At 63.1% G+C, this 57,671-nt stretch carries 52 protein-coding genes and 1 pseudogene (1 of these 53 running past the window's edge); 32 read left to right on the top strand and 21 right to left on the bottom strand.

From position 1 onward, the window contains the following. Together C495_RS07555 and alaS are read right to left on the bottom strand one after the other, a co-directional pair. Positions 1–692, bottom strand: partial view of an alpha/beta fold hydrolase gene (locus C495_RS07555; protein WP_008161583.1) — the 5' portion only. It extends 82 nt beyond the left edge of the window; only the first 692 of its 774 coding nucleotides appear in the window; it begins with the start codon at positions 690–692; the stop codon falls past the left edge of the window. Positions 693–1,244: 552 nt separating this feature from the next. Next, positions 1,245–4,022, bottom strand: a complete 2,778-nt coding sequence (gene alaS / locus C495_RS07545) for an alanine--tRNA ligase (RefSeq protein WP_008161579.1) — start codon at positions 4,020–4,022, stop codon at positions 1,245–1,247. A 215-nt stretch (positions 4,023–4,237) separates the two neighbouring features. Between alaS and C495_RS07540 the strand changes: the two genes are divergently transcribed. After that, positions 4,238–5,686 (top strand): HAMP domain-containing histidine kinase, encoded by a 1,449-nt coding sequence (locus C495_RS07540; protein ID WP_008161576.1) that lies wholly within the window; start codon positions 4,238–4,240, stop codon positions 5,684–5,686. Between the two features lie 17 nt (positions 5,687–5,703). On the opposite strand, the gene C495_RS07535 is transcribed toward C495_RS07540, so the two are convergent. Next, positions 5,704–6,693, bottom strand: coding sequence for a replication factor C small subunit (locus C495_RS07535; protein ID WP_008161575.1), 990 nt, complete (start codon positions 6,691–6,693; stop codon positions 5,704–5,706). A 165-nt stretch (positions 6,694–6,858) separates the two neighbouring features. On the opposite strand from C495_RS07535, the gene C495_RS07530 reads away from it, so the two are divergent. The 4 genes from C495_RS07530 (at position 6,859) to C495_RS07515 (ending at position 9,137) form a co-directional block, all read left to right on the top strand. Beyond that, entirely contained in the window at positions 6,859–7,932 is a 1,074-nt protein-coding gene (locus C495_RS07530) for a bactofilin family protein (RefSeq protein ID WP_008161572.1), read from the top strand. Positions 7,933–8,002: 70 nt separating this feature from the next. After that, positions 8,003–8,236 carry a ubiquitin-like small modifier protein SAMP2 gene (gene samp2, locus C495_RS07525; RefSeq protein ID WP_008161570.1) on the top strand — a complete coding sequence of 78 codons (234 nt, stop codon included), beginning with the start codon at positions 8,003–8,005 and terminating at the stop codon, positions 8,234–8,236. A gap of 61 nt (positions 8,237–8,297) precedes the next feature. Then, positions 8,298–8,711 (top strand): GNAT family N-acetyltransferase, encoded by a 414-nt coding sequence (locus C495_RS07520; RefSeq protein ID WP_008161568.1) that lies wholly within the window; start codon positions 8,298–8,300, stop codon positions 8,709–8,711. A gap of 66 nt (positions 8,712–8,777) precedes the next feature. After that, a complete protein-coding gene (locus C495_RS07515; RefSeq protein ID WP_008161567.1) occupies positions 8,778–9,137 on the top strand; it encodes a hypothetical protein in 360 nt (119 codons plus the stop codon). A gap of 20 nt (positions 9,138–9,157) precedes the next feature. Here the strand turns inward: C495_RS07515 and C495_RS07510 are convergent, their stop codons facing one another. The 3 genes from C495_RS07510 to C495_RS07500 all read right to left on the bottom strand — a co-directional run bounded on the left by C495_RS07510 (position 9,158) and on the right by C495_RS07500 (position 12,638). Beyond that, positions 9,158–10,504: a tryptophanase gene (locus tag C495_RS07510; RefSeq protein ID WP_008161565.1), complete on the bottom strand. Its 1,347-nt coding sequence runs from the start codon at positions 10,502–10,504 to the stop codon at positions 9,158–9,160. A gap of 119 nt (positions 10,505–10,623) precedes the next feature. Further along, positions 10,624–11,217: a hypothetical protein gene (locus tag C495_RS07505; protein ID WP_008161564.1), complete on the bottom strand. Its 594-nt coding sequence runs from the start codon at positions 11,215–11,217 to the stop codon at positions 10,624–10,626. A 242-nt stretch (positions 11,218–11,459) separates the two neighbouring features. After that, entirely contained in the window at positions 11,460–12,638 is a 1,179-nt protein-coding gene (locus tag C495_RS07500; RefSeq protein ID WP_008161562.1) for an aspartate kinase, read from the bottom strand. A 144-nt stretch (positions 12,639–12,782) separates the two neighbouring features. Between C495_RS07500 and C495_RS07495 the strand changes: the two genes are divergently transcribed. The 17 genes from C495_RS07495 to C495_RS07415 all read left to right on the top strand — a co-directional run bounded on the left by C495_RS07495 (position 12,783) and on the right by C495_RS07415 (position 30,699). Next, on the top strand, positions 12,783–13,220 hold the full coding sequence (locus C495_RS07495; RefSeq protein WP_008161560.1) for a hypothetical protein: 438 nt from the start codon (positions 12,783–12,785) through the stop codon (positions 13,218–13,220). A gap of 241 nt (positions 13,221–13,461) precedes the next feature. After that, positions 13,462–13,944 (top strand): hypothetical protein, encoded by a 483-nt coding sequence (locus tag C495_RS07490; protein ID WP_008161557.1) that lies wholly within the window; start codon positions 13,462–13,464, stop codon positions 13,942–13,944. A gap of 3 nt (positions 13,945–13,947) precedes the next feature. Further along, positions 13,948–15,456: a UbiD family decarboxylase gene (locus C495_RS07485; RefSeq protein WP_008161555.1), complete on the top strand. Its 1,509-nt coding sequence runs from the start codon at positions 13,948–13,950 to the stop codon at positions 15,454–15,456. Next, complete coding sequence (locus C495_RS07480) at positions 15,453–16,844, top strand: UbiD family decarboxylase (protein WP_008161552.1); 1,392 nt, start codon at positions 15,453–15,455, stop codon at positions 16,842–16,844. Before C495_RS07485 ends, C495_RS07480 begins: the two co-directional genes overlap by 4 nt. 72 nt (positions 16,845–16,916) lie before the next feature. Beyond that, entirely contained in the window at positions 16,917–18,050 is a 1,134-nt protein-coding gene (locus tag C495_RS07475; RefSeq protein ID WP_008161550.1) for a M56 family metallopeptidase, read from the top strand. A 216-nt stretch (positions 18,051–18,266) separates the two neighbouring features. Then, on the top strand, positions 18,267–19,949 hold the full coding sequence (locus C495_RS07470) for an acyl-CoA synthetase (RefSeq protein WP_008161548.1): 1,683 nt from the start codon (positions 18,267–18,269) through the stop codon (positions 19,947–19,949). A gap of 90 nt (positions 19,950–20,039) precedes the next feature. Then, positions 20,040–21,206, top strand: coding sequence for an acyl-CoA dehydrogenase family protein (locus C495_RS07465; RefSeq protein WP_008161546.1), 1,167 nt, complete (start codon positions 20,040–20,042; stop codon positions 21,204–21,206). Positions 21,207–21,208: 2 nt separating this feature from the next. After that, positions 21,209–22,993, top strand: coding sequence for an acetyl/propionyl/methylcrotonyl-CoA carboxylase subunit alpha (locus C495_RS07460; protein WP_008161545.1), 1,785 nt, complete (start codon positions 21,209–21,211; stop codon positions 22,991–22,993). Positions 22,994–22,995: 2 nt separating this feature from the next. After that, on the top strand, positions 22,996–24,774 hold the full coding sequence (locus tag C495_RS07455; RefSeq protein WP_008161543.1) for an acyl-CoA carboxylase subunit beta: 1,779 nt from the start codon (positions 22,996–22,998) through the stop codon (positions 24,772–24,774). A 38-nt stretch (positions 24,775–24,812) separates the two neighbouring features. Further along, positions 24,813–25,280: a MaoC family dehydratase gene (locus C495_RS07450; RefSeq protein ID WP_008161540.1), complete on the top strand. Its 468-nt coding sequence runs from the start codon at positions 24,813–24,815 to the stop codon at positions 25,278–25,280. A gap of 21 nt (positions 25,281–25,301) precedes the next feature. Then, positions 25,302–25,511, top strand: coding sequence for a hypothetical protein (locus C495_RS07445; RefSeq protein WP_008161538.1), 210 nt, complete (start codon positions 25,302–25,304; stop codon positions 25,509–25,511). A gap of 24 nt (positions 25,512–25,535) precedes the next feature. Further along, positions 25,536–26,861, top strand: a complete 1,326-nt coding sequence (locus tag C495_RS07440) for an ABC transporter substrate-binding protein (RefSeq protein WP_241430594.1) — start codon at positions 25,536–25,538, stop codon at positions 26,859–26,861. A 13-nt stretch (positions 26,862–26,874) separates the two neighbouring features. After that, positions 26,875–27,801 (top strand): branched-chain amino acid ABC transporter permease, encoded by a 927-nt coding sequence (locus tag C495_RS07435; RefSeq protein ID WP_008161534.1) that lies wholly within the window; start codon positions 26,875–26,877, stop codon positions 27,799–27,801. Next, on the top strand, positions 27,798–28,826 hold the full coding sequence (locus tag C495_RS07430; RefSeq protein WP_008161532.1) for a branched-chain amino acid ABC transporter permease: 1,029 nt from the start codon (positions 27,798–27,800) through the stop codon (positions 28,824–28,826). The genes C495_RS07435 and C495_RS07430 overlap by 4 nt, the downstream gene beginning before the upstream one ends. Then, positions 28,823–29,581: an ABC transporter ATP-binding protein gene (locus C495_RS07425; RefSeq protein ID WP_008161529.1), complete on the top strand. Its 759-nt coding sequence runs from the start codon at positions 28,823–28,825 to the stop codon at positions 29,579–29,581. Before C495_RS07430 ends, C495_RS07425 begins: the two co-directional genes overlap by 4 nt. A gap of 1 nt (position 29,582) precedes the next feature. Further along, a complete protein-coding gene (locus tag C495_RS07420; RefSeq protein ID WP_008161527.1) occupies positions 29,583–30,311 on the top strand; it encodes an ABC transporter ATP-binding protein in 729 nt (242 codons plus the stop codon). Between the two features lies 1 nt (position 30,312). After that, positions 30,313–30,699 carry a hotdog family protein gene (locus C495_RS07415; RefSeq protein ID WP_008161525.1) on the top strand — a complete coding sequence of 129 codons (387 nt, stop codon included), beginning with the start codon at positions 30,313–30,315 and terminating at the stop codon, positions 30,697–30,699. 16 nt (positions 30,700–30,715) lie between these two features. Here the strand turns inward: C495_RS07415 and C495_RS07410 are convergent, their stop codons facing one another. Continuing rightward, positions 30,716–31,621, bottom strand: a complete 906-nt coding sequence (locus C495_RS07410) for an amidohydrolase family protein (protein WP_008161523.1) — start codon at positions 31,619–31,621, stop codon at positions 30,716–30,718. A gap of 118 nt (positions 31,622–31,739) precedes the next feature. Continuing rightward, positions 31,740–33,296, bottom strand: coding sequence for a DNA-directed DNA polymerase II small subunit (locus C495_RS07405; RefSeq protein ID WP_008161521.1), 1,557 nt, complete (start codon positions 33,294–33,296; stop codon positions 31,740–31,742). Positions 33,297–33,558: 262 nt separating this feature from the next. Between C495_RS07405 and C495_RS07400 the strand changes: the two genes are divergently transcribed. Next, complete coding sequence (locus C495_RS07400; RefSeq protein ID WP_008161519.1) at positions 33,559–34,515, top strand: S24/S26 family peptidase; 957 nt, start codon at positions 33,559–33,561, stop codon at positions 34,513–34,515. Positions 34,516–34,563: 48 nt separating this feature from the next. On the opposite strand, the gene C495_RS07395 is transcribed toward C495_RS07400, so the two are convergent. Next, positions 34,564–35,013 carry a hypothetical protein gene (locus C495_RS07395; RefSeq protein ID WP_008161518.1) on the bottom strand — a complete coding sequence of 150 codons (450 nt, stop codon included), beginning with the start codon at positions 35,011–35,013 and terminating at the stop codon, positions 34,564–34,566. 70 nt (positions 35,014–35,083) lie between these two features. Further along, positions 35,084–36,682 carry a Cdc6/Cdc18 family protein gene (locus tag C495_RS07390; RefSeq protein ID WP_008161515.1) on the bottom strand — a complete coding sequence of 533 codons (1,599 nt, stop codon included), beginning with the start codon at positions 36,680–36,682 and terminating at the stop codon, positions 35,084–35,086. Positions 36,683–37,903: 1,221 nt separating this feature from the next. Between C495_RS07390 and C495_RS07385 the strand changes: the two genes are divergently transcribed. From C495_RS07385 to C495_RS07370, 4 genes are all read left to right on the top strand, one after another. After that, on the top strand, positions 37,904–38,542 hold the full coding sequence (locus C495_RS07385) for an Era-like GTP-binding protein (protein ID WP_008161514.1): 639 nt from the start codon (positions 37,904–37,906) through the stop codon (positions 38,540–38,542). A gap of 6 nt (positions 38,543–38,548) precedes the next feature. Then, entirely contained in the window at positions 38,549–38,950 is a 402-nt protein-coding gene (locus tag C495_RS07380; RefSeq protein WP_008161511.1) for a DUF2073 domain-containing protein, read from the top strand. Beyond that, the gene (locus C495_RS07375) at positions 38,950–39,891 is read left to right on the top strand and encodes an OapC/ArvC family zinc-ribbon domain-containing protein (RefSeq protein ID WP_008161510.1); all 942 of its coding nucleotides are present in this window, start codon (positions 38,950–38,952) and stop codon (positions 39,889–39,891) included. Before C495_RS07380 ends, C495_RS07375 begins: the two co-directional genes overlap by 1 nt. 346 nt (positions 39,892–40,237) lie before the next feature. Next, a complete protein-coding gene (locus tag C495_RS07370; RefSeq protein WP_008161508.1) occupies positions 40,238–41,020 on the top strand; it encodes a DUF7089 family protein in 783 nt (260 codons plus the stop codon). 212 nt (positions 41,021–41,232) lie between these two features. On the opposite strand, the gene C495_RS07365 is transcribed toward C495_RS07370, so the two are convergent. The 3 genes from C495_RS07365 to C495_RS07355 all read right to left on the bottom strand — a co-directional run bounded on the left by C495_RS07365 (position 41,233) and on the right by C495_RS07355 (position 44,860). Further along, positions 41,233–41,811, bottom strand: a complete 579-nt coding sequence (locus C495_RS07365) for a DUF7090 family protein (RefSeq protein ID WP_008161506.1) — start codon at positions 41,809–41,811, stop codon at positions 41,233–41,235. 131 nt (positions 41,812–41,942) lie between these two features. Next, positions 41,943–43,502: an ABC transporter permease gene (locus tag C495_RS07360; protein ID WP_394295663.1), complete on the bottom strand. Its 1,560-nt coding sequence runs from the start codon at positions 43,500–43,502 to the stop codon at positions 41,943–41,945. A 224-nt stretch (positions 43,503–43,726) separates the two neighbouring features. Further along, complete coding sequence (locus C495_RS07355) at positions 43,727–44,860, bottom strand: extracellular solute-binding protein (RefSeq protein WP_008161501.1); 1,134 nt, start codon at positions 44,858–44,860, stop codon at positions 43,727–43,729. A gap of 280 nt (positions 44,861–45,140) precedes the next feature. Between C495_RS07355 and C495_RS07350 the strand changes: the two genes are divergently transcribed. Then, a complete protein-coding gene (locus C495_RS07350) occupies positions 45,141–45,821 on the top strand; it encodes a class I SAM-dependent methyltransferase (RefSeq protein ID WP_008161499.1) in 681 nt (226 codons plus the stop codon). Between the two features lie 134 nt (positions 45,822–45,955). Here C495_RS07350 and C495_RS07345 read toward each other — a convergent pair whose 3' ends face one another. Both C495_RS07345 and C495_RS07340 read right to left on the bottom strand, forming a co-directional pair. Next, on the bottom strand, positions 45,956–46,549 hold the full coding sequence (locus tag C495_RS07345) for a DUF1684 domain-containing protein (protein WP_008161497.1): 594 nt from the start codon (positions 46,547–46,549) through the stop codon (positions 45,956–45,958). Positions 46,550–46,763: 214 nt separating this feature from the next. Beyond that, complete coding sequence (locus tag C495_RS07340; RefSeq protein WP_008161495.1) at positions 46,764–47,003, bottom strand: DUF7127 family protein; 240 nt, start codon at positions 47,001–47,003, stop codon at positions 46,764–46,766. A gap of 281 nt (positions 47,004–47,284) precedes the next feature. Between C495_RS07340 and C495_RS07335 the strand changes: the two genes are divergently transcribed. Then, on the top strand, positions 47,285–49,552 hold the full coding sequence (locus C495_RS07335) for an ATP-dependent DNA helicase (protein ID WP_008161493.1): 2,268 nt from the start codon (positions 47,285–47,287) through the stop codon (positions 49,550–49,552). Between the two features lie 27 nt (positions 49,553–49,579). On the opposite strand, the gene C495_RS07330 is transcribed toward C495_RS07335, so the two are convergent. After that, positions 49,580–49,891, bottom strand: coding sequence for a DUF7521 family protein (locus tag C495_RS07330; protein ID WP_008161491.1), 312 nt, complete (start codon positions 49,889–49,891; stop codon positions 49,580–49,582). 100 nt (positions 49,892–49,991) lie between these two features. After that, positions 49,992–51,188 carry a thiamine ABC transporter substrate-binding protein gene (locus tag C495_RS07325; protein WP_008161490.1) on the bottom strand — a complete coding sequence of 399 codons (1,197 nt, stop codon included), beginning with the start codon at positions 51,186–51,188 and terminating at the stop codon, positions 49,992–49,994. Between the two features lie 89 nt (positions 51,189–51,277). Between C495_RS07325 and C495_RS07320 the strand changes: the two genes are divergently transcribed. Both C495_RS07320 and C495_RS07310 read left to right on the top strand, forming a co-directional pair. Continuing rightward, positions 51,278–52,378, top strand: coding sequence for an AI-2E family transporter (locus C495_RS07320; RefSeq protein WP_008161487.1), 1,101 nt, complete (start codon positions 51,278–51,280; stop codon positions 52,376–52,378). Between the two features lie 997 nt (positions 52,379–53,375). Then, positions 53,376–53,888: a DUF5518 domain-containing protein gene (locus tag C495_RS07310; protein WP_008161482.1), complete on the top strand. Its 513-nt coding sequence runs from the start codon at positions 53,376–53,378 to the stop codon at positions 53,886–53,888. Here C495_RS07310 and C495_RS07305 read toward each other — a convergent pair. Together C495_RS07305 and C495_RS07300 are read right to left on the bottom strand one after the other, a co-directional pair. Next, positions 53,889–55,267: pseudogene (locus tag C495_RS07305) on the bottom strand (ABC transporter permease). Then, the gene (locus tag C495_RS07300) at positions 55,267–56,031 is read right to left on the bottom strand and encodes an ABC transporter ATP-binding protein (RefSeq protein WP_008161481.1); all 765 of its coding nucleotides are present in this window, start codon (positions 56,029–56,031) and stop codon (positions 55,267–55,269) included. The pseudogene C495_RS07305 and the gene C495_RS07300 overlap by 1 nt, the downstream one beginning before the upstream one ends. A 160-nt stretch (positions 56,032–56,191) precedes the next feature. Between C495_RS07300 and rpiA the strand changes: the two genes are divergently transcribed. Beyond that, positions 56,192–56,899, top strand: a complete 708-nt coding sequence (gene rpiA / locus C495_RS07295; protein WP_008161479.1) for a ribose-5-phosphate isomerase RpiA — start codon at positions 56,192–56,194, stop codon at positions 56,897–56,899. 5 nt (positions 56,900–56,904) lie between these two features. On the opposite strand, the gene C495_RS07290 is transcribed toward rpiA, so the two are convergent. Together C495_RS07290 and C495_RS07285 are read right to left on the bottom strand one after the other, a co-directional pair. After that, positions 56,905–57,333: a hypothetical protein gene (locus tag C495_RS07290; protein WP_008161477.1), complete on the bottom strand. Its 429-nt coding sequence runs from the start codon at positions 57,331–57,333 to the stop codon at positions 56,905–56,907. Then, positions 57,330–57,671: hypothetical protein (locus tag C495_RS07285; protein WP_008161475.1), on the bottom strand; the 342-nt coding region annotated here is incomplete at its 5' end. The genes C495_RS07290 and C495_RS07285, both read right to left, overlap by 4 nt.

Here is a 57,671-nt window from a genome sequence, read left to right as displayed (position 1 = left end):
TCGAGTTCGGTGTACTCCCCGCGGGGCAAGCCACGCGCGAGCGCCCGTCCAGCCGAAGGGGCGACCAGTTCGTCTTCGCTGCCGTGAATGACCCGCGTCGGCTGCGTTACCTCGACCAGCCAGTCGCTGGCGTCGAAGCCCTCGAGTGCGGCGACCTGTGCCTCCCAGCCCGCGCGATCCGCGTCGCCGTCGGCGCGCCAGTCGACGATGCCATCGAGCACGTCGGGCTGGCTCGCGACGAAGTCGTCGGAGAACCCAGCCGCAAGCGACGCTCGCAGCGCCTCGCGGTCGTCCGGCGGCGCGAACAGCGCCTCGAGATCGTAGGTGTCGCCGCTTGCGGCGGTGCCAAAGAGCGTCAGCGTCTCGACGCGACTCGAGTCTCGAGCGGCACGAAGGGCGATCGCCCCGCCGAGGCCACAGCCCACGAGGTGGGCCTTTCGGATCTCGCAGTCGGCGAGGACTGCCTCGAGGTCGGCGACGAGCGTCTCGAGAGTGTAGGGACCGGGCGGAGCGTCCGACCGGCCAGTTCCGCGCAGGTCCCAGACGACGACCTCGTGGTGGCCAGCGAGGGCGGCGTGTTGCCAGCCCCACAGCCAGCCGCCGAGGCCGGCCTCGGGGACGAAGACGACGGGGTCGCCCTCGCCCGCACGGTCGTAGTACAGCGAGGTGTTTCCGTTCGTTGCGGTGGGCATGGGTGACTCGAGTGGCCGGAGCAGGGCGAGCGTTTCGGTTCGTGTACCGGTGGCTCGTGGACACACTGATAACGGGCCCTCCCGAGATTGATGTCAGAAACAACCAATGCAAACGGCTTCCACGATACGCATATCCCCCTGCCATGACTGACGTGACTGTTAGCGGATCCGAACTCACAATCGGGACAAATCACGTCGAGCTACCGAGAACGATCGAATCGGCGGTTGAAATCGACGAAATCGTAGCCGTGCTACTGGAGCCAGCCGCCGATACCACGGTCGCGGAAAACGTGCGAGGATTCGGTGCTGACGGGCGACTGCTGTGGACAATCGAGAGTATCCCATCGCCGTCTCGAGACTCGAACCCCTACGTTCGAATCCGGGCCGAGAACGGAAAATTGTGGGCGTCGGATTGGAAGGGGATGGATTATCTGATCGATCCCGAAACAGGTCGTCACCTCGATCGAACGTTCAGGAAGTAGGCACAGCGGTAATCGTACTCGATTCCAAACGCAACAGTCAACGAAAACGAAGCGAGAATCGGAGTACCGATCAGGCGTCCTGAACCTGCCGAAGGACGTCAGGTGCGTCCTCGAGCGCGTCGTCGAGGTCCTCGACGTTCGGGCCGCCACCCTGAGCGAAGTCCGGCGGACCGCCACCGCCGCCACCGACGCGACCGGCGAGTTCGCCGACGACTTCACCGGCGTTGACACCCGAATCGTCCGGCACGGCGACGACGAACTGGGCACCGCTCTCGCCGCTGCCGAGGACGGCGATCTTGCCGTCTTCGGCGAGGGCGTTGGCGGTCGCGCGCAACTCGTCCATGTCGGCGTCGATCCGGTCGATAACGGCCGTCGTCTCACCGACGTCGACTTCCTCGCCGCCGCCACCGCCGCCGGCGCGGGCTTCGGCGAGCTGTTCTTTCAGGTCCTCGATCTCCTTACCTCGAGCCTTCCACTCCTCGAAGAAGCGTTCGGCCGTGTCCGGCACGTCCTCGGGGGCGACGTCGAGAACGTCCGCAGCGCCGTAGAGGGCATCTTCGGTGCGCTGGGTGGACTCGATCGCGGCGTCGCCGGCGGCGAAGGTGATTCGCTCGACGCCGTCCTGAACGCGTTCGGTGTTCAGCACTTTGATCGCGCCGATGTCGCCGGTGCGGGCGACGTGGGTGCCACCGCAGGCCTGCACGTCCTCGTCGACGTGGATCAGTCGGATCTGTTCGCCCGGTGGGATTCCACCCTGATAGAGATCGAAGCCGTGTTCGGACTCGGCGTCGTGGCGGTCAGGCCACTCTTGGGTGACGGCGGTGTTGTCCATCACGATGTCGTTGGCGAGTGACTCGATCTGTTTGACGTCCTCGCGGCTGATGCGGTCGTAGTGGCGCATGTCGATCCGGGAGGCGTCGACACCTTTCTGGGCACCAGCCTGCCGGATGTGTTCGCCGAGGATCTGCCGAGCCGCGTGGATGACGATGTGTGTCGCCGTGTGATGGCGCATGAGCTGTCGCCGGCGGGTACCGTCGACCTGCCCATTGACGAAGCCGCCTTTACCGGGACTCTCGTCCGTTCGGTGGAGGATGACGCCGTCTTCGATCTGGACATCCTCGACTTCGACGGTCGTGTCGTCGGTCGAGAGCGTTCCCTGATCTGCAGGCTGGCCACCGCCCTCGGGGTAGAACATCGTCTGATCCAGCACGACGTCGTACCCCTCCTCGCGCTCGAAGACGTCGAGAACGACGGCTTCGAACTGCGTTCGCTGTTGGTCGTCGTAGTACAGTTTCTCCGTCTCGGGGAGATCCGCAAAGCGTGCGTCTTCACTCTCGTCGGCCGCTTCGGTGGCCTCGGGAGTCTCGTGGCGCTTGGCGACGAGACTGTAGAAGTCGTCGGGGACGTCGACCTCGGCACCCGCCTCCGCGGCGATCTCTTCGACCATATCGGGCTGGAGGCCATGGGAGTCGTAGAGTTCGATCAGTTCCTCGACCGGGATCGGCTCACCCTTCTCGGCGTACTCCTCGGCCATCGCCTCGACCCGGCGCCCGCCGCGCTCGAGCGTCTCGCGATACTTTTCGACTTCGGTACGGACGATGTCACGGATCGTGTCGCGGTTCTCGTACTCGAGGCGCTCGGCCTGCATGTCGACGAGTTCGTCGAGCGGCGCGTCGACGCCAACGGTGTCACAGAGCCGTTTGGTTCGGCGAAGCACCATCCGGGTGAGATAGCCCGTGCCGACGTTCGAGGGGACGATGCCGTCGCCGAGCATATAGGCGAGAGTTCGGCAGTGGTCTGCGATCGCATAAATGTCCTCGAGGGGTTCCATCAGCGCCTCGAGTTCGCCGGCGTCGACGTCAAGTTCGGCGGCGATCTCGCCGCGGGCGGTCTCCATGTCCTCGGCCTCGTCGATGTCCATGTGGCCCGCCAGCTTGGCGGTGCGATGGATCAGCTGTTCTTCCTCGGCGGTGTGTTCGAGTCCCGCGTTGTCTTTGAGGAACTCGATCATGTCGGGGTAGACCGCCTCGTAAACCGTCGGCGTCCCCTGAGAGACCCACGTCCAGCGCTCTAAGCCGTAGCCCGTGTCGACGATGTAGGTGTCCATCGGGCTGTAGCGGTTCCCGTCTTTCATCTCGTACTCGCCGTCGGGGTCTTGCTCCATCGACATGAAGACGAGCGTGGCGAGTTCGACGCCACGGAAGATGACCTCCATCGCGGGGCCGGCGTTGCCGCCGCCGACCCACGGATCTTCGATGTAGATGATCTCGTCGAGATCGACGCCCAGCGACTCGAAGAAGCCGTCACAGAGTTCGACGGTCTTGTCCTTCCAGTAGACTTCGCCGTAGTAGGCGTACTCGTCTTCGTCGACGTCCTCGCGCGTGTTGAACGCGTGGTGGGCCATCATCTCGAAGGCCATCGTGTGGCGGCCCGTCTTGCCGACGTTGTCGATGTCCTGCATCCGAATGCAAGGCTGGCTGATCGTCAGCGGATTCGCCGGCGGCGGCGTCTCCCCGCTGGTCACCAGCGGCTGGAAGTCGTAAATCGACGCCTGCGTCAGCAAGACGTCGTCACGCCAGCGGTTCGCCGCGACCGGATACGGGTCGATTCGCTCGTGGTCGTGGCCCTCGAAATACGAGAGAAACGCCTCGCGCATCTCCTCGAGGCTGTACTCGTCGTCGAAGCCGGCGTTCTCGATGAAGCCGTACTCTTCACACGGGGGCTCACCGCAGGTTTCTCGCCCGTGATCGCGGGTCCAGAAATGCGCACCACAGCTCGGACACTCCTTGCGCTCGAATCCTTCCTCCTCGAAGTACTCGAGGCGGTATTCGTCCGCCAGTTCGCTCATTACAGGTGTGTTCGCGAGCCAGCGCCTAAAACAGTTCCGCAACGTTTATTTCGAAATGTATAGGCGATCTGTGCCGGACAGCGAGTCGCTGTGCGAGCCGATTTCGTCCGCATCGATCCGACAGGTGACTGTATTGATAGGAGATTGTATCTCGATTCGGTGTATCTTTATCAAGGTGGAGATTCCGTTCCAGAACAGACGATCCACCTGCTGCCATGACTCACACATCGCGGCCACAGACGGTGCTCTACCTTGCGGGGAGCGAAGCGACAGCCCGCGAGGGGGCCGCTGCACTCGAGGCGGTCCCGTCGGGCCGGGAGCGAACGGTCTACCCGCTGTCGACGGCGTCGGCCGGGAGGCCGAGCACGTGGGTGGTCGACGTCGACTGTGTCGTCTTCGCCGAAACCCCGACGACGGCCTCGGGGGCCAGCTTACTCGAGGTGAGCGAGGCCTGCGGGGAGACGCCGCTGGTGCTCTTTACTGACGCCGCCTACGCGCCGAGGGCAGCACACGCGACTGACGGGGTCGACGGCTACGTCCGAAAGGGGACCGACGACGCCGTCTCGCATCTCGCAGACGAGATCGAGTGGATCTGTCAGGACGCGGCCGGTTCGGAACCCAGCGACGCGTTCCGGGCCGCCTTCGACGCCCTTCCCGAACCGGCGCTGCGATACGAACGTGTCGACGACCGCCTCCTCGTGCGTGCAGTCTCCGACAGCTTCGTCGACGTCTTCGCCATCGACCGCGAGACGCTCGTCGACAACCCGATCGACGGCGACGAGGGAGTCGCCCCACCCGGACTCGAGGGACAACGCGCAGTCCTATCCGACATGATCCAGTCGGCCGAGTGTCGACAGTTCGACAGTCGCCACGACACCGCGACTGGCGTCCGAACGTTCCAACTAACCGTCGTCCCCTGCTCGCCAGCGGCGACCGATCGTCGAGCCGACGGGCTCGTCATCTACAGCGACGTCACCGACGAAACACAGCAGGCACAGACGCTGGCTGCCACCCTGTCACGACTCGAGACGGTCGCCGACGTCCTCGAGGACGACGTCCGGACGCTGTTACACGTCGCCGAAAGCTATCTCGCAGCCGCCGACCGGACCGGCACTCGAGCGCAGTTCGAAGCAGTCGAGGAGGCACAGACACAGCTCCGGGAGCGCGTCGACGACCTGGCCTCGATCGCCCGTCGAGACGAGGGTATCGGCAAACTCGAGCCCGTCGCCATACACGACCTCGCTCGACGAGTATGGGCCACTATCGCAGCCGACGACGCCCGACTCGTCACCCCCGAAGAGACCGATCGAATTCTCGAGGCCGACAAAAAACGACTCTGTGACCTGTTCGAACAGCGCTTTCGGACGGTCCTCGAGCACGAACGCGACGGTGGGGCACAAAACGGAGTCACCGTCGTCGTCCGCAGCACCGACGACGGGTTCGCCATCAGCAGTCACAGTACGAACAGTGTGCCCGCAGCCGGCGACGGCGGCCTCGAGACGGTACCGGTTCCCGAGTCACTGGCCACAGCGGACGGAACCGGGACCGACAGCGGCCCAGTCGAGCGCATCGCCGACGCACACGGCTGGACGGTCGCCAGTACCAGCAACGAGACTGGAACGGTGGTCGTGTTCTCCGGCGTCGACGACGCCGAGATTACGTAACATCTGTCAGCTCAAGCCTACTCGTTTTCGAGTGCCAGCGACGCCAGCATCGCCTCGAGTTGCAGGCGCTCGTTTGCGCCTTCGGTGATCCGATAGTCGACCTCGCCGAGGCGCTCGAGCAGGCGAACCGTCGCCTGTTCGGGAATGTCGAACTCCCAGGCCGAACGGTGGAGTTGGTCGATGACGTCGCCGCCGGCGAGACCGCGCTCCATCAGGAGATCTTCCAGAGCGGCTCGAGCGGCGGTGAAGTCGCCGTCGATAGCGTGATCGACCATCGCCTCGACCTCCTCGGGACGGGCCGTCGAGGTGATCGCGAAGACGGTCTCCTCGTCGACGGTCTCGCCCATGACGGCGGCGGCCTGCAGGGCATTGATCGCCTTCCGCATGTCGCCGTCGGCCGCATACACCAGCGCGTCGATCCCGTCGTCTGTCACCGTGATCCCTTCGATCTCGGCGATTTCGCGGATCTGGGCCTCGATCGCGTCCTCGGAGAGTTCGGTAAACCGGAAGACGGCACACCGCGACTGGATCGGGTCGATGATCTGACTCGAGTAGTTACACGAGAGGATAAAGCGCGTGTTGTTCGAGAACTGCTCCATCGTCCGGCGCAGCGCCGACTGGGCGTCGCTGGTCAGCGCGTCGGCCTCGTCGAGAAAGATGATACGGTGGTCGTAGCCGCCGAAACTCGAGCGGGCGAAGTCCTTGATCCGGTCGCGGACGACGTCAATCCCCCGCTGGTCGGAGGCGTTTAACTCGAGGAAGTTCTCGCGCCAGTCGTCGTCGTAGACTTCTCGGGCGATGCTCTGTGCTGCCGTGGTTTTACCCGTACCCGCCGGCCCTGCAAACATGAGGTGCGGCAGGTCGTCCTGCTCGATGTAGCGTTGCAGCCGCGGGACGATGTTCTCGTGGCCCTTGATCTCGTCGAGCCGTTCCGGCCGATACTTCTCGATCCAGACCTCGGTCTTGCCGGGTGTCGGCTCCGCCGCCTCGGCGTCGGCCTCGCTCATACCGCTCGAAAAGAGTGGCCGGAAGATAAAACGACCGAACACCGCCGTCGCTCTCGAGACACGTGCGTGGTGAGCGATCACAGGCAGGCAGAGTGAACACAGAATCGCCTTCATCGCCGAAACCACTGTTGTACGTTTTTATCGTCAGACAGCCAATGTGAGTGTATGGACAGGGTTCAACGCCGACGGACGGTCGTCATCGCCGTGATCGCGCTCGTCCTCGTTGGCATGGTTCCGGCCCCAGTCGTCGCCCAGTCGGACGCCCAGACGGGTGGCACGGTCGTCGTCGACGAAGGCGAAACGGTCGACGAACTCGAGGCGTTCGGCGGGACGGTCGTCGTCGAAGGCACTGTCACTGGTGACGTCAACGCGGTCGCGGGCGAGGTGCGAATCGAGGGTGACGTCGGCGGCAACGTCGAGGCCGCCGCCGGGAGCGTCACGATCGACGGCACGGTTGACGGTGACGTCGAGGCCGCCACGGGCAGTTTCACGCTGACCGAAGACGGCACCATCGGTGGCAACGTCGCCGTCGGTGCCGGAACCGCCGTCATCGATGGGACGATCGAGGGCAGTGCGGAGATCGGTGCCGAGACGATCACACTCGGAGAGAACGCGGCGATCGCGGGCGACCTGCGTTACGGCGGCACCCTCGAGGGGAACACCGACGCCGTCGGCGGCGAGATCGAACAGGACTCCTCGATCGGCGTCGATCTCACGCCGACGATCCAGCCGATCGCCTCGTGGCTGTTCTCGCTGTACGTCCTCGCGTTGAACCTGCTGCTTGGCGCTGCGTTGCTTGCGCTGTTCCCCCGGTTTTCCGACCGCGTCGCGGGACGGGTCGCGAGCGCCCCGGTCAAATCCGGACTGATCGGACTCGGTGTCCTCGTCGCCGTTCCGATACTGCTGATCGCGCTGTTGATTACGGTCGTCGGCATTCCGTTCGCGGTCGCCGGGGCGTTCGGGTTCGCGCTCATGCTCTGGATCGGGGTGATCTACGGCCGGTATGCCGTCGCCGCGTGGCTGCTCTCGGCGGTCGGCGTCGGCAACCGCTGGCTCGCACTCGTCGTCGGACTGGTCGGCGGCGCGGCCCTCGCCCAGCTGCCGTACCTCGGCAGCCTGCTCAATCTGCTCATCTTCCTGCTCGGAGTCGGTGCGCTCACGTACGGGCTGTACAGCCACCGACGGGCGAGCCGAGACGAGCCACACGGAAGCAGGGCTGAGGGGCCAGCGTCCGACTAACCCGTCTTCGATAGCCGTTGGCGGCGGCCTCGAGCGACGCGCTCAAGTCCGTGCCCTCGTAACGGCGCGTATGCACGTCACCGTCGACGTCAAAGGCGAGGCCACCCACGAACTCGATCTCGAGGCGGTCCCCACGACGGATGCCACGACCGGGGAGCCGACCTACGCGGACCTGCTTCGTGAGATCGATCTCAGCCCACACGAGGTCAGCGTGCTCGTCGACGGGCGGCCCGTCCCCGAGGATCAGCCGGTCGAAAGCGACCACCTGACGGTGTTGCGACTGATCAAGGGCGGGGAGCAGTGACGCCATGTGCCGACCCACAACCGAGAAACGGTGGCCCACCGTCGCCCACCGACTCTGACGAATGGAGGGTTACGTCCGCACTGCAACTGCCGACGACGCCCTCGAGGTCCGCCGTATCCTCGATGCGGCCATGCTCGAGCCCGGCGATGTCGAGGCCCGGATCGAGGCTGGTGACGTCCTCGTCGCGGGCGACAGACGCGGCGGGACGACCGGCGATCGTGAGCGAATCCTCGGAACGATCGTTCTCGAGCCCCTCGAGAGCGACCCCGGCGCCCATATCGCGGCCATCGGCGTTCGCCGTCGCCAGCGCGCCCAAGGCATCGGACGCACACTGATCGACCACGCACTCGAGCGACGGGGTCGTCTCACAGCACGCTTCGACGCGGGCGTTCGGCCGTTCTACGACGCGCTCGGCTTTTCGATCGAGCCGATCGACGACCGCCGGTATCGAGGCGTCGTCTCGGCGCTCGAGTGATCCGAACAGCCATGCAGGCGTGTTCCAGCGGAAGTTTATACCGAAGAACGTGGTACGTCGCGTCGCATGCCACTCGGACAGCTACTCAGCGGAGATCCGTCGAAGAACTCGAAACTCTATCTCGCGATCGGCGGCCTTTCGCTCGTGAAAGCGATCGTGATCCGAAAGGACAGAGAGCGGTTCCGCCGGGAACTGCTCGACGCCGGGCTGTTCATCGGCGCCGGACTCGTGTTGCGACGGTACAGCCAGCTCAAAGCGGAGAAACGCGACGAACTCGAGGGACAGGTTCCCGACTGGGCGGTCAACATCGCGACCTCCGAGCCGGCAAAACAGCGGGTTCGAACCATGGCCCAGCAGCGACTGGGCAGCCAGCCCGAACCGGAGCCGACGCTTCGAGAGCGGGCTCGAGCGATGCTCTCGATGTAGGCCGATCTGAAGGATGCCGATCAGGACGACAGCGGCTCGAGTTCGGCCGTGAAATGGCGAATTTCGGGCATTTCGGGCTCGGAGACGAGTTGGAGACCGGGGATCGATTCGGCCTCCTCGAGGACGGTTGCGGCCGTCTCGACGACGTGCTCTAGGTGTTCGGTGTGATACGTGCGGCGCGGAATCGCGAGCCGAACCAGTTCCGGCCGATCGGTGTCGGGGAACGCGAAGCTCCCGAGTTCGACGCCACGGACGCCGCCCTCCCGGTAGAGGGCACAGACCATCGCCTGCCCCGGGAACTGCTCGCGTGGGAGGTGAGAAAGAGCTGTCCCCGCGTCGAGATAGACGGCGTGACCGCCGGCTGGGGTGTAGATCGGCACGCCGGCGTCCTCGAGCATCGTGGCGAGACGGCGGACCTGCTCGATGCGATCCGTGATGTAGGCCTCCTCGACGGCCTCCCTGAGACCGACAGCCATCGCGGCGACGTCACGGCCGGCCATCCCGCCGTAGGTGGGAAACCCCTCGTAGAGAATAGCGCGCTGCTTGCAGCGTTCGAACAGCGTCTCGTCGTCGGTGGCGACGAAGCCGCCGGCGTTGACCAGCCCGTCCTTTTTGCCGCTCATCACGAGCGCGTCGGCGAAGCCGAGTTGCTCGCGGGCGATGTCGTCGATCTCGGTGTCGGCGAACTCAGCCTCGCGGCGGGCGACGAAGGCGGCGTTTTCGGCGAACCGACAGGCGTCGATGACGAACGTCGCGTCGATCTCGTCGGCGAACGCCGCGACCTCGCGTGTGTTCTCGATGCTGACCGGCTGGCCCGCCGCCGAGTTGTTCGTAATCGTCTGGATCACCAGCGGGACGCGCGTAGCGCCGACGTCGTCGACGACCGCCCGGGCGGCCTCGAGCGAAAAGTTCCCCTTGAACGGCTCGTCGGCCGTCGGATCGTGTGCGACGTCGACCGGACAGTCGACCGGCTCGGCACCCTGATTCGCGACGTGGGCGCGGGTCGTATCGAAGTGAGTGTTGTTGAGCACGACGTCACCGTCCGAGAGCAGGCTGCCGTAGAGGACGTTTTCGGCCCCACGGCCCTGATGGGTCGGCACGACGTTCGAAAATCCCATTACCGCCTCGACGGCCGACTCGAGTTCATCAAAACTTCGCGAGCCGGCATACGACTCGTCGCCCCGGACGAGTGCGGCCCACTGCGTGTCGCTCATCGCCCCGGTGCCGCTGTCGGTCAGGAGATCAATGAAGACCTCCTCGGATGCGAGATTGAAGACGTTGTAGCCAGCGTCCTCGAGCGCGCGCTCGCGGCGCTCTCGGGAGGGTAGGTGAATCCGTTCGACCAGCTTCGATTTGTAGGCGACCATACGCACGTCACGCGGCCACGCGTGTTCAGTCTAATTGGCAGGTCATGTCCGCTGATGTCGCGAGGCGTCCGCTCTCGGACGAATCGGCACATCGATGGGCGAAAGCGACAGCGGCGCACTCAGCCAGGCGACTGTCCGTCAGCGCCAGCGCTGTTGAAGCGATCGTTGGCGACCCGCGTCGGCGTCGGTTCGGGCCCGACGAGTGTCAGGTCGGTCGTGGTGTCGGTGACTCGACGCGACGTGCCGGCAGCGTCAGCATCCGGCTGTTCCCCGTCGGGTTCAGTCGACACCCTCGTCGGTCGTCGGGCATCGGAGTCGGTGGCTGGACTCGAGTCGGCCCCCGTAACCGTCCGCAGATCGGCCGCCGTCGCGTCGATCACGTCACCGTCGCGAACCGTGACAGCCGCATCGCCGACGAACTCGAACTCGAGGTTTTCGTCGGCCTGCGCGGTCGGTTCGTCGGCATCATCGCCCGGACTCGGATCGCCGCCGTCGGTGGCCGGGATCGGCTGTGTCGCCGTCTCGACCAGCTGTACGTCAGCGAACAGCTCGGCCGCCGTCGTGTCGTCAGCATCGATCCGGTCGTCGCGGGTCGGCTCGTGAGCACCGCCGGCTGCGGCGAGGTCGTCGGGCGAGTCGATACCGAACGCGGCCAGAACCGCGTCAGGGTCGGGGTCGATTTCGGGGAAGGCGTCCGTTGGCTCCGTGCTCATGACCTCGAGTGCATCGCACCCGCCCTTCGTTACGACCCTGTTACCGAACGTTCACGAATGGATACCAGTTTCTACGCGATGCTTTCGATCCGCACACGGCACACCGACGGACGGGTCGGCACGCTCGAGGAGGTTCGGCCGTCGAAACCGCCGATGGTCGGTGGTTATACTGTCTGACAGCAGTCAATACGACGTCGGTCGCGAATTTGCGACCGATCGTCACGTCGTTCTGTCCGACAGTATTAGAAGAGGTCCTGGGTCAGCTCGAGGGTATCTTCACGGTCGTCCCACTCGACGAACAGCGCGACGCTGGTCGCGCTCGTGATGATGTCCTGGAGGTGAATCCGGGCCTCAGCGAGCGGGTTGACGATCTCACTGATGATCCCCGGCTGGTTCGGGAGTTCGCCGCCGGTAACGCGGACGACGGCGATCGGCGAGTCGACGGTCACACTCGAGAGTTCGTCCCGGGCGATGACCTCGCGGTGGAGGATGTTCTCGGCGCGTTCGGCCTCGTCTTCGTCGATATAGAACGTGACCGTGTCCATCCCGCTGGCGACAGCGTCGATGTTGATGTCGTTTTCCGAAAGCGACTCCGAGAGGTGATGGAAGACGCCGGGCTGGTTGCGGATCGCGCGGCCGGCAACCGTCAGGCAGGCGAGGGGCTTTTCGCGCAGGTCGACGAGGTTCTTGAACTCGCCTTCGATGCTCGTCCCACCGGAGAGCAGGTCACCGTGCTGGTAGTGAACGACGCGGACGTTGAGGCCGCCGTCTTTGTACGACAGCGCGGAAGGGGCGACGACTTCGGCACCGCGGAACGAGAGGTTCCGCAGCTCGTCGACGGAGATCTCGCCGACGTTGCGCGCGCCTTCGACGACGTTCGGGTCGCCGGTCATAACGCCTTCGACGTCGGTGACGATGACGACCTCGTCGGCGTCCATGTATTTGCCCATCATGACGGCCGTGGTGTCGGAGCCACCACGACCCAGCGTCGTGATCGAGCCGTCGACGCCTTCCGCGAGGAAGCCGGTGAGCACTGGCACGGTGTCCTCTAAGTCGTCAGCGACCTCGAGGGCGCGTTTCTGTGTCTCCTCGACGTCGACTTCGCCGAACTCGTCGGTGATGACGGGCCAGCCGTCTTTGCCGGGCTCGAGGAAGGTCGCGTCGATGCCACGAGCCGACAGCGCGGCCTTGAGCATCCGGACGGACGTTCGCTCACCCATGCTGACGATCTGGGCGCGGTCGGCGTCGTCAGTCTCGAAGGTGATGTCGTCTAAGAGGTCGTCCGTGGTCGATCCCATCGCGCTGGCGACGACAGCGATCTCGTGGCCGTCCTCGACGGCGGCTGCGATCGAGTCCGCAGCACGATTAATTCGGTCACCGCTGCCGAGACTCGTGCCGCCGAATTTGGCTACAACGCGCATACTGCCACCTCATCCGCCGCTCGAATGACGATAACTTCGCTCATATGCCACACCGTTACCAGAGCGAGCAGATAACTGTGTCCCATCGCATCGGCACCAACCGGCGGGCGGATTTATGTTCGTGCGTAGCATTACCACACGCAAATGAACGTACGGGACGCTCTCGAGGCAGACGCAGACGCGCTGGCGTCGATCGCCGACTCGCCGACCGACGTGATGCGAAATCTGGTCCACGATCGGACGGTGCGCGTCGCCGAGGACGGCACCCACGATCCGAACGCCGATATCGCCGGCCCACAGTACAACGGCTCCGATCCCGAGGATCTACTGGGATTCATCAGCTTCGACGCCAGAGACGATACCGTGCACGTGACACAGCTCGGTGGAACCGACGAGGCGTGCGAGCGACTGCTCGGCGAGCCGGTCCGATTCGCCGAGCGCGAGTCGATGGCCGTCGAAGTGCTGGTCTCTCCGGAGACGGGGGCGGTTGCGGATGCCGCCGAAGCGCTCGGCTTCGAACGGCGAGGCCGCGGGCCCCAGTTCGATGGCAAACCGACCGTTCGGTTCCGACTCGAGCACTGAGACGGTCCGCGATCCAGCTCGCCCGGTGGGCCCCACGCGTCGCGGGTGTCCCGGCACTGACCGACAGGAGTCGGTCTGTGGAGGGCGCTGACAGCCGGACGGTCGACGACCGAGTCGTCCAGCCCGCAGCGAACACCCCGGCGTGCAAAAACATTATACTCCCTGCATCGAGTGTTGGGATACTAGCACATCCGAGCCGTCGTCGCAGCGCCCACTCCAAACGAGTTCCGTACGCAAGGCAATGTCAAACACATACATCACTGCCGAGAAACACCTGCCGAACGCCCCGGGCACGGAGACGGTGTTGCAGGTTCGCGACGCCGAGACGAAAGAGATCTTTCACTCTCGAGCGCGCGTTGCGAAAGATCCCGGACAGCTCGAGCAGCCGGAACCGCTGTCGGTCGTCAAAGGCCCACACGAAACCACGAAAGAACAGTGGTATATCGAGTTCGTCGACGAAACGGAGGACGTCGAAGACCGACTCGAGCGACTCCTCGAGGACCAACAGGAGCGCTCGAACATCGTCAACACGCGCTCGAGCGATCTGAACGTCCTGTTGGGCTATCTCGCCGACGTCGGGGAGTACGACTCGATGGCAGACGCGGCTCGAGCGCTCCTGTTTGCCGGTCTCGCCGAGGAACACCCGTCGCTGCTCGAGACCTACGCCGACTGTAAAGCCGAGTTCGAGACAGACCCGCTTCAAGAGGTACTCGAAACCGAATAACGGATGGCTGTCACATCATTTCGGGAGTTTCTCGACTGTCTCGCGGACGCGGACGCACTGACGACGATTACCGACGACGTCTCGTGGGATCTCGAGGCGAGCGCCATCACGATGCTGGCAAACGAGACGGACGATCGGATTCCGGTCTTCGAGTCGGTCCAATCGCAGTGTGGAGAGACGGCCGCTCGACTCGTGGGAGATCCCTACCGTGGCCCCCAGCGTCGGCCGTGGGAGTGGTTTGCACGCGCGTTCGACCTGCCAGTCGATCCCGGGCCAGCCTACTACGAAGGGATGATCGAACGGCTACACGACCCCATCGAGCCGGCGGTCATCCCCAACGACGAGGCCCCCTGCAAGGAGGTCGTTCGAACGGGTACAGCGGCGAGCCTGCTCGAGTTTCCGTGGCCGTACATCCATCAGGGCGACGGCGGCCGGTATGCGACGCTTTCGACGCTCGTTGCTCCCGACCCCGACAGCGAGTGGGGCAGCTGGTCGCGCCACCGGGCGATGATCCACGACGACTCACAGGCGAGTCTGCTCTTTTTGGCGGGCGAGCAGGTGCCAAACCGTTACTACTTCGAGTACGAACGCAACGACGAGCCGATGCCCGTCGCCCTGACGATCGGTGCCGGGCCAGCCATTGAGGCCACCGCCGAGGTGTGGATTCCCGTCGGGCGAAGCGAGGTCTCCTTTGCGGGGGGGCTGCGGGAGTCGCCAGTCGAGCTTGTCGAGTGTGAGACGAACGACCTCGCCGTGCCCGCGTCGGCCGAGATCGTCATCGAGGGCCGCGTGATGCCGGACGAACGCCTCGATGAGGGACCCTTCGGCGACTACTTCGGCTACATGAACGGCCCCCGGCGCTCGATGCCCGTACTCGAGGTCGATGCGATTACCCACCGCAAGCAGCCCTACGTCCCGTTCTGTGTCGAAGGAAGCGGCGTCGGCTACGGGGAGAACTCGACGAGCACGTTCGCGGCCGCGGCGGGCGGGCCGGACGCCACGCTGGGATTACGAGCAGCCGGCTTCGACGTCGAGATGGCCGTTCCGTGGCCCTTTACCTCGCGAACAGTGTGGATCATCGCGACCGAGAAGCCCTACCCCGGCGCGTTACACGAACTCGCCAACTTCATTTTCACCACCTGGGGAATGCTCCACATCGACTTTTTCGTCTTCGTCGACAGCGACGTCAACCCGCTGAATCCACGTGCGGTCGTCGAAGCGATCGCTCTCCACGCCGATCCCGACACGGACTTCCACCAGTTCGGCGTCGAGCGCATGCCGAAAGTGCCACTGAACATCTACCAGACGCCCGACGAGAAGGGCAGTGCAGCCGTCGGTACCTCGAAGACGAAGACGGCGAAAGCGTACATCGACGCCTGTGCCGACGGCACACGACCAGCCCAATCGATCGGCGATCGGGACGCCCGCGAGCAGGCCCGGAACCTGCTCAGCCAAGCCGGGGTTCCCGAATCGGCATTCGAACCATCACACACGATCGACTCGAGCCAATGACGGCGTTTCGAACCCACCTCGAGTTCCTGCGGAAAACCGGCGACTGCTGTTCGCTCGAGCGACCCGACTCGCCGTCGCCACAGGTCATCGCCAGCGAGGCGCTTCGGGCCGACGGCCCCGCAGTGCGATTGGGGACGGCTGACGGCCGCATCGACCTCGTCAGCGGCGTCTACGGCGGCGTCGACCAACTGCGCCGTCAGACGCGATACCCGTGGACACGGCTCGGGATCGGCCTCGGCGTCGACCGAGATCCCGCGTACGTCGACGTCCTCGAGAAGATCGCGACACTCGGCAAGCGGGTCGACGAGCGAGACGTCACCTACGTCGAACGGGCGGCGACCACCACGGATCGAACCGTTCGAGACCTCGGCTTTCCGACGCCGCCGGGCGAGACCTGGCCCCACGTGACGCTCGGGGTCCTCTCAGTCGGGACCGACGAGGGCACGTACTGGACGCCGCTTCACGGGACGGTCATCGACAGCAATACGATTCGAGCGCGTATCCCCGAGACGATCACCGACCGATTCGAACGCGGGGCGACGGTGTCAATCGCACTCGGCGTCCCAGCCGAGGCGCTCGCGGCGACGCAGTTTTTGACGATTACCGACCGGCTCTCGACACCGATCGAGGACCGCCGCGTCGGCTCGACGGTGCCAGTGATCCCGACCACTGGCGGCGTCGTCCCGAGTTCGTCCGAGGTCGTCCTCGAGGCCGAAATTGCCGACAAACAGCCCGACACGCGGTCGGAAAAGCGGGCGTTCTGGGAGCACCTCCTCGAGGGAACGACGCTGACACTCGAGGTCTCGAGCGTGTTCACCCGTGATGATGCCGTCGTTCCGTTTACGCCGCTTGGCGTGCCACTGACCGACGATCTGCAACTCGTCAGCCTCGCGCTTGCAGCACGACTCTACGATCGGGTCAACAGCTACTGGGGTGTCTCGCCCGTCGAGTGGCTGTTGTTGCCGGCGGCGGGTCGTCTCGGGATCTGTGTCGTCTCGACAGAGGTCCTGTACGCCGGCTTCGAGTGGCAGCTGTCGAACTTCCTGTTTTCCTTTGCCGACTGTTTCGATACGGTCGTGCTCGTCGACGAACACGCCAGCCCGCGCGACCTCGGGCAGGTCCTCGGCGACATTTGGGTCAAAGCCCATCCCGCTCGAGACTGGCTGTTCAGCGGCTCGGACGCGCCGGTTGCCCGCCTCCCGACGTACAGCCGGGAGGGAACCGGCGCTCGCCTCTACATCGACGCGACGTGGGACCCGCGCTGGGACGAAGCGTACATCGCGCCGCGGGTCTCACTCGCCGAGTCGTACCCGCCCACGCTTCGGGCCGCCATCCGCGGCTCGTGGGCCGAGTTCGGGTTCGACAGCGAGTTGGATGAGCTGTTGTGATCCCTGCTGTGGGCAGTTCACAGAGCTGAACTGTCCAAAACACTGTTGCGAGCGTGGCACCAAAACGACAGTGTGCCACTCACACCGGATCGACGGCTTCAGGCACGAATCGTCGGCGCGCTGGCGCTCGTAGTCGGCGTCAACGGTCTCCTGATTGCCGTCCTCGCGTGGAGCGTCTCCCACGCGCTGGCCGCAAGCGGCCACCCACTACAACCCGAGAGCAGCCTTCCGCTGACGATTGGCACGCTCCTCGTCGGTGCAGTCGGCCTCGTCGCCCTGCAAGCGAGATACGGCACCCGAGCCGTTGTCTCCGGGCTCGAGGTCGACGACACTGCGGGGGACGGCCCGCGAAATATCGACGGGCGAGTCCGCCGGCTGGCAACACAGGCTGACGTGGCGCACCCCTCGGTTGCCGTCGCCGACCGGGCCGAGCCGGGCTGTCTGACCGTCGGCAGCCAACGGTCGCCGACGATCGTCGTGACGACGGGGCTGCTCGAGGCCCTCGATGACGACGAACTCGACGCGGCGCTTGCACACGAGGTCGCCCACATCGCAAACCGCGACCTGCCGGTCGTCACCGCCGTCGCCGCGACCGTCGCGATCGGCGATCGGCTGCTCGAGCGCGAGCGCCGACTCCGACGGGTGCTCTGGGCCACCCTGTGGCTGGCCGTTTTCACCGGTATCGGGATCATCGTCCTCGCAGTTCCGCTTCTGGTGCTCGGATCGCTCTATCTCGTCTGGAGCGCCGTCGCGAGGGGCTTACTCGGCGTGAACGCGATCACGCTCGGCCTGTTCTCGAAGGCTCGCGAACACGCCGCCGACCGCGGGGCAGTCCAACTCACCGGCGAGCCGGCTGCGTTAGCGGCCGCCCTCGAGACGCTCGAGGACGAACGCCCGACACGGGACGTACGGATCGACGCCAGTGCAACGCTCGGGATCGTCGCCCAACCGCTGACACTCGAGACGCGTGCGGACGACGAGGGCGACCACTGGGTCGACCGATGGACCCCAAAGCTGTCACCCGAATTCACGGAGCCGGACGCCGTGGACCGAGCCGTCATCGTCGTCAGCAGCTGGCTCCGGGAACACGTCATTGCCCCGGTAACGACACGCGTTCGTCGCCTGCTCGCGTGGCGACCGCAGACCCATCCGGCGACCGAGACACGACTCGAGCGGTTGCGAACGCTCGAGCGACGACGGGAGTGAGTCGATGCAGTGACACGGAGTCCAGCTGCTGTTTTCCGAGTCGAATGTAGTGCGTGTGCACCCGCTATTCGTCCCAACAGGTGTTTACGAAAGTGTTTACGCAAGCAGGCGTCGGGGTACTGACCGAACCGGAACGAAACGATCGTTTCTATTTCACTCATCAGTTTTGAAAGTATCCGGTGCAGTTATTACGGAGAGTGGGTCCAGCAGTGGTGTATGCCATCGAGCCACAATCTTCCAGAGTACGAGCAGGTTCGCGAGGAATTCAGTTGGGACGACCTCTACGACGCAGCCGACTGGGACGCACCGGGTGAACTGAACATCGCACACGAAGTCTGTGATCGACACGCCGAGAACAAGGAGAAAGTCGCCCTCTATCAGGTCAGCGAGGACGGGGAGCTGACGACGCTGACGTTCTGGGAGCTGGCGAACCAGACGAGCCAGTTCGCGAACGTCCTCGAGGACCTCGGCATCGAACAGGGCGATCGGGTCTTCTCCTACATGCCCCGAATCCCCGAACACTACGTCGCGCTGGTGGGGACGCTCAAACGCGGGGCCGTCTTCGGCGGCATCAACGAGCGCTTTGGCCCCGACGGCATCTCCTACCGGCTTGCCGACTGTGACGCGAAAGCGATCGTCACCACCGCCGACAACCGCGACACCGTCGAACAAGCCCTCGAGGATGCCCCCTCGGTCGAACACGTCATCGTCGTCAGCGACGACGGGACGGGCATTCGACGCGGCGACGCAAGCTACCATAGCGAGATGGAAGATGCGAGCCGTGAGTACGAGCCAGCCCAGACGGGCGGCGAGGACGACGCCTTGCTCTACTACACCAGCGGGACGACCGGGCTGGCGAAAGGCGTTCGCCACAAACACCGGTGGGTCACCGGCGTCGCCGCCACTCAAAAGTATGCTGTCGACCTGCAGGAGGGCGACTGCTACTGGTCGACCGGCGACCTGGGCTGGCTGACCGGCCCGATCAACACGCTCGGGGCCTGGTTCTGGGGCACCGCCCTGTTCACCTACGAAGGTGAGTTCGACCCCGGAACGTGGGCCGACCTCCTCGATGAGTTCCCCATCACGGTGTTGTTCTCGGTGCCGACGGCCTACCGAATGTTGCGCGAACACGAGGAAGTCCTCGAGGACGTCTCGCTCGACCTGCGTCACGCCTTATCGATCGGCGAACCGCTCTCGGCGGGCGTCGTCGAGTGGGGCGAGGAAACCCTCGGTGTGACGATCCACGACACCTACGGGCAGACCGAGACGGGCAACATGATCATCAACAACTACCCGACGATGGACGTGCGGCCGGGTTCGATGGGCAAGCCGCTGCCCGGTGTCGAGGCTGACATCGTCGATCCGGAGACGGGTGAAGTGCTCGAGCCCGGTCAGACGGGCGAGATCGCCCAGCGCGGGGACTACCCCTGCTTCTTCGCGGAGTACTGGCAGAAACCCGAAAAGACCGCCGAGTGCTTCGTCGACGGTCCCGACGGCGAGTGGTATCTCTCGGGCGACCTCGCCCACAAAGACGAGGACGGCTACCTCTGGTTCGAAGGCCGGGCCGACGACGTCATCCTCTCGTCGGGCTACCGGATCGGCCCCTTCGAGGTCGAAAGCTCGCTGGGCGAGCACGAGGCCGTCGCCGAGGCCGCCGTCGTGCCCAAACCCCACCGCGAGCGGGGCAACATCGTGAAAGCCTACATCGTGCCCAGCGAGGGGACGACGACCTCCGCCGACCTCAAAGAGGAGGTCAAAGCCCACGTGCGAGACGAACTCTCGGCCCACGAGTACCCCCGCGAGATCGAGTTCCGTGACGAACTGCCCAAGACGGTCACCGGGAAGATCCGCCGGACGGAGCTCCAAGACGAGGTCGAAGAGGAAGCCGAGGCGGCCTGATCGACCTCGGCGCAGCCTCGAGTAGAGCGATCGAACGACGCGACAGCAGCATCCGGGATGTCCCGGACGCGAGACGATACGAACCTACCGATGAACTTCGAAGACACACACGAACGGTCGATGATCCGCCAGACAGCGGCGGAGATCGCCGAGCAGTACGGACCGGAACACTGGCGCGAGAAGGAAGAAAACGGCGAGTTCTCCACGGGATTCTGGAACGAACTCGGCGAGGCCGGCTTCCACGGCCTGCTCGTCCCCGAGGAGTACGACGGCGCGGGCATGGGAATGCAGGAGATGGGACTGGCGATGGAAACCCTCTGTGCCGAGGGGTGTGGCATGGCCGGCACGTGGTATCTGGTGTTGACCGCCGGGATGGCCGCCGTGGGCATCCGCGAGAACGGCACCGAGGAACAGAAAGAACGCTACCTGCCCGACATCGCAACCGGCGCGCGCAACTTCTCGATCGGGATCACCGAGCCCGAGGCGGGGACGAACACGCTCAACGTCGCCACTCGAGCCGAAAAAGATGGCGACGAGTACGTGCTCAACGGCAAGAAGGCGTGGATCACGTTCGCGGATCGGGCCGACAACATGATCCTCGTCACGCGGACGACCCCTCGAGAGGACGTCGACCGCGGCACCGACGGGATCAGCCTCTTTGTCGTCGATATGGACGATCCGAACATCGACGTCTCGCCGATCTCGAAACACGCGATGAACTACTCGAAGTCGTGTGAGGTCTTCTTCGAGAACGTCCGCGTGCCCGAGGAAAACCTGCTTGGCGAGGAAGGCGACGGCTGGTGGGTCCTGGTCGACATGCTCAACCCCGAGCGAATCGGCTTCGCGGCCGCCGGCACCGGAATCGGCAAACTCGCCTCGAACGCGGCGATCCAGTACGCCAACGACCGCGAGATCTTCGGCGCACCGATCGGCACCCATCAGGCCGTCTCGTTCCCGATCACGGAAGCCTACGCGAAAATGGAGACAGCGGCGCTCATGCGCGAGAAGGCCGCCTGGCTCTACGATCAGGGCGAAGACTGTGGCTACGAGACCAACGTCGCGAAGGCGACGGCCGTCGACGCCGGCATCGAGGCGGTCAAACACTCGATGCAGGCCTTCGGCGGCTGGGGGTACGCCACGGAGTACGACGTCGAACGATGGTGGCGCGAGATCAATCTCACGCGACTCGCGCCCGTCTCCCAGCAGATGGCATACAACCACATCGGCCAACAGCTCGGCTTCCCCAAATCCTACTGATCATGTTCGAGAAACTACTGGTCGCCAACCGCGGCGAAATCGCCGTCCGCGTCATGAGCGCCTGTGAAGAACTCGGTATCGCAACGGTCGCCGTCTACAGCGACGCCGACCGAGACGCCGGCCACGTCGCCTACGCTGACGAAGCGTACAACATCGGCCCCGCGCCGGCGAGCGAGTCCTATCTCGACGGCGAGACGATCATCGAGGTCGCCAACCGCGCCGGAGCCGACGCGATCCACCCCGGCTACGGCTTCCTCGCGGAAAACGCCGAGTTCGCCAGCCAGGTCGAATCAGCCGAGGGGATCACCTGGGTCGGTCCCTCGAGCGACGCCATGACGGCCTTAGGCGAGAAGACCAACGCCCGGCAGATCATGCAAAACGCGGACGTCCCGGTCGTGCCGGGGACGACCGACCCCGTCGAGTCAGCCGCCGAGGTGCGCGAGTTGGGCGACGAGTTCGGCTACCCGATCGCCATCAAGGCCGAAGGCGGCGGTGGCGGCCGTGGCATGAAGATCGTCCGCAGCGCCGACGAGGTCGAAGACGCCTTCGAGAGCGCCAAACGCGAAGGCGAGGCCTACTTCGACAACGACTCAGTCTACGTCGAGAAGTTCCTCGAGGCCCCAAAACACGTCGAAGTGCAGATCCTCGCTGACGAACACGACACGGCGTTGCATCTCGGTGAGCGAGACTGCTCGCTCCAGCGTCGCCACCAGAAGGTGATCGAGGAAGCGCCGAGCCCGGCCCTCGATTCGGGGCTTCGTGAGGCGATCGGCAACGCGGCCCGTCGGGGCGTCCGCGAGGCCGACTACACGAACGCGGGCACGGTTGAGTTTCTCGTGGAAGACGGGGAGTTCTATTTCATGGAAGTCAACACGCGGATTCAGGTCGAGCACACCGTCAGCGAAGAGGTAACGGGCATCGACATCGTCCGCGAACAGCTCCGCATCGCGGCCGGTGAAGAACTCCCGTACACGCAAGACGACATCGAGATCGACGGCCACGCGATGGAGTTTCGGATCAACGCCGAGAACCCCGCGAACGGGTTCGCGCCGACGCCGGGCACGCTTTCGACCTACAACCCACCGGGCGGCCTCGGCGTCCGGATCGACGACGCCATCGAGAAAGGCGACGTGATCGCCGGCGACTACGACTCGATGATCGCGAAACTGATCGTCCGCGCACCGACGCGAGCACGCTGTCTCGAGCGCTCCCGACGAGCACTGTCCCACTTCGACGTCGGCGTCGAGACGACAGTGCCGTTTCACCGGCTGATGCTCGACGACGAGACGTTCCGCGCGGGCGCACACACGACGAATTATCTTGACGAGACGGTCAGCAACGATGACCTCGCAGCCGCCGTTGAACGCTGGAGTACGGCCGTCGACGACGACGATGTGGCCGGCAGCGACTCGACGAACGACCTCGTCGTCGAGGTCGAGGGACAGCGATTCGACGTCGCCGTCACTGGGGACGTCTCGCGGGCAGCCAGTAACGGTGGTGCCGACGCGGGCGGCTCCACGACTGGATCGACGGCCTCGAGCACCGGCAGCGCCGGTGGCGGGCAAGTCACGGCGAGCGACGCGATCACGGCCGAGATGCAGGGCACTGTGCTCTCCGTGAACGTCTCCCCCGGCGAACAAGTCGCACAGGGCGAGGTCGTCTGTGTCCTCGAGGCGATGAAGATGGAAAACGACGTGGTGGCACCGGCCGCCGGCACCGTCGCGGACGTTCCTGTGACGGACGGTGACACAGTTGATATGGGCGACCCACTGGTCGTCTTAGAGTAACGATGGAACTGCAAATCAACACGACGGCAACCGAGCAGGAAGCACAGGCGATCGCGAAGGCACTCGCCTCGCACTTCGGCGAGGACGTCGAGCTGTACGCCGAACGGGGCGAGGACCTCCTCGCGAGTGCCTCGCCCGAGGTGAGCGCTGGCGCGACGACACCCGACGCGGCTGCCGGCGACGGCGGCAACGCAGAGCCACTCGAGCCGACCGCTCGAGAGGAGACACTGCAAGCCGAGATCGACGACATCCTCGAGGGCGGCCCCGAGAAGTACCGCGAGCGCCTCTCCGATCAGGGGAAGCTGTTCGTTCGCGACCGACTCGACCTCTGGTTTGGCGAGGACGGCCTGTCGTTCGAAGACGGCAAGTTCGCCAACTTCGACGCGTGGCATCCGAGCGGTCAGAACAGCGATCCGGAGTCGGACGACCGACTGCCCGCCGACGGGCTCATCACCGGCGCAGCCGAGTTCGAAGGCCGAGACCTGCATTTCATGGCCAACGACTTCACCGTCAAGGCGGGGTCGATGGCTGACAAAGGCGTCGAGAAGTTCCTCCGGATGCAACAGCGCGCGCTGAAGACCGGTCGCCCAGTCCTCTATCTGATGGACTCCTCCGGCGGCCGAATCGACCAACAGTCGGGCTTTTTCGCGAACCGCGAGGGTATCGGGAAGTACTACTACAACCACTCGATGCTGTCGGGCCGCGTGCCACAGATCTGCGTGCTCTACGGCCCCTGTATCGCCGGGGCCGCCTATACGCCGGTGTTCGCCGACTTCACGGTCATGGTTCGGGACGTTTCGGCGATGGCGATCGCCTCCCCGCGGATGGTCGAGATGGTCACCGGCGAAGAAATCGATCTGCAGGATCTCGGTGGTCCGGACGTCCACGCCCGGCATTCGGGTAGCGCGGACCTGATCGCAGAAGACGAGGAACACGCCCGCGAACTCGTCGCGAAGCTCATCGGCTACCTGCCGGACAACGCCGACGAGGAGCCACCGCAGACGGAGGGGACGGCTCCCGCACGGCCACCCGAAGGGATCGATTCCGTCGTCCCACAGGAACCGAACCGTGGCTACGACATGAACGACGTCATCGAGCGCATCGTCGACGCCGGCTCGACACTCGAGCTCCGCCCGGAGTACGGCCCGGAGATCATCACGTCGTTCGCCCGCATCGACGGCCGACCGATCGGAATCGTCGCGAACCAGCCGAACCACCGCGCTGGTGCGATCTTCCCCGACGCCGCCGAGAAGGCCGCGGAGTTCATCTGGACCTGCGACGCCTACGACATCCCACTGTTATACCTGTGTGACACCCCCGGCTTCATGGCCGGCTCACAGGTCGAGAAAGACGGCATTCTCGAGCAGGGCAAGAAGATGATCTATGCGACGTCCTCGGCGACGGTGCCCAAACAGTCCGTCGTCGTCCGCAAGGCCTACGGCGCGGGGATCTACGCCATGTCGGGGCCGGCCTACGATCCGGAAAGCGTGATCGGCCTCCCGAGCGGCGAGATCGCCATTATGGGCCCCGAGGCGGCGATCAACGCCGTCTACGCGAACAAGCTGGCCGCGATCGACGATCCGGACGAACGCGCCGAAAAAGAACAGCAACTGCGCGAGGAGTACCGCGAGGATATCAACGTCCACCGGATGGCCAGTGAGGTCGTCATCGACGAGATCGTCCCGCCGAGTTCGCTTCGAGAGGAACTCGAGGCCCGCTTTGCGTTCTACGAGACCGTCGAGAAAGACCTGCCGGACAAGAAACACGGGACGATCCTCTGAACCCGAACTGCACGAACAACCAGATAACAGACATATTTATGACCGGACTGTACTACGAGGAGTTCGAAACCGGCGAGACGATCGCCCACGAGAAGCGACGGACGATCAGCGAGAGCGACAACCAGCGGTTCTGCGATATGACGATGAACCAGCAGCCGCTGCATCTCGACGCGGCGTTTGCGTCCGAGACGGCGTTCGGCGACCGGCTGGTCAACGGCCTCTACACGATGTCGCTCGCGGTCGGTCTCACGATTCCCGAGACGACTGACGGCACCATCGTTGCCAATCTCTCGTATGACGACGTCGAGCATCCGGAGCCGGTCTTTCACGGCGACACGATCCGTGTCCAGTCGACCGTGACGGAGAAACGAGAGACCAGCGACGGCGAGCGGGGCATCGTCACCATGCACGTCGAGGTGTTCAAAGTCAACGACCCGGACGAACCGCTGGTCTGTGAATTCGACCGCACGGTCCTCTCGCGAAAACGAACCCATGATGACAGCTAAGGCACCGTTCCGACCGCTTCGATGGCGGCCTACAGCCAGCGCCAGCCGTTCGACGCCCGCGTGCCGACGGCCGTCGCTGCGGTGTCCGACGACCACTCCACCGCGGACTCGAGGGTGGAAACCACCGCCACCCGCGCGGACAGCGGCGATCGGCGGTCGGTAGGGGACTCGCTGCGGCGGATACCACACGCGGACAGCTACACAGGGCAGTACAATGAACGACGTAACTAACACGCAACTGCGGGGAAACGGAGTATGAGAAAGTCACGACTATCACGCCGAACGTATCTGAAAGGGGCAGCAGCACTGTCGGGCGTCAGCATGACAGCCGGCTGTGCACTCTTAGACGAGGATCTGGGCCAAGAGACGATCGAGGGCATTCCGGACGAACCGTTCCGGATCGCACAGATCCTGTTCGAATCCGGACCGGCCGCGTTCTACGGCGAGCAGGCGATGAACGCGACCGATATGCTCGTCGACCAGATCAACGCTGAGGGTGGCCTGCTCGGCGAACGCGAGATTGAGATCGTTGACCGACTCGACGAGGGTGCCGGTCTGGACTCGCTCATCAGCGACGTTCAGGCGATCGCTCAGGAGGGCGAGGTCGACATGCTCTTTAGCATTATCTCGAGTGCGCACGTACTCGGGGTCGCACCGGCCGCAAACGACCAGCAGATGCCGTTTCTGGTGACGATGCCCGGAACGTACCAGCTGTTCGAGGAGAACCCGGAGATGGACCACGTCGTCCGTACGGCCGGCTCGAACGCTTCGGGCGCGATCGGGGCCGTCCGGATGGTCGAACAGATGGACGACATCGAGACAGTCGTGACGATCGATCCCGACTACGCCTGGGGCCACGACCACCAGGAGATGTTCGAGACGGCGCTCGAGAACGTCAGGCCGGATATCGACATCGTCGAGTCTCGCTACCCCGACCTTGGGGAGACCGACTACAGCGCCCACGTGAGCGCGATCGCCAGCCAAGAGCCTGATCTCCTGTTCTCGAGTCTGTGGGGTGGAGATACGGCGACGTTCGTCTCGCAGGGCGTCGATGGTGGGCTGTTCGATCAGGTCGGTGAAGCGCTACTCATCGGGGACACCGGAGCGCCGTTGCTTCGCTCTCTCGGCGGCGATATGCCAGAGAATGTCTGGCTTGGTGGGCGGGCCGGCTACCAGCCCACCTACCGCTACGACGAGGATGAAGACCACCAGCAGTTCGTCGACGACTACTACGACCGGTACGGAGAGTATCCGGGCTGGGGTGCGTATCACGACTGGGCCGGCCTGAAGACACTGCAGGAGGGCGTCGAACGCGCCGTTTCGATCATCGGCGACTGGCCGACTGGCGACCAGCTCATGGCGGCGATGAACGACATCTCGGTCGAGATGCCACACGGTCAACACACGATGCGTGGCCCGCAGGCGGCCGCGCCTGCCGTCTTCGGACGGCCGACGGAGGATCACGACTTCCCCGTCGACCACCCGCTGACGACCGATTTCGAGTTCATCGCCGCGACGGAAGTGAACCCGCCCACTGGCGTCCCGACGATGGAGTGGGTCGAGGAAATCGAGCCGCTCTAATGGAGGACTACCAATGATACCAGAAACACTCCTGGGACAGCCGTTCGTGCTGGGACATACGTTCAACGGGCTCTACTTCGCAGCTCTGTTGTTTTTTGCCTCGGTCGGGTTGACGCTCGTGTTCGGCATTCTCAACCTGCTGAACATGGCCCACGCCGCGTTCTACGGGTTGGGGGCGTACATCGCCGTCTGGACGCTGAACAACATCGGCGACATTACGACGACGATGGTCGCGCTACTGCTCGTGCTCGTCATCGTGATTCCGCTGGCAGTGTTCGTACTGGCAGCGGCGCTCGATAAGACGGTGTTCGCGCCGCTGTACGAGATCGAGCCGGTGTATCAGCTGCTAGCAACGTTCGGTGTCATCCTCATGCTCGATGACATCATCAAATACCTCTGGGGAGCCACACCGATCAGCGTCGACGCCGCAACCAACCCGTCCAGACAGTTGGGAACGATCGACCTCCTCGGGTCATCGGTCTCGGTCTATCGGTCGTTCGTCATCCTGATCGCCGTCTGCTGTGCCGTCGGCCTCTACCTGATGTTCGTCAAGACGAAGATCGGGAAGATCTCGCAGGCGATGTCCGAGGACTACGAGATGGTCCAGATGCTCGGAATTAACGTCACTCGCGTGCGCGTGTTGATCTTCAGCCTCTCGATCGCGATCGCCGCCCTCGGTGGGGCCCTGTTCGTGCCGTTTGCCGTGGCCACGCCGGCCGTGACACTCGAGTACGTGTTGCTCTCGTTCGCCGTGATCGTCATCGGCGGACTCGGAAGCCTCAAGGGAGTCGTCGTCGCCTCGCTCATCATCGGGATGGTGCGCAGTTTCGGGATCGCGTACGTTCCGGCGATCGAGTTAGCGATCGTCTTCGCGCTCATGGTAGTCGTCATCATCGCGAAACCCGAAGGCCTGTTCGGCGATGAGGGGGTGGTCGAATGAGCACCCGCTTGCCGACGTTCGGGAACGTCGGGCTGGCGGAGACGCTACAGAACAGGCGGCTGCTCGCGGGCATCGTCGTGTTCGTCGTCCTCGCCCTGTACCCGGCGATGACGCTCAACGCCTACCACACGCGACTGCTGACGTGGATCATGTGTTTCGCCATCGCCGCGATGGGGTTCAACATCGTCCTTGGCTACACGGGGCTGTTGTCGTTCGGCCACGCGGCGTTTTTCGGCACCGGCATGTACACCGTCGTGCTCGTGATGGGGCGTGTCGGCATCACCGACCTCGTAGCGGTGATGGTGATTGCGATGGTCGTGTCGGGACTCGTCGGTGCGATCATCGGCGTGTTGACCGTCAAGACCCACGAAATCTACTTCGCGCTGTTGACGCTGGCGCTGGCACAGCTGCTATACATCCTCGCCGTCCGGGACATCGGTGGTCTCACGCGCGGCACCGACGGCATCGGCGTCACGCGACCCGATTTCTTCGGGATTCCAATCAGTGAGCTGCCGGCACAGATCTACCTGCTCGGCTTTTATTATCACGTCGTGTTGGTGGCTCTGGCCGCGACCATCGTCCTGCTCTGGTTCGTGCTCCGGTCACCGTTCGGGCTCACGCTGAAGATGATCCGCGAGAACGAAACGCGAGCGGAGATGACCGGCGTGCCGGTCCTTCGATACCGCGTCTACTCGATGATCCTGTCGGCGATGGTCGTCGGCCTCGGCGGCGCGCTGTATGCCGTCCTTATCGGCCACATCACGCCGGAGTATCTCGACTGGACGATGTCGGGCGAGATCGTCTTCATGGCGCTACTCGGCGGCATTGGGACCTTCTTCGGCCCGGTCGTCGGTGCCGGCGGGTTCATCCTGCTGCAGGAGTTGGCACTGTCGTACACCGAGTACTGGCACTTTACGATGGGGCTCGTGCTGTTCATCGTCGTCCTGACGCTGCGCGAAAACGGCATCTGGGGCGGTGCCAAGACGCTTGTAGAGCGACTCAACGACCGGCGAGGTGAACAATGAGTTCAGAACCAATCCTCAAAACCGAAAACGTTCGCAAAGACTTCGGAAGCATCGTCGCCGTCGATGGTGTGAGCGTCGAGTTCTACGACGACGAAATCGTCGGCATCATCGGCCCCAACGGGGCCGGCAAAACCACGTTCACGAACCTCATCTCGGGTGCGCTACCACTCACCGACGGCACCATCATCTTCGACGGCGAGGACATCTCCGGCCTGCAGAAGTACAAGCGGGTCCGTCGAGGACTCGTCCGCTCGTTTCAAATCCCACAGATCTACGACGAGATGACGGTGTTCGAGAACATGCAAGCGAGTGTCCTCTCGCGAAAACAGGAGAACAACCGCCTGTTTACGCCGACACATAGAGACAGCGCCTCCGTCAGCGAGACGGAACGGCTCCTCGAGTTGTTCAACCTCGAGGCCCACGCAGACGACCACACCGAACACCTCCCTCATGGCGTCCGAAAGGTCCTCGACGTGGCGATGTCGTTCGCACTCGAGCCGGAGATCATGATCCTCGACGAGCCGACCAGCGGCGTCGGCTCACGCGAGAAAAACGCCGTCATGGAGACGATCACCGAGGCAGCGGTCGAACAGCAAATCGGCCTCATATTCATCGAACACGACATGGAACTCATCCGAGACTACTCCGACCGGATCGTCGCCCTCCACGAAGGGCGCGTGCTCGCCGACGACGATGTGGCAGCCGTGATGAACTCAGAAGAAGTCAACCAGTTCATCCTCGAGGGAGGTGTCTGAGATGAGCCAAGCGCCACTGCTCGAGATCGAAGACATCACGGTGACACTCGATAAGGCGACCGTCCTCGAGGACGTCTCGATCCGGATCGAGCCGGGCGAGACGGTCGCGCTGATCGGCCGTAACGGAGCCGGCAAGACGACGACGTTCCGGACGGTGATGGGGCAGACGTCGATTCAGAACGGGTCGATCCGTGTGCGGGGCACCGATCTGACGGACCAGCCCTCGCGTTCGCGGATTCAACACGGGATCGGGTTCGCGCCGGAGGATCGACGGCTGTTCACGACGCTTACCGTCGAGGACAACATCCAGATGTCGACCTGGGGCAGTGATTCGATCAGCGACGAGGAGTTCCAGACGCGTCGCGAGCAAATTCTCGACATCTTCCCGGAGATGGAGGAGTTCTTAGATCGGCCCGCGGGCCAGTTAAGCGGCGGCGAACAGAAGATGGTCACGGTTGGTCGGGCGCTCGCGTCGGACCCGGACATCGTGTTACTCGATGAGCCGTTCGAGGGGCTTGCGCCATCGGTACGAGAACGCTTCCGTGAGGGTGTCGAACGCATCAAAGACCTCGGGATCTCGATCGTCGTCGCGGAGTCGAACGTCCGCCATGCGGGCGAGATCGCCGACCGCGGATACGTGATCGAACGCGGTGAGATCGTCACCAGTATCGACGAGGGCGAACCGATCGTCGACAACACGGAGATCAAACGCATCTTCGAAGGCAGCTAGCATGGAAGAGCCAACCGTAGACGAGACACACACGTTCGAACGAACGTTCACGACCGACGACGTCGAACGGTTCGCCGCGCTGTCGGGCGACAGGCAGGACCAGCACACGGAACCCGATTCGGATGGTCGACTGCTGGTCCACGGTCTGCTGACCGCGACGCTGCCGACGAAGATCGGCGGCGACCTCGAGGTCCTCGCAACGGAGATGACGTTCCAGTTCCGCCGTCCGGTCTACACCGGCGAGCAGATTACCTGTCTGTGGACGTTCGACACCGTCGACGAACAGGGCGACCGCTACGCCGTCACCGTTGATGTCGAGTGTACGAACAGCGATGCGGAGTCCGTTCTCACCGGCGATATCGAGGGGCTCATCTGGAAGGCGTCCTGAGACTGTCAGCCAACAGTCAGACTGGGAGCTCGAAGCCGTCCTCGATGTCGAGACCGAGGTAGTCCGCGGCCGTCCGCGCAAAGAGGTCTCGAGTCGTCTCTCGAGGGAGATCACGAGCCAGCAACCCGGCCCGTTCGTTTCGGTAGGGGTAGGGAATGTTCGGGAAGTCCGAGCCGTACATAATGGAATCCGAGAGCTCGGTAAGGGTGTCGTCCGTAATCGTCGAGGGATCGAACCCCATCGTCTCCTCGGCCGAGGTCGACATCGCGAACGTCGTATCGAGGTAAACGTTCTCGTACTCGCGGGCGAACGCGAGGAACCGATCGACCTCGTAGGTACCCATGTGCGCACAACAGACCCGAACGTCGGGATAGGAGTCGATCACCTCGGCAAAGGCGTCCGCACCGACGAACTCGGTGCCCTCGAACATCGGTGCCGTCCCGCCGTGATAGGTGATCGGCCGATCGTACGCCGCCGCGACCTCGAGCGCTGGCTCGAGGCGCGAGTCTGCGGGACGACACTCCTGGACGGGACAGTGAATTTTCAGGCCTCGAGCGCCCGCGTCGAACGCATCGCTGGCGATTTCACCGACCGCCTCGTCGTCGGGATGGACCGTCGCGAACGGATACATCATGTCGGAGTCGGCGGCGTGTGCGAGCAGCCAGTCGTTTAACTCGCGGGCGATTCCGGCCTTGTGCGCGTACGGAAGGGCGACATAGGCTTCGACGCCCGCCGCACGGAGGACAGTCTCGATACCCGGTCGCGTCGTCGGACTCGAGAACTCCCAGCCGGCCTCATCACTGAGCGACCGACGGATCGCGGCGGCGAGTCGCTCCGGAAACAGGTGCGTGTGGGCATCGATCGCCGGGGCGAAGGCGGTCGACGGCTCCTCGGCTGGTGTCTGTGGCTCGGGGGGTGACATGGGAAACAACAGCGGTCGTGTGTACCATGCTCACTGGACTGTTAGATAGGTGTACTGCAACCGGCGAGACCTGAAACATCGGACGCTCGAGTCCGGGTCGGTGTGGGACTCGAACGGCTCAGCTGAACTTCTGGACGGTCACATCGAGCGTATCGAGGTCGACGATCGGGGCGTAGCCAGCGTCAGGGTCGATGTTGACGCTTTTCTGGAAGTCGGTCTGTGACTGCCAGCACCCGGAGTTGATGGCGAGGACGTTGTGGTACTTGCCGAAGCCGAGTTTGTGGACGTGGCCGGTGTGGAAGATGTCGGGGACGTCTTCCATGATGAGATAGTCCTGCTCTTCGGGTGCCAGTCGCGTGTGGCCGCCAAACTGGGGGGCGACGTGACGTTTTTTGAGCAGGTGGTACATCGCTTTGTGTGGCTCCTCGTAGCTTGCTTTCTCCTCGGGGAGTTCGGCGATGACCTCGTCTAGACTGACGCCGTGGTACATCAAGATGGAGACGCCCTCGAGGGTTACCGTCGAGGGGTTGCTCACGATCTGCGGGTCGTGGGCCGACATGATCGCTCGCAGGTCCTCGTTGAACCCGGGCTGGGGCTCTGCGAGGCGGACGGCGTCGTGGTTGCCCGGGATCATGACGATATCCATGTCGCCGGGGACCTGTTTGAGGTACTCGTTGAACACCTCGTACTGGTCGTAGATGTCGACGATATCGAGTTCCTCGTCCTGATCAGGGTAGATCCCGACGCCCTCGACCATGTCACCCGCGATCAGCAGGTACTCGACGTGCTGGGCCTGTTTCGTGTGCAGCCAGTCGGTAAACCGGTTCCAGGCGTCGTGCATGAACTCCTGACTGCCGACGTGAACGTCACTGATCAGCGCCGCCTGCACGTGGCGGTCGGCCGTCGACGGATCGTGCGTTCGCGGGATGTCCGGGAAGTACATCGAGTCGACGAAAGCGATCCCCGAATCGTCCGCGAGGGTCCCTTCCATCGCCAACACCTCATCACAGAGCAACTCGCCGACTAAGTCGGCGTACTCCCGGTCTTTCATCACCAGCCACGGGAACGTCCCGGTTGCGTCCTCGAGTTCGACCAGCCAGTGGCCGCTGGCAGTCGAACGGATGTCGTTGACCAGTCCGACCATCCCGACCTCACCGCCGCCAGGCATGTTCTGGATTGCCGTCGCCGGCCGGTGGTTGACTCGCCCGCGTAGCTTCGAGCCGAGTCGCTCGAGTCGATCCCGGAAGACGGAGACGAAGTCGCTGTACTCGCCGGTCCCCGTACTGTCGCCGGTCATATCACCGGCGATCTCGAGCGATCGACGCTCGAGATCGACCGATCGCTCGACCCCCGGAGACCCCTTCGTTTCGACTGGAGCGGCCGTATCCGTGGCTGGCGGGTTTTGGGCGCGGTTTCCAGTCGAAACAGGGGGGTCTGTGGCCTCGGAAGCGGCGTTCTGTCCCGACGAGTGGGTGGCCGAACCGGCCGCCGCAAGCGCCGCCTGCACGTGGTCGGTTCGAACGACCAGTGCATCCTCGGGCAGCGTGTCGATAACGCGTTCGAGGGCCGCCTGCGGATCATCTGCCGACGTAAGCTGTGTTACAGCCTCTCGTTCGGCGTTGTAGCCACGACTGGTGAGTTCGCTGACGATCCGAGCCGACGCCTCGAGTGGCACACGTCTCGTATTCGTGGGCGAAAAGAAAAGGATACCGTAACGCGGTAGCCAGCAACCGCCACCCGGAGCCACCAGAATCGGATTTTGAGACGGTTTGCGGTCCCGACTTCCCGGTGGGGCCACAGGACGAATCGCGGTCCCACCGGAACTGACGTACAGCAGACAGTATGAGAAGAGAGCGACGACCGTCGAGAGACGAATCGAGTTCGCAGCGGTGAGTCGAGCAGAAAGTTGATTGCCAGCCCCAGCAAAACGGGTGACGATGAGCGGTCCGAGCCCTGGTGGCCCACCCGACGAGTCCGACGACTCCGTAGATGATCACGGTGATCGATCCGACTACGACCGTGACCAACCGGACCGATCCGACCACGACTGGCGGTCGGCCGGCGACGAGGTCGGAGCGGCTTCGGAACCGACCGCCGGTGAACAACTCACTATCGAAGACGACGGTATCGTCCGCTGGTTTCTGAAATCCGACGACGAGACCGTCGTGCTGGCACGGGATATCGTCAGCAGCGTCGCCATCGTCGCGGTCATCGGCTTGCTGCTCTTTGGCCTCAGCGGGGTCTGGCCGCCGCTGGTCGCCGTCGAAAGCGGCAGCATGGAGCCGAACATGCACCGGGGCGACCTCATTTTCGTCGTCGACGACGACCGATACGCCGGTGATGACCCCGCCGACGACACCGGCATCGTCACGCTCGAGGCCGGCGAGTCGAACGGCCACGAGAAGTTCGGCCAAGCCGGCGACGTGATCGTCTTCTGGCCGAACGGCGACCCGGGTGCGACACCGGTGATCCACCGCGCCCATTTCTGGGTCGAAGAAGGCGAAAACTGGGTCGACACCAAAGCCAACGAGGAGTTCGTCGGTGGGGCAACCTGTGCAGATATCCAGACCTGTCCCGCGAACCACGACGGGTTCATCACGAAAGGCGACGCGAACAGCGGCTACGATCAGTATCGCGGTGGTGCCCAAACCGATGTCGTCAGAACCGAATGGGTCACCGGGAAGGCCATGCTCCGTGTCCCGTGGCTCGGCCACGTCCGACTGACGTTCGACGAGATTTTCGGCGGGATGCTCGTTCCGTCACCGGCACTCGAGGGTGTTCCGGAGGCTGTGACCCCCGAGACGACCGCCCTGCAGGCTGGGCTGGCCGGTTCGACCGGACTCGCGGCGACCAGCGCTGGCGTCGCCGTCGCTCTCGGTCGGTCTCGATCCTGAGCAGTTGTGAACCGACTCGAGCCCCCCAGTTCGACTCGAACGGCCGGTTCACTCGCCGGTGGTGATCTCGAGGCGGAGTTCGTCTTCGTCTTGGACGACGTACTCGGTCGGATCGACTGGCTCGTCGTTGACGAGGAACGTGAGGTCGGTGCCCGGTTCGCTGCCGTCGTAGTCGGTGCCGTCGATGGTAACGATGTGCTCGGCTTCGTGCTGTGTGTACGCAAAATGCGGGAGCAGATCGAGTCCCTCGGCGAACGTCACCGGCTCCGGCCCCTCCATATACCAGTAGTCGTCCTGTTCGTGCAGATGGAAGTCGATCGAATCGTTCTCGGGGTCTGCGTGCTCGGACTGAAACCGATCTGCAGCGAGGTTGACGGGCTCGCCGTCGACGACGACATCGATCTCACCACGCTCGAACTCGACTTCGCCATCGGTGAAGATACAGCCGGCAAGCGACACGAGACTTGCCGTTGCAACGATCGCGCTGCGCCGTTTCATACGTGAACGTAGTGCGGAGACGGTATTACAGGTGTGTCGATTCCCACCGCATTGGGATCGGCAATCGAAGTCAGTTTTCGAACCGCGCCTGAACGAACGGCTGAACGTCGTCGATACTGCTCAGCCGGGAATCGGAAAGCAAGACGGCCTCCGTCTCCTCGAGTGGTACCGAGAGGCTGATCTCTTTGGTTCGGCCGTACCGGCCTTTCGAGACGACGACGGCGTTGACGATGCCGAGCATGTCGAGTTCGCTGATGAGGTCCGTCACCCGTCGCTGGGTCAGGACGTCGGCGTCGATCTCCTCACAGAGGCGTTTGTAGATGTTGAACACCTCGCCCGTGTTGATGCTGTGAACACCGTTTTTCTCGAGCAGGATGATCGCAAAGAGGACGAGTTTGCTCTGGGTCGGCAGCGTACGCACGACCTCGACGACGCGGTCGAGTTCGATCTTGTCTTGGGCCTGCCGGACGTGTTCTTCGACGATCGTCTCGGTCTGAGAGCGTTCGGCGAGCTCGCCCGCCGTCCGAAGCAGATCCAACGCACGACGCGCGTCCCCATGTTCCTGTGCCGCAAAGGCCGCACACAGCGGGATCACGTCGGCCGACAGCGCGCCATCTTTGAACGCGACCTCCGACCGATGCTCGAGGATATCACGCAACTGATTGGCGTCGTACGGCGGGAAGACGATCTCCTCCTCGCCGAGGCTCGATTTGACACGGGGATCGAGGAAATCGGTGAACTTCAGGTCGTTCGAGATGCCGATGATCGACACGCGCGAGTTCTCGAGTTCGGAGTTCATCCGCGAGAGGTTGTAAAGCGTGTCGTCGCCGCTTTTCTCGACGAGTTTGTCGATCTCGTCTAACATAATGACGACGACGCGTTCGTCGTAATCGACGGCATCGAAGAAGACGCTGTAAACGCGATCGGTCGGCCACCCAGTCATCGGCACCTCCTCGAAGTCCGCTTTGTCTTCCTCGAGGTGTTCGATGCGCGCGTCGATCTCGCTTCGGGCGCTAAATGGCGTCGACTCGAGGGGATGTGCCGATGGGGTGCCGTCAGATGTGTCGGCTGTGGAATCGTTGTCAGCGGCCTCGGACTCGGCTCGAGTGACATCGGCGGTGGACTCAGCGCCGGCGTCGGACGGCGTCGAAGACTCGTGTTCGTCGACGGCAGCGAGTAAGGCCTCGAGGTCGTCGATCCGATCGTCGATCCGGGCTTTGTTCTTGTCGATGAACTTGTTCGCCAGCTGTGCGAGCACGCGATACTGGGTGTCGGTCACTTCACAGTTGATGTACTCGACGTCACACGGAACGCTGTATTTCTGTGAGGTGCTCTCGAGTTCCTTGCTGACGAACTTCGCGCTCGCGGTCTTTCCTGTCCCGGTCTTGCCGTAGATGAGGATGTTCGACGGTGTTTCACCACGGAGTGCAGCGACGAGGATCGTCGCCATCTTGTTGATCTGGTCGCTTCGATGCGGGAGTTCGTGTGGCGTATAGGAGGGGCGAAGGACTTCCTTGTTCTCGAAGATCGGTTCACCGCTGAGCAGATCGTCGAACAACCCCTGACTCGACTCCTCGTCGCCGAGATCGGTTCCCTCGAGGTTCGAGAATCCGTGTGTCTCGTCGATACCGACCGTCTCTGACTCCGTTGGTTCTGAATCGTCTGACATCCGTCGTATACATACCCCCTCGTTTCGAGTGGAATCGCGGGCCCGCACGCAGGAATATCGTGGCGAAGGTGGCCCAGATAGGGCGACCGACGCTGTTGTATTCCTGACTCGAGTCCAGTTGATGCAAACGAAACAGAGGAAAACCACGGTATTAAATTCTTCCCTTCGACCAGTGACTACCAGCGAAACGGGAATCATTCGGCCATCTACGGGCTGGAGCGGGATCGATAGCGACGACCGAGAGAGTGTTCAAACATCCCCTTCGAGGGACGTTCGTTTCGAGTCCACCGCCGAGGTGCTGATCGCTGTCGAGTCGGTGATCGCGAGTGGAGTGGTCACGATAGATAGAGCGTGATACTCGAGAGCGAAACGGCGTTTGGGAACTGTGGATGACCGTGAGCTGAATTGGGAATGGCAGTGGAGAGAACACGGGAGCCACAGTGTGGGAGAACACGGGAGCCACAGCGGGAGAGGAGCCGGAGACGAGGCGATCGGACACCCTCGAGTGAACGTTCAGGGGTGTGTTGGACGTTTGAGTTTCGGGGGTGTGTTGTGCGTCTGGAGTTGTGGCTGTGGTAGTTCGGACTAGAACGTGACCTAGTATCAACTGATAGTGGCTTGCTACCATTGTGCGTGTTATGTTGAAATCCGCCGCAACCCCCCACCCCTTTGTTTCAGGTGGAACTCTCCGAGAGAGGGGGTGGGGGTGTGGAGGTCTCTATAACAGGAAGTTTTATAATGATAGGACAGAAACACGGTCCGTAGCACTAGCAAAACAGAAATTTTACTAGGAACAGTTGTTTTGATTGTTAGTTACTACTAGAATGATGTCGTTCAGCAGCTTGAGTTACTAGAGCGTTCTAAACACAGAAATTCGCCCGCTCATACCTCTCTATCCGCTCTTTTCGCTCGTTTTGTCGTTACTCCGCCATCATTTCGGGTGGACGCTCCCGATTGACCCCACCACCCGTTTCTCGATCTCCAGTCGAAACAAAGGGGTGGGGGTGTCTCGAGATGGCAGAAACTGTAGGAAAAATGATATATGAATGACTGTCTACACCACTCATGGGTGGTCTTCTCACCCATGGAACCTATTATCAATAATATATTCTGTTTCGACAACTCATAGATATTGAACAGTCTACACGTCTGACGTAGGCTTAAGTGAGTTCAGTTTGTAGTACGCGCAGATGCACCCCGCGGTGCTGGAGGGCCCCACAGATGGGACTGTTCACAGAACTTAAAGATAGTATCTCTCGGGTTACGGACCGCCTGTTTGCGGAAGAGGAACCCAAACGAATCGGTATCTACGGTCCACCTAACGCCGGAAAAACGACGCTTGCCAATCGTATCGCTCGAGACTGGACTGGTGACGCGATCGGTGCGGAAAGTCACATTCCACACGAAACGCGCCGTGCGCGCCGGAAGGAAGACGTCGAAATCGAACGCAACGGAAAGTCGGTGACGATTGACATCGTCGACACACCCGGTGTGACGACGAAAGTCGACTACGAGGAGTTCACCGACGAGATGGACGAAGACGACGCGATCCGCCGCTCTCGCGAGGCGACCGAAGGTGTCGCGGAAGCGATGCACTGGCTCCGTGAGGACGTCGACGGCGTCATCTACGTCCTCGACAGCGCGGAGGACCCGATCACGCAGGTCAACACGATGCTGATCGGTATCATCGAATCTCGAGACCTCCCCGTGCTCATCTTCGCGAACAAGATCGACCTCGACGACTCGAGTGTCAAGCGCATCGAGGACGCTTTCCCACAGCACAAGACGGTGCCGCTGTCGGCCAAGGAAGGCGAAAACATGGACGAGGTCTACGCGAACATCGCGGAGTACTTCGGGTGAGAGTGAATGCCAAAAGCAACCAACACGGATGACCCGGACGCTCCTGACGGTGTCCAGATTGACCTGATCAGCGGCGAACGCATGGACGGCATGGCGACCATGGAGAAGATCCGGATGATTCTCGATGGCGTCCACGACGGAAACATCGTCATTCTAGAGGAAGGGTTGACCCCGGACGAGGAGAGTCGCCTCATCGAGGTGACGATGGCCGAGATCAGCCCCGACGAGTTCAACGGGATCGAAATCGAGACGTATCCGAAATCGGATACCCGGAACGCCTCGTTACTTGGCCGCATCATGGGTGGTGACGAGCCGACCGCGAAACTGACGGTTATCGGGCCGGCAAACCAGATCGAAACGCTTCACAAAGACGAAACGCTGATCAGCGCGCTCGTGTCCCGAGACTAATGCCACACGAATGTACGAACTGCGGCCGAACGTTTCCCGACGGCTCCAAGGAGATGCTGTCGGGCTGTCCAAACTGTGGCGGAAACAAGTTCCAGTTTGCCCCACAGACCGCCACTGGGGCGACCGATGCGACGACAGCAGCCGCTGAACCCAGTGATAAATCTCCGCCCACAGCGGACTCATCGGGGACCGTCAAACGCGCCGCAGAGACCGTTCGCGGGTGGGTGTCATCGGAGTCGACGCACACACCCGATACGGAGACGAACGGTTCGAGTGCGCCACGCGAGACCCAGCCGGACGCTGTCGACGCGAGCCACGACCAGCCACAGCGTTCGTGGCCCGACCGTGACACGCCGTCCGAGCCCGACCGAGACGCCGACACGGAGACGTTCACCGAATGGCCGGACACGGCGCGCCGGCCCGAAGACCGATCGACGGCCTCGAGCACGCCAGCAGATGACACCACCCATGCTCGGTCTCCATCCGACTCCGTGACGCCGTCGGCGGTCGACACTGACTCGGAGCCGACGATGACGGCCGATCCGTTGGCGGTGGACGCCGACGGCGTCACACTCGAGGACACCGAAGATACGGCCCAAGCCGACGCCCGGAGCGAGGTCGTTTCGACGGATGATCTGCCGTCTACTGCGCCCCAGTCCCCGGAGTCGCCACAGACGGATGGTTCAACCGACGAGATGAGCACACAACCACCGGATCACGGCCGTGTCGTCAGCGAGCCGTCGGGCGAGCAGCCGTCGATCGAGGAGCTTCGGGCAGAGCTAAACGAGCAGTTCGAAAGCATCAAAATCGTCAGTCCGGGACAGTACGAACTCAATCTGATGGAGCTGTACAACCGCGAGGAGTATATTATCTCGCTGCAGGAGGATGGCCGCTACGTCATCGACGTTCCCGAGACCTGGCATGCAGACGACGACACGTAACGGGGGGTCGACGCCCGACTCATTGACACCCCTCTATTTCGACTGCAACTACTGTGTTCGGCCCGACCTCAAGCCAACCAGTGGCAAAATCTAGTTCCATGCGAAACCGTGGCTGTGTCGTTCAATCACACCCCGAACAGCACACGACCCAGCCAGTTGCATGAGACTCGACAGCTTACCGACTGGGCTCGCGACCGGCGATTTCTCGAGCGGGCGAGAAAGATGGATTTAAGCGACGTGGCTGAGTGTGCCCACGTATGAGCAAACCAACCAAGATCGTCCTCACGACGATCGTTGCATCGGCACTGCTGTCGCTGCTGGTCGTCTCTCAGATGGTCCTCGTCTGATGTTCGAGAGCCGCGAGCTCTCGGCTTCGGTCGAGGCGGCTCGGGACGTCTACGCGCCCGACGTGCAGGTACTCGACTGTGACCGTGATTTCGAGACGCTCCCACCCGCACAGGCGGAGGATCTCGGCTTGCTGGTCAACTCGCTCGAGCCGGCGAGCTATCCGTCAGCGTGGCTGCCCGACGATGCGCCGACGCTGCTGGCTCGCTACGTGAGTTCGGATCTGACGATCGGGATGCCGGGCGATGGCAGCGTCGTCTGGACGCGCCAGACCGAGCCACCGCTCGTCATCGTCAAACCCCGCGTCGAGGGATCACCGGACGCCTTCGTCGATTTCCTGCTCGCCGAGGCGTTCGTCCAACTCGACCTCGAGGTTCCTGAACAGTTCCTCGGCTTCTTCGAGGACGAGTATCGCGCGCTCGATCAGGCAGTTTCGCTCGGTCCGAACAGCACCTATCAGGTAGCAGCGGCGCTGTTCGACGGCTGGGTCGGCCTCCAGACACGCGAGGTCTTCGCGGGCTGGCACGACGACCACCCCGAACTCGCTGCCGCGTGGCAGGATGCGGGGACCCGCCTCGAGGATCGGGTTTCGGGGCTTCCGCGGGCGGTCGCCCGCGGTGAGACGGAGTTCGCGGACGCGACGGAACTCGCATGTGCGGCGATCAAACACGCGATCGAGTTGCCAGCGCCGTTTGCAGCACTCGACACCGACGCCTACCGGGACCACGGCCCCGAGTACGCGATCAAGTGGGCCGAAAAGACGTTCGACTCGCTCGCCGAGTAACGCTTGCGAACGGAGCTGTTTTCATACCGTCGAACAGCACGATTCGAAGATCGGTCGCGACTTCGCGACCGGCTGCTCACTGACTGCTGTCCGACAGTATCTGCGTCGCTGACTGCCGCTCGAGTCCGTGAGACGGATCGTGTTCTCACTGATCGGGTCGTTCGTTGCGTGTGAAAAAACGGTCTACTGGTGGATCGCCAACGGAGATTCGATCAGAACTCGGCGTCGATACTGCCGTCTGCGTCCAGATCGATGATCCCATCGAACAGGCTGCGGAACTCGTCGACGAGTGCTTCGTCGTGGGGCTCTTCGGAGACGTGGAAGAGGCCAACGGCGTCGTGTTTCTCGAGCAACTCGAGGATGCGTTCGACGGCGTCGACGGCTTCGTCGTCGCCGGCATAGTAGGCGAGTTCGGTGACGGAGTCGAAGCTGAGCCGAAGTTTGCCGTCGTGGGCCTCGAGGAAGCCGTCGATATGCTCGACGATGCCGTCGACGTCGTCGGGGGCGGCGACGTAGTGGACGGTGTCGCTCGTTCGTCGCGAGTAGCCGCGTTCGATGCTTAGCGTATCGAGGATTTCGGCGCAGTCTTCGTCGACGTCGTAGTGCTCGAGTTTCTGTCTGACTTCGCGGGCAGTCGTTCGCGTGGAGACGACGAGGAAGTTGTCGGTGTCGGCTTTGAGAAAGTCGGTGTCGATACGGTCGGTTTCGCCGGTGCTTGGATGCAACAACAGAACCCCTGTCCCACCAGGTACTGTGTCCGGTGTGCCGTCGATTTCGAGCGCGTACTCCATGCTGGCGTGAACAACTTCCGGCACTGACTTAATAGTGCGGATGTCACGAAGGTTTCACCGCCGTTGGGCGATGAGGGCGGTTCCGTACTGAACGGCACGTGGTGGTCCGCGCAGTTGGCTCGAGCGTCTGGTTACATCTCGTAGTCTTCTTGGCGAAGCAAGACGAGCATTGACAGTCCGGAGATAAGCACCAAAATGAGTGCGGGCAGCGCGGCGTACCGGTAGTAGGCTGTTCCATGTGCGCTCCAGATGAGCGTCACGAGCGTATCCATCCCGATCGGCTGGAGCATGAGCGTTGCTGGCAACTCCTTCATCGTCGTCAGGAAGACGAGGACGCTGCCGGCGACGACGCCGGGTGCAATCAGTGGAAGTGTGACGCGTCGGAACGTCTCGAGCCGTCCAGCGTTCAACGTTCGTGCTGCCTCCGGAAGTCGGTCGTCGACCTGGAGGACGGAGGTCCGTGTGGTGCTGACGGCCTGTGGAAGGAACCGAACGACGTATGCGAACACCAAAAGCGGGACGGTGCGGTAGATCCAGCCCGCATAGTTCGCTCCGAAAAACACCAGCGCGAGTCCGATGACGACGCCCGGAACCGCAAATCCAACGTACGTCACGCGCTCGAACAGCCGTGCAGACAGTGACTCCGATCGGGCTGCCAGATAGCCCACGGGGAGTGCAAATGCACCGGCGACGATCGCTGTCAGTGCAGCGAGATACACCGAATTAAACGCATACCCCCATTCGAAGGCGTACGACGGCGCCTCACCGCCAGCGCCACGGATGAGCCACACGCTGAAGATACCGATTGGGACGACGAGCGTCACGAGCCCGAGCCCGGCAATACCGCCCATCGCTGGCCACTTCCAGCGGCCGAGGCGGATCTGTGCGCCACTTGCGCTGCCGCCACTTGCATCTTCGTCTCTGCCGACTTTCGCTTCGATCAGGAGAATAATCCCCGTCACGGCGAGCAACTGCAGCGACAGGAGGGCGGCATACTCTACGTTGATTGCCCCGAACTCCCAGTAGATCGCGCTCGTGAACACCTCGACGTGTAAAAACGCTGGCGTCCCGAAATCCGAAATCGCGTACAGTCCCGACAGGAGTGCACCGGCAGCAATCGCTGGCCTGATCTGTGGGAGTGTTACACGACGAAACGCCTCGAGTCGATCCGCGTTCAGCGTCCGAGCGGCGTCAACGAGCGAGGCATCCATCGACAGTAATGCTGCTCGAGCAGTCAAGAACACGTAGGGATACGTATAGAGCGTAATGATCAGGATTGCACCGGCAAGTCCCTGAATGCGCGGCATCGTGATGCCAAAGAAGTCACTGAGTTCGCCGTGTCGACCGAACGCGGAGACGAACGCGAACGCGCCGATGTAGCTCGGAATCACAAGCGGAAGGGCGGCAATAACGGTCCAGAACCGCCGGTAGGGAAGGTCCGTTCGCGTCGTCAGGACTGCAAGCGGAACGCCAAAGAGGATCGAGAGAGCGGTCACGCCGATCGTGAGACCGAGACTGGTCAACAGAATCTCAGCGGTTCGTGTCGAGACCAACAACTCGCGTGCGCGGCCCGGATCAACTTGTGTCGCGCGCAGGACGATCCACAGCAGTGGCGAGGCGACTATGAGCGCGATCACGCCACTCAACACTGTCAGCCCAAGCGTTGACGTATCGTTGGTGAGCCTCGACAACTGTTTGGATCGCTTTGATACCACGGTAGTAGTTCGAGTACTGCTTCGGTTCGGCGGGGATTTAGGGCTTCCTAAAACACTGTCGCAGACGGGTGTCTCGATCGAGTGGGTCGAGACGTGAGCGACCAGCTTGTCGTGTGTCCGGTTTATATTGTCGGACAGCACGATTCGAAGATCGGCCGCGACTTCGCGACCGATGTCTCATGGACTGCTGTCCGACAGTACTAGACGGTCATTCCCTCTTCTCGGAGAAGGTCCTGTGCGTGCTCGACATTGCTGAGTTTGTTCAGGTCGAACTCGAGTGGGTTGATCTCGTCGAGTGCCGGCAGACTGCCAACGTAGTCGACGCCGTCGACGACGGGGTATTCGCCGTTGGTGTCGACGAAAAACTCCTGTCCCTGTCTGGCGAGGACGTGGCGAGTGAACTCCGCGGCGAGGTTTGGTTTGTCTGCACCCTCAAGGATGGCGATACCCGAGACGTTGAACAGACAGCCGGGGTCGTTGTTGGTAAACGCCACGTCGAGTGGTGCATCTGGATCGTTGCCGACGATTCGGCCAGCGTAATACTGGTTCCCCAGTGCGATCTCCTGTTCGCCGTTTGCGACCGCCTCGGCTTGTGCTGAGCCGCTGCTGTACAGTGTCGCGTTCTGCTCGTTGACCATATTACTGACCCACTCTCGGGTCGTGTCTTCGCCTTCTTCGTCGATCATCGCGACGATGAACGACCGGAACGTCCCCGAGTTCGGACGCGTCGAGATCACGTCTTGGAAGCGATCGTCTGTTGCGTATTCGAAGATGTCGTCTGGGAGTTCCTCGGCACTGAACTCGTCTGTGTTGTACTGTATGGCCCGAACACGACCGGACGTGCCAGTCCAGTGCCCGTCGCTGTCGCTGTAGTTGTCGTCGACGGCGTCGATCACGTCTTCGGGGAGCTCTCGTGCGAGTGCTTCGTCTTTGAGCCGTGCGAGTTCACCTGATGACTGTGTATAGAAGAGATCGGCGGGACTGTTCTCTCCTTCCTCGAGCAGGCTTGCCAACTGGTCGCCCTCGTCGTCGTAGTCCGGTCGGATTTCGAAGTCGTCGTACTCGGCTTCGATCTCCTCGAACAGTGGGTTGATCTGATCGGCGGTTCGAGCCGAGTAGATCGTCAACTCCCCCTCAAGATCGCCGAGATCGTCCCAGGAGACGGCTGAGGATTCGACGGGGGCGGCTTGCGGGCCGTAGTCGTCGAACGGGTCTTCACCCGAGCCGAAGCCGCCGAGACAGCCAGCGATGGCAAGCGTTCCGACTGAAGCCGCCGTCGTTCCAAGAAATTGTCGTCGACCGACTCCCGTCTGATCGCGGTGTCGTTGTTGCATATCTAGTTTTAGGTCGGCCTAAAACACATATAGCTACCGATTCGTTCCGTGTTACTTCGCCAGAAAACGGGATTGCAGGAGCTGTTCGTTCGGCCTCTGTCCGATGCCCACGGATTTCGGCCAGCCTAAACCTCTCCGAAGCACTCTTTTTAGGCTGTCCTAAAAAGACTGTCGGTCACTCGAGTGACAGGTGTTGTGGACGACTCGAGTCGGCGACCGTCGGACCACACTCGAATCTCGAGTCGAACTCGTTTTGCCGTCCGAGGATGAGGACTCGTGTATGAGCGTCCGCGAGGAGTTCGACGACTGGGCCGCAAGCGGCCGGGACAGAGGGATGGAGGAGCGCCACTGGCACACCGCCAAACACGTACTAGCACGGATGCCGGTCGAGTCTGGGGAGACGATCCTCGATCTCGGCTGTGGCAGCGGCTACGCCGGGCGTGCGCTTCGGGATACGAAAGACGCCGGACGCGTCTACGGACTCGACGGGTCGCCCGAGATGGCACGCAACGCCGCGGGGTACACCGACGACCCAGCGGTCGGGTTCGTCGTCGGTGACTTCGACGCGCTGCCGTTTGCCAACAACTCCATCGATCACGTCTTCTCGATGGAGGCGTTTTACTACGCCGCCGATCCCCACCACACGCTCGAGGAGATCGCCCGAATCCTCCGGCCCGGTGGTACGTTCTACTGTGCGGTCAACTACTACGAGGAGAACGTCTACTCGCATGCGTGGCAGGACAACATCTCCATCGAGATGACGCGCTGGGATCGCGACCAGTACCGCGATGCGTTCCGCGAGGCCGGTCTCTACGTCGCCGAACAGGACAACGTTCCGGATCACGAGATCACGATCCCGAGCGCGGAGGCGTTCCCGACCGACGACTGGGACTCTCGTGAGGCGATGGTCGAACGCTACCGCGAGTTCGGAACCCTGCTCACCGTCGGCGTTGCCCCCTGATTTCGACTCGACACCTCGCCGGTTGACAACCCCTTTCTTTCCACTCGAGTCACCGTTCCGTCGGTGGGTTTTTGGACACACACTCGAGTGGAAGCCACCCCCTGACTCGCCCTCGACTCGACGCGTTACTCTGTCTACTCGAAGCGCTCGCCCGCCTGAATCGTCACCTCGAGCCAGTTTTCCTCCGGTGGGAGCGGACAGTCGAACGTCTCGCTGTAGGCACAGAACGGCGAGTACGCGAGGTTGAAATCGACGACGAGTTCGTCGCCGTCCGCGAGGTCACGATCCGGCGCGAGTTCCATGTAGCGCCCGCCCTGATACGTCTGCTGGCCAGTCGTCTTGTCGCGGAACGGAACGAACAGCGGCTCCTCGTTCGGACTCTCGAGTTGGTACGCTGCGAGTTCGTAGGTACCATCCTCGAGGGCGTCGTCCTCGCGCTCTAAGTCGAACTCGAGGGTCGCCACGCGGAGATAGCGCATCTCCCGGCCCGCAGTCGTCTCCATCAACACGACTTCGGGGTCGTCGTGGGCCGCGACGGTCGCGGTCACGCGGTAGGTCGGGTCCGGCGCGAAGTACTCGAGACCACCGAACTCGTCGCGTTCTTCGGGTGGGATCGGTGACTGCGGGTGCTCGGCGAAGAAGTCGTCTTTCTCGTCGCGTTTCGACTCGAGTTCGTCGCGCCAGCGCTCGACATCGACGTCGCTGTCAGCTTCAGTGGAATCGCTCATACCGGACCTAACAGCGCAGCAGGGGAATGGGTTGTGTTTCGCTCGAGTGGGCTCGCACTCGAGGGCGCGCGCCGGTGTGTGCGTGGCTCACTCTATAGTCACAACTGAAACGATGTACACCTGATCGCACGACGGTCGTCGTCGCGCTCTCGTCGTGCGATCAGGTTTGCAGTGACGGTCAGTGGCGACTATAGTACCGACCGCAACACTGGCGTCACTCCTCGATCGTCAACACGCCGTTGTGGACCGAGACATCGCTGGCTTCCGGCGGCAGTTCGAACTCGAACTGCTCGTCGTTGGTGACGATGATCGCCGTCGATCCGACGACGTCGACGTCGATGTCGGCGGCCGAGGTGCCGAAGTCGACGGCGATGACGCTGCCGTCCTCGTACTCGAGGGTGCGGACGACTGCGCCGCCGCGGTCGACGTTCCGGAGGGATTTGGGGACTTTCATATCTTCCCTAGGGGCTCACCGAATTAAAGTGACACCCCTACACACGCTCCTGTCGATCCCGGCGATCGACTGGCCGGATTCGGCCGAGTCGCAAGTACGAGCCGACACCGACGAAGGTTTATAACCGATGACGCGGCCAACACACTCCGTCAACGCTATGCAGGACCGACGATGAGTACGGGAGACATGACGGACTGGCGTTCGATCTTCGGCCACGCCGAACCCTACGACCTGTCTCTTATACACATCTCTGAGCNGCGCTCACAGCGGGCATCGAGCTCGTGCGCGATCCGGACACCGACTACGAGCGCGTGTTCGTGCTCACGAGCGTCAAACAGCAACTGCGCCAGTTCGAAGCCGACCTCGAGACGATCAACGAGAACCTGCCCGACGACTGGGACCCCATTTCGGGACTCACGCTCGTCGGGAAAGCCGACGTCTGTCCGTACAACCGCGAGGGAGCAGGTGGGATCGACGACGGCAACGTCTACGACCGCTGTGAGACGCTGCGCGACCGAACCCGTGATCTCACCGGCGAAGGCGGAGAGACGACCGCCGCGAGCCTCGCCGCGAACGCACGCCAGCAACAGACCGGCCTCGCTGACAGCGGCCGCTCGGGCCCGACCGGGCGATTTCTCGAGACCGCAGGCGAGACGGCTGCCTACCCCCCGGAGATGCCGACCTACTCGGACGGCGGTCCCGTCGGTGCCGAAACCGAGTACTGTCCATTCTATGCCCAGTACCTCGAGGACCTCCCCGAGGACGGTAGCGACGGCGACGCGAGCGAGGCAGTTCCCTACGATTTCACCGAAGCCGGGATGATCACACCCGACGATCTCGTCGCGCGCTCGGTTGCCCACGGCAGCTGTCCCCACTCAATCATGGGGGCCGTCCTCGGGCACGTCGAGGTCGTGCTCGGAAACTACTACCACGCGTTCGATCCGCGGACGACCGGCTCGTTTACCGGCGCGTTGCTCGATGACTCGACGTTTGTCGTCTGTGACGAGGCCCATATGTTAGAGCCACGCGTGCGCGACCTCGTCAGCGACGGTGTCGCCGACACGACGCTTCGCGACGCCGAAACCGAACTCTCGAGGGTCATCCAGCCGATCAAATTCGAACGCGAGGGGCGACACGCCGAGGGCGGCTCGAAGACGGCCGACGCCGACCTCGTGCGCGCGGAACTCGAGGACAGCGACGTCTCTTTCGAGGAACTGAATCGCACCCTCGAGTTCATCCGAGACCTCCGGGAAGAACTCGATCGTCGGGTGACGGCGTATCTCGACCGAAATCACGGGGGATGGCGGTCGGATCTCCACGAGCTTTCCGATGCAGAGATTCCGCTTCGAGACCCGGCCGAGCCGGCAGAAGACGAACTCACCGCGTGGGCGCGTGAGGCGGGCCACAGCGATGCCGAGTGGGTTCGTGCCGAATCCGTCGGGGCCGTCGTCGAACGGATTTTGAACGAGGCCGAAGCGGAGGATAGCGAGGCGCAACGCGCCTCGGGACAGGCGAGCGGGCGAAGCCCGCGAGACCGGACTCGCGCGGCCCCCGCCGTTGGGCGCATCCTCGGAGAATGGTATCGACGGGACCACACCGACTACTTCCGCGAGATCGAACTCGAGCGAACGTGGGACGAAACCGAGCCGGCCGACTCGTGGCGGCGAGCCTACAGCGCCCGACTCGCTCTGCACAACTGCGTGCCAAGCGACGCGATCGGTGACCGACTCGGAGCCTTTGGCGGCGGGATTCTCATGAGTGCAACGTTGGAGCCGATGGACGCGTTCACGGAGGTGACGGGCCTCGACTACCTCGCCCGTGAGGAAGACAGACCCGTCACCGAGCGACGCTACGGGCTGCACTTCCCCGCGGAAAACCGCGAGAGCTTCGCGGTGTCTGTCCCGAAATTCACCTACGACAACCGTGGCAGACCGGGCGAGGAAAACCCAACCAGAGCGGCGTACACCGATGCGATCTCGAGAATCGGCCGCCTGCCGGGCAACGTCCTCGTCGGGATGCCGAGTTATGCCGAAGCCGAGTGGATCGCCGGCCAACTCGAGTCCCGACTCGAGAAACCGGTGTTGCTCGACGCCGCAAGCGACGACGAGACGACCCAGTCGCTCAAACACGAGTTCTTCGCGGGCGCGGGGAAGGTTCTCGTTACGAGTCTTCGGGGCACCCTGACTGAGGGCGTCGATTACAGCGGCGATCGACTCTCGGCGGCCGTTATCTGTGGGGTGCCGATCGTCAACACCTCGAGTCCGCGGACGACAGCGGTCCGACGAGCCTACGACGACGCCTTCGGAGATGGCTTTACGTACGCACTGACGATTCCCGCCGTCAGGAAGGCCAGACAGGCGATCGGTCGCGTTATCCGCTCGCCCGAGGACGTCGGCGTCCGTGTCCTGCTGGACGAACGGTACGCTCGCGAGAGCTGGGATTCCGTGCAGTCGTATCTGCCCGACGACGGCGAGTTCCAGACGGTGAGTCCGGATATGCTCGAGTTCGGCCTCGAGCGGTTCCGATCCCGACTCGAGTCCGATCCCTGATCGGCGCTCGAGACACGACTCGACGGCTCAGTCAGAGCGGCGCAGCGTCACCGTCGTTGTCGTCGTCGTTTCGGCGTACAGCGAGTATAACAGGATCGTGAACCCTCCGGCGGTGAACGCACTCTGGATCGTCACGCCCAGCCCGACGTTTCCCCCGAGGAGATGGGCGAGTGCGCCGCCAAGGGAGCCGACGACGATCAAGCCGAAGCCGATGGCGACCGCACGCAGCGCCCCCGAGCCGGTCCGCCGGAAGGCCCGGTAAGAAAGCAGGGCAACGGCCCCACCGGTCAGCAGTGTTGCGGTGTTCGAGATCGCGATGAGGAGTGTGTACTCGTTCATGACTCGTCCGAATCGAGACGCCGTCGTACTCCGTTGGGACGGCTGCTGGGCGACATCCGAGGCCCAGTGTGGCTATCAGGTACTGCGCGAGTCTCGTACTTCAGTAACGCTGTCGGTTCTCAGTTCGAGGGAACACACCAGTCGCTGTCGGCTCCCGTTCACCGTCGAGTGTCGACCCGAACTGCTCGTCCCATGTGGTGAGCCACGCCTCGAGCTGTCCGCGGAGTTCGGTATAGCTCGTCGTGACCGGCTCCGGTGGGTGTCGCGCCTCTTCTTCGAACAGTGGTCGCGGGCCCGTGGCGTCGCCGATGGCCGGAAACTGGACGTTCCGTCGCGCGAGTTCGACCTGTACCTCACTCGAGAGCACGAACTCGAGGAACGCGTAGGCGAGATCGAGTTCGGTCGATGCCTCGAAGATCCCCATTCCTTCGGGCAGGGCGTAGCCCTCCTCGTTCGGAAACGCGACTCGGTGTCGGTCCGGGTCGCGTCCGTCGGTCGCTGCGAAGACCGGATCGCTCGAGTAGGAGACGATCAGCGGCCGGGACTCCTCCAGATACCCGTCGTAGTAGCTCTCACTCCACGAGTTGCGGACCTCGACGCCGGCGTCTACGAGGGCCGTCCAGTAATCGAACGCGTCCGATTCACCCATCGTCTCGATCGTCCACAGCAAGAACGCCTGCCCCGGCATAGAGTGGGTGGGATACTGGGCTAGTAACGTCTCCGTGTCCGCTGACTCGAGTACGTCGTCGAACGTTTCGGGCGCGTCGACGACGGTCTCGTCGTAGACGAGGCTGACGTAGCCGGTGTCGTAGACCAGCCCGCGTCCGTGTGGATCGCCCAACTCGAGTCCATCACGGATGCGCTCGCTGCCCTCGACCCGGTCGAGATTGAGTTCGCGAAGCAACCCACCCTCGCCGATCCGGTCGTCGATCCGTGCGAGATCGCCCACCGTGAACCCGAAGAGAACGTCGACATCGATCGCGCCGTCGTACGTGCCGCGTCGAATGTAGTGGTCGACGCCGCCGGTCGGGACGACCCACTCGAGTTCGGCGTCAGGATACACTTCCAGAAAGGCCTCCTCGAGCCATGGCCCGGCCGGGTTCGGCCCCGTGACCATCGACCGATACGTCGCGATCCGGAGCGTGCCATCGAAGTCGGGTTCGTCCGGTTCGGGATCGCCCTCGTCCGATCCGTTCGGCGGCTCGTCGTCGCCGTCTCGAGTGAGACAGCCTGCGAAGCCGGCGGCTGCACCTGCGCTTGCGGTTCCGATCGTCCGAACGACCGTCCGACGCTTCATTCACCGGGTGTATGCAGTCGAGACGTAAGGCTCGTTCCCAACGTTCTACTGGACAGAAAGGTTTTATCGTCGCGGTGTGACCCACGGGTGTGACAGCGACCCCGAACGCGACCGCAGACCGAACCCGACGCTACGTTCTCGGCGGTGTCGTCATCCTTCTCGGACTCGTCACCGGAGCGATCCTGCTCGAGGTGCTCGGAACGATCTTGTTCGCGCTGACGGTCGCGTACGTCCTGTTGCCGGTACAGGGCTGGCTGGCCAGACGCGGCCTCTCGGAGTGGTCGGCGGCGGCTGCCGCGACGCTGATCGGCTTTGCCAGCGCCGTCGCCGTCTTCTCGCCGATTCTCGTCACGCTGTACTTCCGGGTCGATCAGGTGATGGCCATCATCGAGGCCCTCCCTCGAGAGGTTCCGATCACGGCGTTCGAGATGACGTACACGGTCGATGTCGCTGAAGTTCAGGCACCCGCACTCGACGCGCTGAGCAGTATTGCCGTCTCGTTCGCCTCGGCGCTGCCGGTGTTGGCGATCAAGTTCGCGCTCTTCGTGATCTTGCTGTTTGCACTCCTGCTCAAGGGGGATGCGGCTGGCCGGGCCGCGATCGCACCGATCCCACACGAGTACCGCGACGTCGTCCACGCGCTCGCCAAACGCGCCCGCGAAACGTTGTATGCGATCTACGTCCTCCAGCTTGCGACATCGGTTGCGACACTGCTCATCGGCTACCCGCTGTTCTGGCTGCTCGGCTACGAGGCAGCCTTCACGCTCGCGATCGTTGCGGCGATCTTGCAGTTCGTGCCGATCATCGGTCCGAGCCTGCTGATTCTCCCGATCGCGGTCTATCACGTCGCTGTCGGGGAACTCGCCGCAGCCGTCCTCGTCGGCGTCCTCGGCATCGGCCTCGTCGCCTGGTTTCCCGATGTCGGCGTCCGACCGCGGCTTGCCCGCCGCTCTGCCGGCCTACCCGGAAGCCTCTACTTCGTCGGCTTTACCGGCGGCCTCTTTACCCTCGGTGCGATCGGCATCGTCGTCGGCCCGCTAATCGTCGCCGTCTTCGTCGAGGCCGTCTCCTTGCTCGCCGACGAAGTAAACGGCGCGGAACTCGAGGCCTTCGAGGAGCCTGTTGGGGGGACCGACTCCGAACCAGATCGCTCAGCCGTCGCCGAGGCGCCCGAACCGGGAACCGACTGACTGCCGGGCTTTTCCTCGCCGACGCTGTTCATGCACGCAGAAAAATATCGATACCTCGAGGCAGTGGCTCTCGAGTCGACTTGCTCGACGGATCCGCTCTTCGAGATCCGTCTCTTTCCGTGTCGGCTCGATGAGGAATATCTCGGTACCGTTAAGATCGCCGCCGACCTTGTGCGACAGGCGATCCTTCTGAATGGACTGGTCATTGCCGACCGTCCACTTCATCTCGCCCTCGAAGCCAAAACCTGGGTCAGCAAAAATATATGACCGGCCGTATACTACATATTTATTTACTAACTATTTTATATGTAATAATTAGAAGGTATTATTTACCAACCAGAAGTATCTCGGAGTGTAGATGTCAAGCAAAAGAAACCAACAAGATTTCAGTGAAGAATTGTCGGAGAGAACACCAGATGGCGGGGGCTGTGCAGAAACATGGGAATCACTTTCACAAATTCGTAATGAAGATTCTGGTCGCCGTACTTTCCTGTCCCACGTCGCAGTTACACTCGGAATTGCTGTCGGAGGTGCAGGGGCGACAGCCTCCAGTGCGTTAGCCGCAGATGAAGACCCTCTCACATTGATACGGAAGAGATCCGGGGACGTGAACGAGGACAAATACTGCGTCGGGCTAATCGCTCAGAGGATGTTCAGTTTGTCGCCGACCAATTGGGAGAAAAACCTCATGCTGGCCTACTTGCACCAACATAGCATAAGGCAAATAAGGCCATGTCACTTGGCAACACACGAGAAGAGGTCGGATTCATTTTCGTCCTTGCAACAATGTTGGCCGCCACAGCCTGGTACAGCACTGAACTGACCGGGATGCAACGAGTTTCGACCACAGTTGGGTCGTGGCTATTCGCCGTACTCCTCCTGACATCTGTAGTTTATTTATATAATACCTGGTTCTAACTAGCGACCAATCTCGACCCGCTGTCCCTATCGGTTGCCCGACCAGCCGTTTATGTGCTTTTGTCCGGTAGTATTACCTATGGGTACTCGACAGACGGTCATCAACGCGCTCATCGGTGCAGTCGTCGGCGTCGTCCTCTCGTTTCTGCCGTTCTCGACGTTACTCGGGGGGATCGCCTCGGGCTTTCTCGAGGGGCCAGAGGAAACCGACGGCGCACTCGCGGGCGGGCTCGCCGGGCTGATCATGTTCGTTCCGATCGGGCTGATCGCCTTCGCGGTCTTTGCCTTCCTTGGCTTCGGTGTCGGCGTCGGTGGGCTACCCGTCGGGGGGTTCTTCTTTTTCCTCGTGTTCCTCGGCTTCGCCGTCGCCACCATGCTCGTCTACACCGTCGGCCTCGGTGCACTCGGGGGCTATCTGGGTGCCTACCTCGCCCGGGAGTACCCCGAGAAACACTCGAGTACCACGGAGACGATCGGCACACGGTCGCCAGACTCCAGACGGGAGCGGCGTCGGGAACCGACCGAAACCGACGGTGTAGAACCGACACGCTGGCACGAAGGGCGCGAGGACGACCGCGAGGGACTCGAGTAATCACTCATAGCGAAGGGCGTCGATGGGGTCCGTCCGTGCTGCCTTCCAGGCCGGATACAACCCGGAGCCGATCCCGACGAGAATCCCAACAGCAACTGCCAGCGCGACGTACTCGTAGGGATAGACCAGCGGCAGGTCGATGTACCACGCACCAAGATAGCCGGCGGCAAGCCCCAACACCGTGCCGAGGATCGCACCGATCACACCGAGAATCACTGCTTCGGCCAGAAACAGACCNCGATGTACCACGCACCAAGATAGCCGGCGGCAAGCCCCAACACCGTGCCGAGGATCGCACCGATCACACCGAGAATCACTGCTTCGGCCAGAAACAGACCCAGTATCTCCCGGTTCTGTGCGCCGATAGCTTTCATGATCCCGATCTCTCGAGTCCGTTCGGTGACGGAGACGAGCATGATGTTCGCGATGCCGATCGAGCCGACCACGAGCGAGATCGCTGCGATGCCGACGATGAAGTTTTGTAGCAAGTCGAGGACGTCCTCTAACTGCTGGAGCAGTTCGGTACTCGTCTGCATCGTCACCGCGAGATCGTCGCCCAGCAACTCGCTCGCATCGGACTCCTCGCTCTCGAGGTAGGCGACTGCGCTGTCACGGGCGCGATCGACCGCGTCTTGATCGGCGGATTCGGCTTCGACCACGATCGCGAGATATCGGGCCGTGTCCCCATCACTGTCCCCGTTCCCGCCCTCGCCAAAGCCCAGTCCGGCCGTCTGCTCGGCGTAGAACGGATCCGTAGGGACGTAGACACGTGGTGCGGATTCGAACCCTTCGAACGGGCTCAGGCCTTCGGTGGTGTCAGTAATGCCGACCACTTCGACCGTCGTTTGCTGGCCACCCAGTAGCGAGATCGTGAGCTCATCGCCGACGCTGATCTCCGTGTCGAACCGCTCGGCGGTGGCAGGGTTGATCACCGCCTCTCGTTCGCCGGGTTCGAACTGTCTCCCTTCCCGGAGGTTCTCCTCTCTGATATACGACGGCCCTGAGGCGACCAGTCCATCCCCCTGTGCGACCTGTTCGCCCTCATAGGAGAGCGCCTGTGTCTGGAGCGTTCCGTACCCGTAGGCAGCCTCAACGTCCTCGAGGTCGCTTACCGTCTCGAGGTCGGCATCCGTGAACACTGGCTGTGCACCTGCGGCTGGCCCACCTTCCGTGTCGGGGTCGGCAGCCCAGCCATAGAGGTTGCGCTGGTCGTCAGGGCTGATATCACCGATGACACCCGCCTGCAGGCTCGCCCCCAGCGTAACGAACGTGATCACCGCCGCAATGCCGATGATGATCCCGAGTGTCGTCAGCGAGGACCGAAGTTTGTGGCCGCGGATCGACCGCCACGAGAGGCGTAGACTCTCTACGGGCCGCATCAGGAACTCGCCTCGCTCCCGGCCGGACTCGAGGCTCCGTTGCCCGTCTCCTCGAGGTCTTCGATGCGCTCTATGTTGCCGTCGAGGAGGTGGACGATCCGTTCGGCGCGTTCGGCGACGTGGCGTTCGTGGGTGACGACGACCATCGTCGTTCCAGCGTCGTGAAACTCCGCAAACAGGTCGAGAACCTCGGCTTCGGTTTCCGTATCCAAGTTTCCAGAGGGCTCATCAGCGAGCACGATCGCAGGATCGTTGACGAGTGCGCGAGCGAGGGCGACCCGCTGGCGCTGGCCGCCCGACAGCTCGTTTGGCAGGTGCTCCTCACGGTCAGCGAGTCCGACCCGCTCGAGCAGTTCCCGGGCCCGGTCGTGTCGTTCGTTCCGGCTGACGTCTTGGAACAGCTGCGGGAGGGCGGCGTTCTCGAGGGCCGTGAGCCGGGGCATGAGATTGAACGTCTGGAAGACGAAGCCGACTGTCGTCCCACGAAGCGTGGTTCGCTCCCGGCTGTCGAGCGCAGCAACGTCCTGTCCGTCGACGATGACGGTGCCATCCGTCGGCGTATCGAGACAGCCCACGAGGTTCATCAGTGTCGACTTCCCCGAGCCACTGGGCCCCATGATCGCCGTATACGATCCGCGTGGAATCTCGAGGGTGACGCCGTCTAAGGCGTGGACGGGCTCGCCCAGTTGGTAGGTTTTGCGGACGTTCTCGAGGGCGACCGCCGTGCCGGAGCCGGATTCCCCCTCGGATTCGGGTGTTGCCATACTGACTCGTATACAGCCCTGGGGAAAAAACCTCGAGCCAAACGAACGGTCAGTTCGCTGTACGGTCTGCCCGAATTATCCGCTCGAGACGGTCGCGTAGTGGCCCGCCGACGGCCGCGAGATTGCAACGTTTTTCCCGTCGCCGTGCGCCGTACAACCCATGAAGACGGCAGGCGGATCAACCACAGCGAAACGACGCGCCGGCGAACACGCAGCCGAGGCGGTCGAGGACGGGTTCGTCGTCGGTCTCGGAACCGGCTCGACGGCCGCGTACGCGATCGACGCGATCGGACGGGCCGTCGACGACGGCCTCGAGGTACAGGGGATTCCGACCTCGTTTCAGTCCCGCCGACGGGCGCTCGAGGCCGGGATTCCGTTGACGACACTCGACGCGGTCGACGGCATCGACCTCGCCATCGACGGCGCAGATCAGGTCGCTGACGACCCGGCTGCGAACGGCTACGGCGCGCTCATCAAAGGCGGCGGCGCTGCACACACCCGCGAGAAACTCGTCGATTCGGCGGCCGACCGGTTCGTCGTCGTCGCCGACCCGTCGAAACTCGAGTCGGTGCTCGAGCGGGCGGTCCCGGTCGAGGTCATCCCCGACGCTCACACCGTCGTCGCCGATCGACTCCGGGATTTCGGCGGCGAGCCGACGCTTCGCGACGCCGAACACAAAGACGGGCCGGTCGTTACGGACAACGGAAACCTCGTTATCGACTGTGCGTTCGGCCCGATCGAGGAACCGGAGACGCTCGCCACCCGACTCTCGAGGCTGCCGGGGGTTGTCGAACACGGCCTGTTCGTCGGGCTGGCCGATGCGACCTACGTCGGGACGGCCGACGGCGTCGACGTGCGGGAGTACTGACCGCTCTACTGTTCTGGTGGTGGCTGCGCTGTGCGGGGCTCGTCTTTCGGCGTGGCCCCACGGCCGGCGAACAGCCCGGCGACCACGTAAACCGCGCCGAGGAGGCGCGTGGCCGGTACCACCCACGGTTTGCACTCGAGGTCGTCGGGATTCTCGTAGGCGACCTCGAGTGCGAACGCGACGACCGCGCGTGGCGAGAGCGCCATCGCGACGCCGACGACACCCAACGGTGCCCGAAGCGCGTCGAGGCCACCGCCCTTGCGAGCGAGCAACCAAACGAACACGAGCCCCTCGAGACGAGCCATCGGAACGGTCCACGGCTGGAGCCGACCCGTCTCGGGGGTGTCGAACGCGAGCCGTTCGCCGGCATCGATGAGCCGTCTCGGGAAGACGGCCTCGAGCAGGCCGACGCCGATCGCCAGCGCTCGGATCACGTGCGCTCCTCGAGCACGTCGTCGCTGTCGTCGTGTTCGGTGCCCGTCGTCGAGAGCGCGACGACGGTGAGATACACCACGCCGAGCACTCGAGCCGCGGGTTTCACCCACGGTTTCGACTCGAGATCGTCGTGGTTCGCGTAGACCAGCCGCTGGCTCTGGTTGATGATCGGCTGTGGAACGAGCACGAGCACGACGCCGGCGATCCCGAGCAGCCAGCTGGCGGGCGTCCAGCCCGACTCCCGGCGAGCGAGCAACCAGACGAAGATGGCTCCCTCGAGGCGGGCACCCCAGCGCGCCCACGGTCTGAGCTGGGCCTCCTCGGCGTTCTCGAGACC

It is taken from the genome of Natronorubrum sulfidifaciens JCM 14089, from assembly GCF_000337735.1.
Lineage (GTDB): Archaea > Halobacteriota > Halobacteria > Halobacteriales > Natrialbaceae > Natronorubrum > Natronorubrum sulfidifaciens.
This window is presented reverse-complemented; position numbering and strand designations above follow the sequence as displayed.

Bases quoted from the DNA above. Each gene is read 5' to 3' on its own strand.
- C495_RS07415 (WP_008161525.1), top strand. From the start codon at position 30,313: ATGGAAGAGCCAACCGTAGACGAGACACACACGTTCGAACGAACGTTC.
- rpiA (WP_008161479.1), top strand. From the start codon at position 56,192: ATGAAGACGGCAGGCGGATCAACCACAGCGAAACGACGCGCCGGCGAA.
- C495_RS07410 (WP_008161523.1), bottom strand. From the start codon at position 31,621: ATGTCACCCCCCGAGCCACAGACACCAGCCGAGGAGCCGTCGACCGCC.
- C495_RS07355 (WP_008161501.1), bottom strand. From the start codon at position 44,860: ATGCAACAACGACACCGCGATCAGACGGGAGTCGGTCGACGACAATTT.
- C495_RS07395 (WP_008161518.1), bottom strand. From the start codon at position 35,013: ATGAAACGGCGCAGCGCGATCGTTGCAACGGCAAGTCTCGTGTCGCTT.
- C495_RS07540 (WP_008161576.1), top strand. From the start codon at position 4,238: ATGACTCACACATCGCGGCCACAGACGGTGCTCTACCTTGCGGGGAGC.
- C495_RS07455 (WP_008161543.1), top strand. From the start codon at position 22,996: ATGGAACTGCAAATCAACACGACGGCAACCGAGCAGGAAGCACAGGCG.
- C495_RS07370 (WP_008161508.1), top strand. From the start codon at position 40,238: ATGTTCGAGAGCCGCGAGCTCTCGGCTTCGGTCGAGGCGGCTCGGGAC.
- C495_RS07345 (WP_008161497.1), bottom strand. From the start codon at position 46,549: ATGAGCGATTCCACTGAAGCTGACAGCGACGTCGATGTCGAGCGCTGG.
- C495_RS07430 (WP_008161532.1), top strand. From the start codon at position 27,798: ATGAGCACCCGCTTGCCGACGTTCGGGAACGTCGGGCTGGCGGAGACG.
- C495_RS07385 (WP_008161514.1), top strand. From the start codon at position 37,904: ATGGGACTGTTCACAGAACTTAAAGATAGTATCTCTCGGGTTACGGAC.
- C495_RS07380 (WP_008161511.1), top strand. From the start codon at position 38,549: ATGCCAAAAGCAACCAACACGGATGACCCGGACGCTCCTGACGGTGTC.
- C495_RS07500 (WP_008161562.1), bottom strand. From the start codon at position 12,638: ATGCGCGTTGTAGCCAAATTCGGCGGCACGAGTCTCGGCAGCGGTGAC.
- C495_RS07440 (WP_241430594.1), top strand. From the start codon at position 25,536: ATGAGAAAGTCACGACTATCACGCCGAACGTATCTGAAAGGGGCAGCA.
- C495_RS07535 (WP_008161575.1), bottom strand. From the start codon at position 6,693: ATGAGCGAGGCCGACGCCGAGGCGGCGGAGCCGACACCCGGCAAGACC.
- C495_RS07350 (WP_008161499.1), top strand. From the start codon at position 45,141: ATGAGCGTCCGCGAGGAGTTCGACGACTGGGCCGCAAGCGGCCGGGAC.
- C495_RS07480 (WP_008161552.1), top strand. From the start codon at position 15,453: ATGACGGCGTTTCGAACCCACCTCGAGTTCCTGCGGAAAACCGGCGAC.
- C495_RS07470 (WP_008161548.1), top strand. From the start codon at position 18,267: ATGCCATCGAGCCACAATCTTCCAGAGTACGAGCAGGTTCGCGAGGAA.
- C495_RS07505 (WP_008161564.1), bottom strand. From the start codon at position 11,217: ATGAGCACGGAGCCAACGGACGCCTTCCCCGAAATCGACCCCGACCCT.
- C495_RS07530 (WP_008161572.1), top strand. From the start codon at position 6,859: ATGGACAGGGTTCAACGCCGACGGACGGTCGTCATCGCCGTGATCGCG.
- C495_RS07490 (WP_008161557.1), top strand. From the start codon at position 13,462: ATGTCAAACACATACATCACTGCCGAGAAACACCTGCCGAACGCCCCG.
- C495_RS07310 (WP_008161482.1), top strand. From the start codon at position 53,376: ATGGGTACTCGACAGACGGTCATCAACGCGCTCATCGGTGCAGTCGTC.
- C495_RS07435 (WP_008161534.1), top strand. From the start codon at position 26,875: ATGATACCAGAAACACTCCTGGGACAGCCGTTCGTGCTGGGACATACG.
- C495_RS07400 (WP_008161519.1), top strand. From the start codon at position 33,559: ATGAGCGGTCCGAGCCCTGGTGGCCCACCCGACGAGTCCGACGACTCC.
- C495_RS07300 (WP_008161481.1), bottom strand. From the start codon at position 56,031: ATGGCAACACCCGAATCCGAGGGGGAATCCGGCTCCGGCACGGCGGTC.
- C495_RS07450 (WP_008161540.1), top strand. From the start codon at position 24,813: ATGACCGGACTGTACTACGAGGAGTTCGAAACCGGCGAGACGATCGCC.
- C495_RS07495 (WP_008161560.1), top strand. From the start codon at position 12,783: ATGAACGTACGGGACGCTCTCGAGGCAGACGCAGACGCGCTGGCGTCG.
- C495_RS07330 (WP_008161491.1), bottom strand. From the start codon at position 49,891: ATGAACGAGTACACACTCCTCATCGCGATCTCGAACACCGCAACACTG.
- C495_RS07515 (WP_008161567.1), top strand. From the start codon at position 8,778: ATGCCACTCGGACAGCTACTCAGCGGAGATCCGTCGAAGAACTCGAAA.
- C495_RS07460 (WP_008161545.1), top strand. From the start codon at position 21,209: ATGTTCGAGAAACTACTGGTCGCCAACCGCGGCGAAATCGCCGTCCGC.
- C495_RS07340 (WP_008161495.1), bottom strand. From the start codon at position 47,003: ATGAAAGTCCCCAAATCCCTCCGGAACGTCGACCGCGGCGGCGCAGTC.
- C495_RS07485 (WP_008161555.1), top strand. From the start codon at position 13,948: ATGGCTGTCACATCATTTCGGGAGTTTCTCGACTGTCTCGCGGACGCG.
- C495_RS07465 (WP_008161546.1), top strand. From the start codon at position 20,040: ATGAACTTCGAAGACACACACGAACGGTCGATGATCCGCCAGACAGCG.
- samp2 (WP_008161570.1), top strand. From the start codon at position 8,003: ATGCACGTCACCGTCGACGTCAAAGGCGAGGCCACCCACGAACTCGAT.
- C495_RS07520 (WP_008161568.1), top strand. From the start codon at position 8,298: ATGGAGGGTTACGTCCGCACTGCAACTGCCGACGACGCCCTCGAGGTC.
- C495_RS07425 (WP_008161529.1), top strand. From the start codon at position 28,823: ATGAGTTCAGAACCAATCCTCAAAACCGAAAACGTTCGCAAAGACTTC.
- C495_RS07510 (WP_008161565.1), bottom strand. From the start codon at position 10,504: ATGGTCGCCTACAAATCGAAGCTGGTCGAACGGATTCACCTACCCTCC.
- C495_RS07325 (WP_008161490.1), bottom strand. From the start codon at position 51,188: ATGAAGCGTCGGACGGTCGTTCGGACGATCGGAACCGCAAGCGCAGGT.
- alaS (WP_008161579.1), bottom strand. From the start codon at position 4,022: ATGAGCGAACTGGCGGACGAATACCGCCTCGAGTACTTCGAGGAGGAA.
- C495_RS07365 (WP_008161506.1), bottom strand. From the start codon at position 41,811: ATGGAGTACGCGCTCGAAATCGACGGCACACCGGACACAGTACCTGGT.
- C495_RS07445 (WP_008161538.1), top strand. From the start codon at position 25,302: ATGGCGGCCTACAGCCAGCGCCAGCCGTTCGACGCCCGCGTGCCGACG.
- C495_RS07420 (WP_008161527.1), top strand. From the start codon at position 29,583: ATGAGCCAAGCGCCACTGCTCGAGATCGAAGACATCACGGTGACACTC.
- C495_RS07375 (WP_008161510.1), top strand. From the start codon at position 38,950: ATGCCACACGAATGTACGAACTGCGGCCGAACGTTTCCCGACGGCTCC.
- C495_RS07390 (WP_008161515.1), bottom strand. From the start codon at position 36,682: ATGTCAGACGATTCAGAACCAACGGAGTCAGAGACGGTCGGTATCGAC.